This is a genomic window from Roseateles sp. UC29_93 (assembly GCF_042695725.1).
GTDB lineage: Bacteria > Pseudomonadota > Gammaproteobacteria > Burkholderiales > Burkholderiaceae_C > Roseateles > Roseateles noduli_A.
The window spans coordinates 3,349,062-3,406,526 of the sequence record NZ_CP170545.1; the positions used below are offsets into that span (position 1 = coordinate 3,349,062).

A 57,465-nucleotide genomic window follows, 5' to 3' on the forward strand; every position below is an offset into this window, starting at 1 on the left:
CAGGTAGGTCGCGATCACGTTCGTGAGGAAGGTGTTCTGCGCACTGTCCGTGTAGTCGGTGAAGATGTAGATGTCGTTGGCGGCGCCCTTGTAGTTGGTCATGTCGAGCTGCAGCACGCCGACCACGTTGGTGTTGGCCGCGGCGAAGCTGTTGGCGATCTCCTGTGAGCCGCGCAGGCCGACTTCCTCCGCCGCATAGGCCATCAGCTTGATCGTGCGGCGGGGCTTGTAGTTCGCCTGCACCAGCGCGCGCAGCACCTCGGTCAGGCTGGCCACGCCGGAGGCGTCGTCGTCGGCGCCCGGCGCGCGCATCGTCTCGCCCGAGCCGCCGGACTGGTTGATCGAGTCCAGGTGCGCGCCCATCACGATCACCTCGTTGCCGTTGTCGCTGCCCTGGATCGTCGCGATCACCGACTTCTGCGCCCAGCCCGCGTGGGTGAACTGCTCGACGGTGATGTCGCTGCGGCCTGCGCCCAGCGTCGTCCACTTCTGCTTGAGCCAGTTGGACGCCGCCACGCCGCTGCTGCTGGTGTAGTAGCGGTTGATGTTGGCCGACAGGTCGACGATGGTCTGGCCGATGTTGCTCGCCTGCATCTGCGACAGGATGGGCGTCACCACGGATTGCTGATCGATCGTGTAGCTGGGCCGCGTCGCGACCAGCGCGGCGGCCAGCTGCTGCGACGCGGCCGGCGTGCTGTGGCGCTTCAGCGAGGCCAGGCCGGCCTCCTGGCTGGCGTGATACATGTAGCCGCCGCAGCGGCGCAGCTCTTCGTGGATCGAGTGGCTCAGCGAGGCGAGCGCGTCCTCGTCGACTTCCACCAGATGGATGCCCTCGGGCCTTGCGGCGAAGGACTGCGCCGACGCGTCCTGCGCGGCATCGGCCTTGACGCTGGCCACGGCGCGCGCGGCCGGGCGGTGCTTCTGCAACTGGGCCAGCGCGGCGTCGCCGAGGCTGATCCAGACCTTGTCGCCCGCGTACGCGGGGGTGAGCGCGGCCAGGCCGACGCACACCGCGGTGATGGTGAGGAATGAACGCATGGGGTGTTGTCTCCGGATTCGTTCCAGGAATGGCGAAGCCGGCGCGCCGCGCAGGGCAGCGCGCCGGAGCCCCCGACGTGCCGCGCGAGGCGGCGCGTCGGGGTCGTTCAGGCGGGGATCAGTAGGTACCGACCAGCGAGGTGCTGGTGACCGTCGAGTACGCGCTCAGCAGCACGTAGTACACGCCGGCCGTCGGCGCCGAGAAGGTGATCGTCTCGGCGTTGGTCGAGCCGATCGAGCGCTTGTCGTAGCTCGTCGTCGTCGGCGCGGAGCCGCGCTTGACGTAGAGGTCGCCGTCGCCCGAGCCGCCGGACAGCTTGATCGTCAGCGTCGTGCGGCCCGCCGGCACGGTGATGCTGTAGAGCTTGGTCGCCCCCTTGGCCAGCGAGATGCCGGTCACCGGCACGCCGCTGGTCAGCGGGGTCGCGGTCGGCGGCGGCGTGGTGCCGCTGCAGCTCACGCCCACGCTGGCGAAGGCCGCCGTGACGTCGGCCTTGGCGTAGCCGCGGTTGGTCGCCGCCGTCTCCACGCCGCAGGCGCCCTGGTTGAAGGTGCTGTTGGCGGTCCAGTAGAGGCGGTTGGCGTCGACCATCACCTCGAAGGCCTTGCGCGTGTTCCAGCCCGGCTTGGTCGCCAGCAGGTAGAAGGCCTTGTTGTAGACGCCGCTCGAGTAGTGCACGTCCATGCCGCTGCGGTAGTCGGCCGCATTGCCGATGGAGCTGCCGTCGCGGGTCGGATCATCGAAGTAGCGCAGCGCGCCCGAGCCCTTGAAGATCTGCGCGCCGACCAGCCAGTCGTTGCTGCCGTTGTTGCGGTAGTACTCGGCGGCTTCGCCGGCCATGTCGGAGAAGGCTTCGTTCATGCCGCCCGACTGGCCGGAGTAGGTCAGGCCCGAGTTCTGCTCGGTGAAGCCGTGGCTCACCTCGTGCGCGGACACGTCCAGCGACACCAGCGGGTAGAAGGTGGTGCGGCCGTCGCCGAAGCTCATCGCCGTGCCGTCCCAGAACGCGTTCTCATAGTTGCTGCCGTAGTGCACGCGCATGTACAGCGTGCCGGTCAGCGGACGGATGTTGAACCAGTCCCCGTACATCTTGAAGATGATCTCGCCGAAGTAGTGCGCGTCGTTCAGCGGCGAGTAGGCGCCGTTGATCTGCTTGTACTCGTTGCGCGAGCAGGTGAACTGGAAGGGCGTGTTGCTGGCGCCGGTGCTGCCGTTGAGGTTGACGGTGACGACGTTGCCGGAGTTCATCTGGCAGGTGTCGGTCACCTTCAGCGCCGGGTAGTCGGTGCCGTACTCGTAGCGGCCGGTCTTGGCGTTGCCGCCGGGGCCGGTCGCGTCCTTGTGGGCCAGGCCTTCCCAGCGCTCCAGCACGGCGCCGGTGGTGGCGTCGATCATGAAGTGCGGGCGGCTCGGCTGCTTCGCGTCATGGCGCACGAAGGACACCAGGTAGAACAGCTGCGCCTTGTTGTTCTGGTTCAGCCGGACGTAGAGCTTGACCTGCTCGTTCTCGGTGATCGCGGCGTTGATGGCGCCCTTGGCCTGCGCCAGCGCGCCTTGCGAGGTCAGGCTGGCCTGCGTGGTGGCGAGGTCCTGCTGGATGTTGGCCAGCATGCTGCCGGAGAAGCGCGAGGTGCCGGCGCTGGTGTCGAGCTGCTCGACCACGCCTTCGCCCCACACCGGGACGCCCTGGTAGTACTGCTGATGGCGCGTGACGACCTTGCCGGTGGCGTAGGTCTGGCTGCGCACCGGCTGCAGGTCGCTGGCCGCGAGGCCCAGCGCCGTGGCGGCCGATTGCGGAGCGGCGCTCGACGCGCGCATCTGCGTGTTCACCGGGGAGGCGTCGTCGAGCAGGACGCGGTCCGCGGCGATCGCCTGGCAGGCGGCGGTGGCCGCGGCGGCGATGAGGGTCGCGCGCACGGCGCGTTGGATGAATGCCTGTGTGGAAACCTTAGACATAAGCCTCTTTCTTTCGTGATGGATCGATCAGATCTCCCGAAGAAATGGCCGTGCTCGCTCAGGTAGGAACGGGACGGCCCCCTCTGTTCGCGACCCGTGGTGGGGTCGTGACAGATGTTCTTGGAGGTGCGGCTGGCGCCGCGTCCCGAGGTGTCGCCGGGTGCCCCGGAGGTCCCGAGGTCAGGTCTTGAGTGGTCCGGACGACTGGGCGAATGTAGGGGCTTCGCGGGCCGGTTCGGACTGTCAGGCCTTACAGCCGGTGTAACCCTTGCAACGAAGTTTCCGGGCACGTCCGTGGCTGGCGTGCGCGCGATAGGCGAGGATCCGGATTGTCGCGACCCCGATCCAGAGGACATGCTGGAAACGAGGGACGTCGACGACGGACGCATCAGGAGACGCACACCATGACGACCATGGACACGAACCCCACGCCGGCCGCCGCCGCGGCCTCGGGATGGCGCACCCACGAGGTCGCCAATCAGGTCGACGAACTGGCCGACTACTCGCTGCTCGACACCGATCCGGCGCTCAAGGAGGCGCTCGCGCGCGCCGGCGCCGACGCCTTCGTGCCGGGTCTTGCCGCTTACGCCAGCCAGCTGGGGCGGGCGCAGACCTACGCGATCGCCGAGCGCATCAACCGCGTCACGCCGACGCTCGAGAGCTTCGACAAGCGCGGCCGCCGCATCGATCGGGTCGAGTTCGACGCCGGCTGGCACGAACTGCTCGCGATGTACCGGCAGGCGGATCTGGTCGCGATGCCGTTCCGGGACGAGCGTCCCGGCCGCTGGGCGGCGTGGGCCGCGGGCTTCTACCTGCACGGGCAGGTCGAGGCCGGCACGCTGTGCCCGGCGACGATGACGCAGGCCAGCATCCCGGTGCTGCGTCGCGAGCCGCAGTTGTGGGACGCGCTGCGCGACCAGCTTTTCAGTACCGCGTACGACGGTCGCGACATGCCGCTTGCGCAGAAGCGCTCCATCTGGCTCGGCATGGGCATGACGGAGAAGCAGGGCGGATCCGACGTGCGCGCCAACACGACGCGCGCCGAGCCGGTGGGCGCCGGCGGTCGCGGCGGCGAGTACCGCCTCACGGGGCACAAGTGGTTCTTCTCCGCGCCGATGTGCGACGCGCACCTGGTCGTCGCCAAGACGCCGGACGGTGCGCCGGGCTGCTTCTTCGTGCCGCGCTGGCGGCCCGACGGGACGAAGAACGCCGTCAACGTGCAGCGCCTCAAGGACAAGGTCGGCAACCGCAGCAACAGCAGCTCGGAGGTCGAGTTCCAGGACGCCTACGGCGTGCTGATGGGCGAGGAGGGCCGAGGCATCCCGACCATCATCGAGATGGCGACGTACACGCGGCTGAACTGCGTGGTGGGCAGCGCGGCGATGCTGCGGCAGGCGCTGGTGCAGGCGCTGCACTACACGCGGCATCGCACGGCTTTCGGCAGGCGGCTCGTGGAGCAGCCGCTGATGCGGGCGGTGCTCGCGGACCTCGCGCTCGAGAGCGAGGCCGCGATGCAGCTGAGCCTGCGTCTGGCACAGGCCTTCGAGCACCAGGACGATCCGCGCGAGCGCACCTGGATGCGGCTGGTCACGCCGGCGGCGAAGTTCTGGGTCTGCAAGCGTGCGGTCGAGCTCACCGGCGAGGCGATGGAAGTCCTCGGCGGCAATGGCTACATCGACGACGGCGTCATGGGCCGCCTGTATCGCGAGGCGCCGGTCAACTCGATCTGGGAAGGCTCAGGCAACGTGATGTGCCTGGATGTGATGCGCGCCGTCGCGCGCGATCCGCAAGCCTTCCTGGCGCTGCTCGACGAGTTCGAGGCGGACCTCGGCGACGACCGCGCGTTGCGCGCCGAAATCGATGCGTTGCGCGACTTGCTGACCACGCCGCCGGAACAGCTCGAAGCGCTCGGCCGCCGCTTCGCGTCGCGCCTGGTGCTGCTGGCGCAGGCCGCGCTGCTGCGCAGGCACTCGCCCGGTGTCGTCGCGGACGCATTCGCCGCCAGCCGGCTCGATCCGCGTTGGGGCGCGGTCGCCGGTGCGCTCGATACGCGCGCCGTCGATGTCGATGCGCTCCTGCAGCGAGCGTTTCCCGCGTGAGACCGAGCCCGTCGGCAGGCGCCGGTATCCCCCTCGCTCCTACGACTCGCAGGGTCCCCAAGTCGCTCGGGGGGACACCGGCGCCTGCCGACCCGCCGGCGCCGCTGTTCCAGTGCCCTAAACTCGTCCGCTTTCGTTGCTCTCGGGGCCGTTGGCCCGTCGCTGTTTTGGACAAGATCCTGCTTCAGATTGCCGCCGAACTGAAAGTCCGTCCGGCTCAGGTCAACGCGGCCGTGGAACTGCTCGATGGCGGGGCCACCGTCCCGTTCATCGCCCGCTACCGCAAGGAGGCCACCGACGGCCTCGATGACATCCAGCTGCGCGAACTCGAGGCCCGCCTGAGCTATCTGCGCGAGCTCGAGGACCGTCGCGAGGCGGTGCTCAAGAGCATCGAGGAACAGGGCAAGCTCACGCCCGAACTCGCCGCCGCCATCGCCGCCGCGCCGACCAAGCAGGAGCTGGAAGACCTCTACCTCCCGTACAAGCAGAAGCGCCGCACCAAGGGCCTGATCGCCCGCGAGGCCGGCCTGGAGCCGCTCGCCGACAAGCTGTTCGCCGATCCGTCGCTCGATCCGATGACGGAAGCCGCCGCCTTCCTCAACCCCGATGCCGGCTTCACCGATGCCTTCGCGGTGCTGGACGGCGTGCGCGACCTGCTCTCCGAGCGCTGGGCCGAGGACGCCCTGCTGATCGGCAAGCTGCGCGAGTGGCTGTGGGAGGAGGGCCTCTTCAAGTCCAAGCTGATGGACGGCAAGGACGAGAACCATCCCGACATCTCGAAGTTCCGCGACTACTTCGATTACGCCGAGCCGATCCGCACCGTGCCCTCGCACCGGGCGCTGGCCGTCTTTCGCGGACGCACGCAGGAGTTCCTCGACGCCAAGCTGGCGCTGGACGAGGAAGTCGTCCTCGGCCAGCCCTCGCTCGCCGAAGGCCGCATCGCGCGCCACCTCGGCTGGAGCCATGCGAAGCGCGCCGGCGATGAACTGATCCGCAAGACCGTGGCGTGGACCTGGAAGGTGAAGCTTTCGCTGAGCCTGGAGCGCGATCTCTTCGCGCGGCTGCGCGAGGAGGCCGAGAAGGTCGCCACCAAGGTCTTCGCCGAGAACCTGCGCGACCTGCTGCTGGCCGCGCCGGCCGGCAAGCGCGTCGTCATGGGCCTGGACCCGGGCATCCGCACCGGCGTGAAGGTCGCCATCGTCAGCGATACCGGCCGCGTGCTGGACACCTCGACCGTCTATCCGCATGAGCCCAAGCGCGATTGGGAAGGGTCGATCCACACGCTGGGCCGCCTGTGCGCCACGCACGGCGTCAACCTGATCGCGATCGGCAACGGCACCGCCTCGCGCGAGACCGACAAGCTCGCCGCCGACCTGATCAAGCGCATCCAATCGATGGCGCCCGAGACGGTCATCGAGAAGGTCGTCGTCAGCGAAGCCGGCGCGTCGGTGTATTCCGCGTCCGAATTCGCATCGAAGGAACTGCCCGACCTGGACGTGTCGCTGCGCGGCGCCGTGTCGATCGCCCGCCGCCTGCAGGACCCGCTGGCGGAGCTGGTGAAGATCGATCCGAAGTCGATCGGTGTCGGACAGTACCAGCACGACGTCAACCAGAGCGAGCTCGCGCGCACGCTGGACGCCGTCGTCGAGGACTGCGTGAACTCGGTCGGTGTCGACCTGAACACCGCGTCCGCGCCGCTGCTGTCGCGCGTATCGGGGCTGTCGGCCAGCGTCGCGAATTCGATCGTGCGCTGGCGCGACGCCAACGGCGCGTTCCGCAATCGCCAGCAGCTGCTGGACGTCACCGGCCTCGGTCCGAAGACCTTCGAGCAGGCAGCCGGTTTCCTGCGCATCCGTGACGGCGACAACCCGCTCGACGTCAGCGGCGTGCATCCGGAGACCTATCCCGTCATCGAGCGCATCCTGGCGCAGGTCCAGCGTCCGATCGCCGACGTGATGGGCAAGTCCGACGTCATCCGCGCGCTGAAGCCCGAGGCCTTCGCCGACGAGCGTTTCGGCGCGATCACCGTCAAGGACATCTTCGGCGAGCTGGAAAAGCCGGGCCGCGATCCGCGACCGGACTTCAAGGTCGCGCGCTTCAACGACGGCGTCGAGGACCTCAAGGACCTGAAGGAGGGCATGGTGCTGGAAGGCACGGTGTCCAACGTCGCGCAGTTCGGCGCCTTCGTCGACCTGGGCGTGCACCAGGACGGCCTGATCCACGTCAGCCAGCTGGCCAACAAGTTCGTCAACGATGCGCGCGAGGTCGTCAAGACCGGCGACATCGTCAAGGTGAAGGTGCTGGAGGTCGACCTGGCCCGCAAGCGCATCTCGCTGACGATGAAGCTGGACGCGCAGGCGCCTCGCGGCGGCTCGAAGCCGGACAACAGCTTCCGCCCTGCTGGCCGCAACGAACGGCAGGGCGGTGCTCGCCCATCCGGCGCGCGTGACGCCCAGCCTGTCGGCGGCAACGCGATGGCCGCGGCCTTCGCCAAACTCAAGCGCTGAGACGGTGAGACGGTGAGACGGTGAGACGCTGAGACGCTGACGAGCTCGGTGCCTCGGATCGGGACGACCGGGGCCCCTTTCGGAGGTCAAGGAGGGAATTTGGCTGCCGGGAGGCAGCCAAAGGAGGGACACGGAGAAAAGGGGCCCCGGTTGTCCCGATGCGCTCGTTCGAAGAAGTGAACGCCGTCCACGGCTCCTGATCGCGTTTGATCCCACATTTTTCGCGGCTGGTCGCACCTGAGGTGCCAGGACTGGCGGTGTACGGCTACGCTGCGCGCCGTTTACCGTCAAAGACAAAAGTCGACAGACCTACACGGTGTCGACACCAAATCCCCGGGAGTTCCCTTGAAGACCCACGCCATCGCCAGGGCCTGCGCCCTTGTCTGTCTGTCCGCGCTTGCGCCTGCGACTGCCGTTCTTGCGCAGGATGCTCCTCCCGGACTGGGCAACGAGCCGACCTCGGGCAAGCGCCTGGACCGCGTGGAGATCACTGGCCGGAACACTGATTCCGAGTTGCGCCGCCGCGCGCCGGTGGCCAAGCAGATCTACGGTCGCGACGAGCTCGACAAGTACGGCGACACGAGCGTCGCCGACGTGCTCAAGCGCCTGCCGGGTGTGAACGTGTCCGACGGCGCGCCGCGCATGCGGGGGTTGGGTTCGGGCTACACGCTGATCCTGATCAACGGCGACCCCGCGCCTCCGGGCTTCAAGCTGGACCAGCTGGATCCCGCCCAGGTCGAGCGCATCGAAGTGACCAAGGGCCCGAGCGCCGACCAGAGCGCGCAGGCCGTCGCCGGCGCGATCAACATCATCCTGAAGGAAGCGCCGAAGATGTCGCAGCGCGACCTGCGCGTCGGGGCAGGCTACAACATCAACCACCCGGTGCCGTCCGCCACCTTCACCTACGGCGAGCGCTTCGGGCCGGTGTCGGTATCGGTGCCGCTGTCGGCGTTCCAGTGGCTGCAGGAGATGAAGTCCACGACCGAGCGCAACGGCACCGACCTGGACGGTCAGCCGGTCATCGCTTCCCAGCACGGGAAGATGCGCAACTGGGGCCACGGCTTCAATTCCGCGCCGCGCGCGACCTGGAAGATCAGCGACGACGAGACCGTGTCGCTGATCGGCTTCGCGCAGAAGGGCTTCTGGAACAACTCGGTGCGGCTCACGCCCGACGCCGTCTACAGCCCCGGCACGCGACTGGACGACAACGCCGACAACCAGGGCACATGGCAGATGCTGCGCGCCAACGCGCAATGGAACAACCGCTTCAGCGAGACCCAGAAGTGGGAACTGAAGGCCGGCGTGCAGGACGCCAAGAACCACATCGAGAACCACACGCTCACCGGCAGGCCGGTCGATGCGCTGCTCGACAGCCGCGACCGCAGCCTGACGCAGGCCGGCAAGTACAGCCAGATCCTCGGCGAGGAGCACACGCTGACCGTCGGCTGGGACTTCGAGTTCCGCAAGCGCGACGAGATCCGCAACACCCTCGTCGCCGGCGACGAGCAGAGCCCTGGACTCAACGGCGAGAACTTCGGCGCCCGCATCCGCCGCCAGGCCTTCTTCATCCAGGACGAGTGGGAGATCAATCCGCAGTGGTCCACCTACTTCGGCCTGCGGCATGAGCAGATCGTGACCACCAGCCGCGGCGTCGCCACCGATGCGCGCAACAGCTCCAGCGTGCTGTCGCCGCTGTGGCACCTGACCTACAAGCTGGACCCGAAGGGTCGCGACATGATCCGCGCCAGCATCACCCGCAGCTACAAGGCGCCGGAGCTGACGCAGATGCTGGGCCGCTACACGCCCAACAGCAAGTTCCCGAGCCCCGCCACGGGCGAGCAGAACGACGAGTTCAATCCCGACCGCATCGGCAATCCGGGCCTGAAGCCGGAGCTCGCGACCGGCTTCGATGTCGCGTACGAGAAGTACCTCACCGGCGGCAGCCTCTTCAGCGTGGGCCTCTTCCACCGCAACATCAGCCAGTTGATCCGCAACGTCGTGACCCTGGATCCGGCCAATCCGCCGCTGTCCACGGTGCCGCGTTACGTGATCCGGCCGATGAACTTCTCCAGCGCCACCACCAGCGGCATCGAGATGGAGCTCAAGGGCCGTGCGGGCGAGCTGTTCCCGTCGCTGTTCGATCCGAAGCTGCCGTTGAACCTGCGCAGCTCCGTGAGCGTCTACCGTTCGCGGGTCAAGGCCGTGGACGGCCCGGACAACCGGCTCGACCAGCAGCAGCCCTGGACCGCCAACCTCGGCTTCGACTACCGCTTCAGCAGCGTGCCGGTCACCACCGGCGCCAACCTGAACTACACGCCGGTCTACACGGTGCGTCAGACCGATCGTCAGAGCGTCGAGTACTCGCGCAACCGCGGCCTGGACGTTTTCGCCCAGTGGATCGTCAGCCCGAAGACCTCGGTGCGCTTCTCGGCCAATAATCTGTTCCCGCTCGACGCCCGGGCCGAGACCCAGCTCCCCGGTGATCAGTTTTACGCCACCGGTCGCGGTCTGAAGCCGTGGTTCCAGCTCAACCTGGAGATGAAGCTCTGAGCCTTCTCCGGAGCGAGGGCTTCAGGTCCGCGTCGGGCGTTTCCGTTTCTTGAAAGGACGACCCGCCCGATGCAGGCCTTGCAGATCCTCGCCGGACCCCGTGCGCGCCAACGGCTGCGCGACCATGGCCTTCGGGCCGCCGACGTGCGCGTCGTGCCCGGCGCCGCCGGCGGCCCGAAGGGGCTGGTGCTCAGCGCGCTCGACGCGCATCTCTTCGGCGAATTCCTGCCGTCGGGCGGTCAGGAGGTCCATCTGCTCGGCGCCTCCATCGGCGCCTGGCGCATGGCCACGGCCTGTCTGACCCGCGACGCCGCGCAGGCGAATGCGGAGTTCGAGCGCCTCGCCCACGATTACGCCCATCAGGACTACGAGTCGGCGCCCGGCAGGCGGCCGACCGCCGCGACGGTCTCGCGCGCGTTCTCCGAGAAGCTCGGAGAGATTTTCGGCGGCCGCGAGGCCGAGGGTGCTGTCGCATCCGCAGTTCCGGCTGCATGTGTTCACCTCGCGCGGCAAGCACGTGCTCGGGCGGGAAGGGCGGCTGCGCACGCCGCTCGGCTACCTGGGCGCGTTCGCGGCCAACGCGATGTCGCGGCGCGCGATGGGTGCCTGGCTGGAGCGGGGTGGTGTTCTCCGACAAGCGCTCGCCGCTGCCGATGCCGCTGGCCGACTACCGCAGCCGGCAGGTGGCGCTCGACGCAGGCAACCTGAAGCGAAGCATCCTGGCGAGCTGCTCGATCCCCTTCTGGCTGCAGGCCGTGCACGACATCGAAGGCGCCCCGGCCGGCGCCTACTGGGACGGCGGCATCACCGACTACCACCTGCATCTGAACTATGCCGCGATGGTCGGCGACGGCATCGCGCTGTATCCGCATTTCCAGGCCAGCGTCGTGCCGGGTTGGCTCGACAAGGCGTTCAAGCATCGGCATCGGACCAGCGCGTTCCTGGACAACGTCGTGCTGCTGACGCCCCACCCCGAATGGGTGAAGACGCTGCCCAACGGCAAGCTGCCTGATCGCAACGACTTCCAGCGCTACCTGAACGACGTCCCCGGCCGCGCCCGCGACTGGCTGAAGGCTGTCCGCGAGGGCGAGCGCTTGAGGGACGAGTTCCGCGAAGCCTGCGCCCGGCCGACCCTCGACATCCAGGCGCTCTGAGCTACACTGGCCGCCTCTTTTTTCTTTTCCAACAAGGACCGGGAAAGGCGACATGGTTATGACACCGCGGACTACCACCTCCACTGCGAAGGTTTGAGCGACCGCGGCTCGTCACGTCTTTCATCAGCTGTCCGGAAAAAGTCAGCACCCCAGAAAAAGCGCGGCACGTGGTCGCGCTTTTTTGTTTTCTGGAGTTCCCTCACATGTCCCACATCTCCATCCAACTGCCCGACGGCTCCAAGCGCGAGTTCCCGCAACCGGTGACCGTCGCCGAAGTCGCGGCCTCGATCGGCACGGGCCTGGCGAAGGCGGCGCTGGCCGGCCGCGTCGGCTCGGGCGACGACGCCAAGGTCGTCGACACGAGCTTCCTCATCGACAAGGACACGCAGCTGGCCATCGTCACGGACAAGGATCCGGACGGGCTGGAGGTCATCCGCCATTCGACGGCCCACCTGCTGGCCTATGCGGTCAAGGAACTGTTCCCCGACGCGCAGGTCACCATCGGCCCGGTCATCGAGAACGGCTTCTACTACGACTTCTCCTACAAGCGCCCGTTCACGCCCGACGATCTGGCGGCGATCGAGGCCAAGATGGGCGAGCTCGCGAAGAAGGACGAGAAGGTCACGCGCTCGGTGCTTCCGCGCGATGAAGCCGTCGAGTACTTCAAGGGCATCGGCGAGGCCTACAAGGCCGAGATCATCGCCAGCATCCCGGCGGACCAGGACGTCTCGCTGTACGCCGAAGGCGGCTTCACCGACCTGTGCCGCGGCCCGCACGTGCCGTCGACGGGCAAGCTGAAGTTCTTCAAGCTGATGAAGGTGGCCGGCGCCTACTGGCGTGGCGACCACCGCAACGAGCAGCTGCAGCGCATCTACGGCACGGCCTGGGCGACGAAGGACGACCTCGCGAACTACCTGCGCATGCTGGAGGAGGCGGAGAAGCGCGACCACCGCAAGCTCGGCAAGGACCTGGAGCTGTTCCACATCGACGAGCATGCGCCGGGCGTCGTCTTCTGGCATCCCAAGGGCTGGACGATCTGGCAGGAGGTCGAGCAGTACATGCGCCGCGTGTACCGCGACAACGGCTACCAGGAAGTGAAGGGCCCGCAACTGCTGGACAAGACGCTGTGGGAGGCCACGGGCCACTGGGACAAGTACCGCGACAACATGTTCACGACGGAATCGGAGAAGCGCGACTACGCGCTCAAGCCGATGAACTGTCCCGGCCACATCCTGATCTTCAAGCACGGCATCAAGAGCTACCGCGACCTGCCGCTGCGCTTCGGCGAGTTCGGCCAGTGCCACCGCAACGAACCCACGGGCGGCCTGCACGGGATCATGCGCGTGCGCGGCTTCACGCAGGACGATGGCCACATCTTCTGCACGGAAGACCAGATCCTGGCCGAGTGCGTGGCGTACACGGCACTGTTGCAAAAGGTCTACAAGGACTTCGGCTTCGACAACATCATCTACAAGGTCGCGACGCGCCCCGAAGCCCGGATCGGTTCGGACGAGGTCTGGGACAAGGCCGAGTTCGCGCTGATGGAGTCGCTGCGCGCGTCGGGCGTGGAGTTCATCATCGCCCCGGGCGATGGCGCCTTCTACGGTCCGAAGATCGAATACACGCTCAAGGATGCGATCGGCCGCCAGTGGCAGTGCGGCACGATGCAGGTCGACTTCTCCATGCCCGCGCGCCTGGGCGCCGAGTACGTGGCCGAGGACGGCGAGCGTCACACCCCCGTGATGCTGCACCGCGCGATCGTCGGCAGCCTGGAGCGTTTCATCGGGATCCTGATCGAGCAGCACGCCGGCGCGCTGCCGGTTTGGCTCGCTCCGACGCAGGTCGTTGTCGCCAATATCACCGACGCCCAATCGGACTACGTTTCCAGCATTGTGAAATCGCTGCAAAAACAAGGGGTTAGGGTCCAGGCAGATTTGCGGAACGAGAAAATCACGTATAAAATCCGCGAGCATTCACTGCAAAAGGTGCCGTTCATCCTGGTCGTCGGCGACAAGGAAAAGGCGAACGGCGCAGTCGCAGTGCGCGCCCGAGGCAACCAGGATCTGGGCGTGATGTCGCTGGAGGACTTCGTTTCGAAGCTCTCGACCGCCATCGCGGACAAGACCTGAGTCGGGCGCTTTTTGCGTTGTACTGATCATTACGGACCCTTGCCAAGGCCCGCCTAAAGGTAACCACCATCGCTACTTTTGCTGACCGTCGTGCGATTCCGGAGCGCAAGCACCGCCTGAATCGCGAAATCATCGCTTCTGAAGTCCGTCTCAATGGCCCCGAGAACGAGCCGATCGGCATCGTCTCGATCCAGGAAGCGCTCCGGATGGCCGGTGACCTGGACGTCGATCTGGTCGAAATTGCCGCCACTGCAGTCCCGCCGGTCTGCCGGTTGATGGACTACGGCAAGTTCAAATACCAGGAGCAGAAGCGCGCCGCGGAAGCCAAGTCCAAGCAGAAGGTCATCGAGGTCAAGGAAGTCAAGTTCCGTCCGGGCACGGACGAAGGCGACTACCAGATCAAGATGCGCAACCTGCGCCGCTTCATCGCGGAGGACGGTGACAAGGGCAAGGTCACGCTGCGCTACCGGGGCCGCGAGATCACCCACCAGGACATCGGCATGCGCATGCTGGAACGCATCCGCGATGAGCTGTCGGACGTGGCGGTGGTCGAGCACATGCCCAAGCTCGAAGGGCGCCAGATGATCATGGTGCTCGCACCGAAGAAGCGTTGAGCTTCTGAAGAATCGACTCGGCGGGGCCGGCAGGCCCCGCCACAGTTTCAGCCCGCCGATCTGGTCGTCGGCGGGCTTATTAGTCTCCTGCAGGCCGGTCAAGTACCGCGGAATCCGCGGTCGCCTGGAGGGACGCACATAGAAGGAGCAGTCATGCCCAAGATGAAGACCAAGAGCAGCGCGAAAAAGCGTTTTCGCGTTCGTCCGGGTGGCACCGTCAAGCGCGGTCAAGCGTTCAAGCGCCACATCCTGACCAAGAAGACCACGAAGAACAAGCGCCACCTCCGTGGTGCCACGACCGTGCATGAGACCAACATGGGCCACATCGCTTCGATGCTGCCCTTCGCTGGTCTGTAATCCAGCAGTAGACAAGGAGATACAACATGCCTCGCGTCAAACGTGGTGTAACCGCACGTGCTCGTCACAAGAAGGTCCTGGCTCTGGCCAAGGGCTTCCGTGGTCGTCGCAAGAACGTCTTCCGCATCGCCAAGCAGGCGGTGATGAAGGCGGGCCAGTACGCCTACCGTGACCGCCGTGCCAAGAAGCGCGTGTTCCGCCAGCTGTGGATTGCCCGTATCAACGCGGCAAGCCGTGGCCTGGGTCTGAGCTACAGCAAGTTCGTGGCCGGTCTGAAGAAGGCCGAGATCGACATCGACCGCAAGGTCCTGGCCGACCTCGCCGTCAACGACCCTGCTGGTTTCGCCAGCATCTTCGCCAAGGTGAAGGCCGCTCTGGCTTGATAGCCATGGTCCGCCCGCCGGTGCTCTCCGGCGAGCGGACTGGCCGCTCCGGCCTTGCCGGGGTTGCCTCTTCAAAGGCCGACACCCCGGTGTTCGGCCTTTTTTCATTCCGGCGCAATGGTGCGCGATGGTGCGATGTTCGCCATTCCACCACTGTGCCATTCGATTTCCGCCAACGACGCCGACGCCCAGTCGCCGCCCCGCGATGAACGACCTCGATCAATTGCTGCACCAGGCGACCGGCGAATTCGCCGCCGCCACGACTCCCGCCGACCTGGAGAACGCCAAGGCGCGCTTCCTGGGCAAGACCGGTCAGGTCACCGAGCTGATGAAGGGCATGGCCAGCCTGCCGGTCGAGGAGAAGAAGACCCGCGGCGCGCAGATCAACCAGCTGAAGCAGGGCATCGAGGCGGCGCTGACCGCGCGCCGCCAGGCGCTGGCGGACGCGGAGCTCGAGAAGCAGCTCAAGGCCGAGGCGCTGGATGTGACGCTGCCCGGCCGCCAGCGCGGCACCGGCGGCCTGCACCCGATCACGCGGGCGATGGAGCGCATCGAGGCGATCTTCGGCTCGATGGGCTTCGATGTCGCCGACGGCCCGGAGATTGAGAACGACTGGTTCAACTTCACCGCGCTGAACACGCCGGAGGACCATCCGGCGCGCTCGATGCACGACACCTTCTACATCGAAGGGGGTCATGTCTTGCGCACCCACACCAGCCCGATGCAGATCCGCTATGCGGTGCAGCATGTCAAGAAGCACCGTGCGCTGATCGACGCCGGCCAGCCGATGCCCGAGATCCGGGTGATCGCGCCGGGCCGCACCTACCGCGTCGACAGCGACGCCACGCATTCGCCGATGTTCCATCAGGTCGAAGGCCTGTGGGTCGGCGAGAACATCAGCTTCAAGGACCTGAAGTCCGTCTACGTGAACTTCATGCAGCAGTTCTTCGAGACGACGGACATGGAGATCCGTTTCCGTCCGAGCTATTTCCCGTTCACCGAGCCCAGCGCCGAGATCGACATGATGTTCGGCTCCGGCCCGCTCAAGGGGCGTTGGCTGGAAGTCTCCGGCTCCGGCCAGGTGCACCCGCAGGTGATCCGCAACATGGGGCTCGATCCCGAGCGCTACATCGGTTTCGCCTTCGGCTCGGGCATCGACCGCCTGGCCATGCTGCGCTACGGCGTCAGCGACTTGCGCCTGTTCTTCGACGGCGACCTGCGCTTCCTGTCGCAGTTCAAGTAATTCGAGCCCCCGGTCGCCTAGAGAGCAAGAGAGAACCCCATGCAATTCCCTGAGTCCTGGCTGCGGGCCTTCTGCAACCCCGCGCTGAACACGCAAGAACTGGCCGAGCTGCTGACGATGTCCGGCCTCGAGGTGGAAGAGCTGCGCCCGGTGGCGCCGCCGTTCCACGGCATCGTCGTGGCCGAGATCGTCGAGGCCGTCCAGCATCCGGACGCCGACCGCCTGCGCGTCTGCAAGGTCAACGCCGGCGGCCCCGAGCTGCTGCAGATCGTCTGCGGCGCGCCGAACGCGCGCGTCGGCATCCGCGCGCCGCTGGCCACGATCGGCGCCGAACTGCCGCCGGGCGAGGACGGCAAGCCCTTCAAGATCGGCAAGGGCAAGCTGCGCGGTGTCGAGAGCTTCGGCATGCTGTGCCTCGGCCCGCGAGCTGAAGCTGGCGGAGGACCATGGCGGTCTGCTGGAACTGGCCGCGGACGCGCCGATTGGCGAGGACATCCGCAAGCACCTGAACCTGGACGACACGCTGTTCACGCTGAAGCTGACGCCGAACCTGGCGCACGCGCTGAGCGTGTACGGCGTCGCGCGTGAAGTGGCCGCGCTGACTGGCGCGCCGCTGCTCGCACCCGAGATCAAGCCGGCCGCCGTCGCGACCGATGCGAAGCTGCCGGTGCGCGTCGAGGCTGCGGACCTGTGCGGCCGATTCTCCGGCCGTGTGATCCGCAACGTCGACACGACCGCGAAGACGCCGCAGTGGATGGTCGACCGCCTGGCCCGCTGCGGCCAGCGTTCGGTGTCGCCGCTGGTGGACATCTCGAACTACGTGATGTTCGAACTGGGCCGCCCGTCCCACATCTTCGACCTCGACAAGATCCACGGCGAGCTGATCGTCCGCTGGGCAAGCCGGGTGAGCAGCTCAAGCTGTTGAACGGCACCACGATCGAGGTCGATGCGACCGTCGGCGTGATCGCCGATCGTGAGCAGATCGAGTCGCTGGCCGGCATCATGGGCGGCGACGCCACGGCCGTCTCCGACGACACGAAGAACATCTACGTCGAAGCCGCGTTCTGGTGGCCGAAGGCGGTGATGGGGCGCTCGCGCCGATTCAACTTCTCGACCGACGCCGGCCACCGCTTCGACGCGCGGCGTCGATCCGGCGGGCACCGTCGACCACATCGAGCGCATCACGCAACTGATCCAGTCGATCTGCGGCGGCGAGGCGGGCCCGATGGACGACCAGACCACGCAACTGCCCGAGCGCAAGCCGGTGGCGCTGCGCGTCGAACGCGCCGCCAAGGTCATCGGCATGCCGGTGACTCAGGCGGACTGCGAAGGCGTGTTCAAGCGCCTGGGGCTCGAGTTCACCTCGGCACCCGGCGTGATCACGGTGACGCCGCCGACCTTCCGCTTCGACATCCAGATCGAGGAAGACCTGATCGAGGAAGTCATCCGCGTGCTGGGTTATCCGAAGCTGCCGTCGACGCCGCCGCTGGCGCCGGTGGTCGGCAAGGTGGGCTCGGAATCGCGCCGCGCGACGCACGCGCTGCGACACGCGATGGCCGGCCTCGGCTACTTCGAGACGATCAACTTCAGCTTCGTCGAGGCGCGCTGGGAGCAGGAGCTCGCCGGCAACGCCAACCCGATCCAGCTGCTGAACCCGATCGCCGCGCCGCTGGCGGTGATGCGTACCTCGCTGATGGGCTCGCTGGTCCAGGCGCTGCGCAACAACCTGGCGCGCAAGTCACCGCGCGTGCGCGTGTTCGAGATCGGCCGCGTGTTCCTGCGCGACGCGTCGGTGCAGGAAAGCGACACGACGATCGCCGGCATCGCGCAGCCGATGCGGCTGTCCGGCCTGGCCTGGGGGCCGGCGGACCAGCAGCAGTGGGCGCAGAAGGACCGCGCGGTCGACTTCTTCGACGTGAAGGGCGACCTGGAGGCGCTGTTCGCGCCGCGTGTGCTGAGCTTCGAAGCCGCCACGCATCCCGCGCTGCATCCGGGCCGCAGCGCCCGCGTGCTGCTGGACGGCGAGGCGATCGGCGTCGTCGGCGAGCTGCATCCGAAGTGGCGCCAAGGCTACGAACTGCCGAGCGCGCCGGTCCTGTTCGAGCTGTCGCTGGACGCGGTGCTGGCCCGCACGCTGCCGCAGGGTCAGGGCGTGCCCCGCCTGCAGGCGGTGCAACGCGATCTGGCGCTGATCGTCAATGAGCAAGTGACCTATGCCTCCCTCCTCGGGGCGATCGAAGCCAGCGGCGAAGCCCTGGTACGCTCTGCGCGTTTGTTCGACGTCTTCAAGCCGGCCCAACCGACGGCGGAACTGAAGGCGAACGAGCGCAGCCTGGCCGTGCGCCTGGAGCTGCTCGATGACGAGAACACGCTGACCGACGAACGCATCGAGCAGGCGGTGGCGAAGGTGGTGGCGCAGCTGGGCGAACGCCTCGGCGCGCGCCTGCGGGGCTGAGGGAGGGGAGGGACACCATGAGTGATGACGATCTGAAGGAGCAGGCGCGTGTGCTGCTCGGCAGCCTGGAGACGCCCACGCTGACCAAGGCCGAGCTGGCGGAACTGCTGTTCGACAAGCTCGGCCTGAACAAGCGCGAGTCCAAGGACATGGTCGAGGCCTTCTTCGACATCATTCATCAGAGCCTGTCCAGCGGCCGCGAAGTGAAGCTCTCGGGCTTCGGCAACTTCAACATCCGGCGCAAGGCGCCGAGACCGGGCCGCAATCCGCGCACCGGCGAGGCGATCCCGATCAAGGCCCGCAACGTCGTGACGTTTCATGCGAGTCACAAATTGAAAGAAGCCGTCCAAGGCAACACGCCTTCGGGTGGTGACTTCGAGTAGAGTCTGACCCTTCCCGCCGCTGCCGGAGCCGTTGATCCCCATGGACGTCCAGCTTCCCGCCATTCCTGCCAAACGCTACTTCACCATCGGTGAGGTGAGCGAACTGTGCGGCGTGAAGCCTTACGTGCTCCGCTATTGGGAACAGGAGTTCACGCAGCTCAAGCCGATGAAGCGGCGGGGCAACCGGCGCTATTACCAGCATCACGAAGTGCTGCTGATCCGCCGGATCCGCGATCTGCTCTACGACCAGGGCTTCACGATCAGCGGCGCACGCAATCAGTTGATCGACGTCAGCCACACCGGGGTCAGCGCCCAGGAGTTTCGCGCCGAGGCGTTGGCGGCTGCGCAGCTCGACGCCTACCGCGATCATCGCGAAGCGTCGCGCGCGTTGGCGGCGGACGTTGCACACAGCGCGGCACACACGACCGTGTCGCTCGAGAAGCTCACGCTGGAGCAGGTCAGGGATGAGTTGTTGGCGATTCGAGAGAGTTTGCTTGCATGAGCCTCTCGAATACGTATAGAATCTAAGGCTTAGTCGGGGCGTAGCGCAGCCTGGTAGCGCACTTGCATGGGGTGCAAGGGGTCGCGAGTTCGAATCCCGCCGCCCCGACCATTTATAAGAAGAATCAGGAAGCCCGGTATCGCAAGATGCCGGGCTTTTTGCTTTCCGGGCTCAGCCCCATCCACGGGCGCAGCGCGTTCACGCGCATCGCCAGCAGCGCGGCCAGCAGGCATCCCAGCGCGGTGATCGCGACGAGTGCGATGGCCTCCATCGCGAGCGGCCACTGCAGCGGCGCGAGCAGATGCCCCGCGACCACGGTGACTGTCTGGTGGACCAGATAGAAGGGGAAGACGGCGAGCGTCAGCCAACGCAGCAACGGCGAATCGCGATCGGCCAGCCACTGCCTCCCGAAGCCCAGCACCGCCACGATCGGCAGCCATTGCTTGCCGGCGTTCAGCGCGCGCAGCGCCATCAGCAGCCACTGCGGGAAGTCATCGCCGTGCGCGAGGCGCCACTCGTCGGTGAGCATCTGCGACATCCACTGCACCACGATGTAAGCGATCAGCGCGACCCAGCGAAGTCGGCGGGCTCCTTCCCAGGCGCCATGGCGATCGTCTCGGCTGCCGTAGAGCGCGAAGCCCAGCACGAACACCGTCAGGTACACCCCATGCTGGTACCAGTCATGGACGAGGTCGTGCGTGCTGGGAAAGCGTTCCAGCAGATGCTGGCGCAGCAGCGCGAACACCAGCCAGGGCACCCACAGCAAGCGGCCTCCGGCGACGACGTGTCGCCAGCCCGGATGCGCGACGAGGGCGCGCACGGCCCGAAGCCGCAACGCCAGCAGCACGAGCACGGTGTAGGCCCACAGGTAGGGCAGGAACCAGAGGTGATTCCAGGTCGGCAGCTTCAGGCAGTCGTCGCCGCGGCAGAAGCCGTGATAGGCCTGGAAGTAGAGCGTCAGGAAGTCGCCATAGTTGCCGGCGTAGTGCAGCTTCTCGACGACCTCCAGGTAGGCCTGCGGCGGCACGATCACCGTCATCCCGAACAGCAGCGGCAGCAGCAACCGCTTGCTGCGCGTCGCGATCAGGCCGGAGTCGCCGTCGGCGCGTCCCGTCATCAGCGCGGTCGCCGCGCCGGAGATCAGGAACAGCAGCGACATCCGCCACGGGTTCAGCCACAGCATCCAGGACTCGAGCGCGGGGACGAGTCGCGGCGACTTCACGTGCCAGTCCCAGCTCACGTAGAACATGCCCGAGTGGTAGAGGATCAGCAGGCCGAAGGCGATGACGCGGAGCCAGTCGAGCTCCGTCAGCCGGGACGACGCTGCCACGCTGCGCGCGGCGGGAATGGAGGTGTTCATGAGTCGGAGCTTCGTCGCGCAGGGCGCTTTCACGGAGGGAATGTGACGAGCCGCCCCCGCCGGGTGACGACCCGCCCCGTCCCAGGGGCCGCTCGACGGGCTCATCGGCGCGCGGCGCCCCTACACTGCGCCGCCATGACCGAGGACAAGTGGCTGGCGATCTATCTGAAGCGACGGCGCTGGGTCGAGCGCGGGATCTGGAGCGCCTTGCTGCTTGGCTCGGCCATCGCGAACACGATCACCACGAATCTGGACATCCGCCGTGCCGGCGTGCCCTTCGAGTCCTGGGAACCGGCGGTCTGGGAGTTCTCCAGCGCCATCGTCTGGATGGCGCTGATCCCGTGGATCGTCCGCGCGGCTGACACCAGACCCTTGCGCTGGGGGCTGCTGCGCAGGCATCTGCCATGGCACGTCCTCTTCGCGCTGGGGACCAGCCTCGCGCATGTCCTGGGCATGGTGGCCCTGCGCAAGCTGGCGTACGCGACGCAGGGCGCGGTCTACGACTTCGGCAACTGGCCGCTCGAACTGTTCTACGAAGCATTGAAGGACGTCCGCAGTTACGCCTTCGTCCTGGTGATCGTCGGGGCGTACCGGCTGTTCGTGTGGCGCTGGCAGGGCGAGGCGAGTCTGCTGGCGGACACGCCGGAACAGCCCACCGCGTCGACGCCGCCATCGACACCTTTGCCGTCGGCGGCGTCGGCCACGCCCGTGCCTGGATCCACTCCTGGAATCGTCGCGGCGACCCCGGTGGAGCGGCCCGCGCTCCCCGAGCGCCTGCTGGTGAAGAAGCTCGGCAAGGAGTTCCTGCTGCCGATGGACGAGATCGAATGGGTGCAGGCCTGTGGCAACTATGTGAACCTGCGTCGGCAGCAGCACGACTACCCGCTGCGCAGCAGCCTGGCGCCTTCGAGCAACGCCTGGACCCGGCGGCATTCGTGCGCGTGCACCGCGGCTACCTGGTGCGACTGAGCCTGATCGAGGCCATCGAGCCGACCGAGGCCGGCGATGCCCACCTGCGCCTGCGTGACGGCAGCCGCGTGCCCTGCAGCCGCACCTATCTGGAGCGCTTGCGGCAGCGTCTTGTCTGACGGGGCGAACTCCTGCCCGCCGGGTTCACCGGAGGGCTCGCGCGCAGCTATGCTCTGACCCCAATGGACGCCCCTCTGGAACCCCACGACGTCGCCGACCCGTCCCCGCGCCTGCTGCGCGAGTCCGGCGAGGGCGGACGCATCCAGGCGCGGCTGGAGGGCGACTGGACGCTGCTGGCGCTGCGCGAGCGCGTCGAGGCGCTGCGCGGCGAACTCGGCGAGGTGCCGACCGCCAATGTGTCCTGGGACCTGAGCGCGGTGCGCCGGCTCGATCCGACCGGCGCGCTGCTGCTGTGGCAGGCCTGGGGTCGCCGCCAGCCGGAGGATCTGCGCTGGCCGCCCGCCCCGATGGCGGACATGTTCCAGGCGCTGTTCGCACGACTGGGCAGCAAGCAGGGCAAGCCGGCGAAGCCGCCGCGCGCGCAGAACGTGCGCCAGTTCGGGCAGGGCCTGCTCAACCTCGCGAGCCATCTGCTCGATGCGACCGCGTTGCTCGGCCAGGTCACGCGTGACCTCGGCACGCTGGCCCGCCACCCCAACCTGATCGCGTGGAAGGACATCTCCGCCCACATCTACCGCAGCGGCGCTCAGGCGCTGGGCATCACGGCGCTGGTGGGGGTGCTGGTCGGCATCACGCTGTCCTACCTCACCGCCAAGCAGCTGCAGAGCTACGGCGCCGACATCTACGTCATCAACATCCTCGGGATCAGCGTCTGGCGCGAGCTGGGGCCGCTGCTCGCGGCAATCCTGGTGGCGGGACGCAGCGGCTCGGCGATGACGGCGCAGCTCGGCGTGATGCGGGTGACGCAAGAGCTGGATGCGCTGTCGGTGATGGGCATCTCGCACACGATCCGGCTGGTGGTGCCCAAGATGGTGGCCCTGGCACTCTCGTTGCCCTTGGTCATGACCTGGACCAGCAGCATGGTGCTCCTGGGTGGCATGCTGGCCGCGCGCGCCACGCTGGGCCTGGACTACATCCAGTTCCTGCAAGGCCTGCCGGCCGCGGTGCCGGTGGCCAACCTGTGGCTGGGACTGGCCAAATCAGCGGTGTTCGGCGTCATGATCGCTTTCGTGGCCTGCCATTTCGGGCTGCGGATCAAGCCGAACAGCGAAAGCCTCGGGACCGGCACCACCGATTCGGTGGTGAGCGCGATCACCGTGGTCATCATCGTGGACGCGATCTTCGCGGTGATGTTCTCCGACGTGGGGTTGAAAGCATGAGCGGATGTATCGAACCGACCTCGGCCGAAGCCGTCGAGGAACTGAACGTCCAGCCGGGCGATCCGGTGATCGAGGTGCGTCACGTCGGCACGGTGCTCGGCGGGGTGCGCATCCACAAGGACCTGAGCCTGGAGGTCACCGCCGGCGAGGTGCTGGCCATCATCGGCGGCTCGGGCAGCGGCAAGACGACCTTGCTGCGGCTCATGCTGGGCCTGGAGCGGCCCAGCGAGGGCGATGTGCTGGTCTTCGGCCACAAGCTCGGCAAGTGCGAGGCGACCGACCTCGCGCAGGTACGGCACCGCTGGGGCGTGCTGTTTCAGCAGGGCGCGCTGTTCTCGGCGCTGTCCGTGTTCGACAACGTCGCACTGCCGCTGCGCGAGCTCAAGAGCCTGCCCAAGGACCTCATCGCCGAGCTGGTCATGACCAAGCTCCAACAGGTCGGGCTCAAGCCCGAGGACGGCATCAAGATGCCGGCGGAACTCTCGGGCGGCATGATCAAGCGGGTGTCGCTGGCGCGCTCGCTGATCATGGATCCGCAGCTGCTGTTCCTCGATGAGCCGACGGCTGGGCTGGACCCGGCAAGCTCGAAGAACTTCGTGCAACTGATCGAGAGTCTCCGGCGCGAAATGGCGCTGACGGTCGTGATGGTCACGCATGACGTCGACACGCTGTTCGCGATCGCCGATCGGGTGGCGGTGCTCGCGGACCAGCACCTGATCGCACACGGGCCGCTCGAGCTGGTGGTGAAGCAGAAGCATCCGTTCATCCGCAACTTCTTCCTCGGCCATGCGGACCGCTGCGCCGCAGACAACCTGCGCAGCTACCGCGACGCGCTGCAGCACCGCGACGAGATGCCCGCCTGAACGCGGCGAACGGCCGGCGGACTTCTCCCACCACAACGAACAACGACCCATCACAAGGACCCGGACGAGCACATGGAAAACAAGGCACATGCACTGGCCACAGGCCTCTTCGTGCTGCTGCTCGGGGCGGCGCTGGTGGCGGTCATCCTGTGGTTCCGCGACGATCGCGGGGACACGCAGACTTTCACCGTGGTGACCGCTTCGGGTGTACCGGGGCTCAATGTGAAGGCGCCGGTGAAGCTGCGCGGCGTGCAGGTCGGCAAGGTCGACACCATCCGTTTCGATCCGGCGCAGCCGCGGCAGATCCTCGTCGACATCGAGGTCGACTCGGACGCGCCGATCGCGCCGGGGACGCAGGCCAAGCTGGGCTACCAGGGCATCACCGGGCTGTCGTTCATCGACCTGTACGACGGGCCGGATCCGACGGATCCGAAGCAGAGCGTGCTGCAGACGCGACGCATCGCGCTCGCCCCCGGTTTCCTCGACCAGTTGCAGGACGCGGGACCGAAGCTCGCGGCCGGTGCGCTCGCCACGATGGACCGCATTCAGAAGGTGCTCAGCGACAGCAACCAGCAGCAGCTGAGCCAGACCCTGGCGCAGCTGAACGAGGCCTCCGCGGGGCTCAATGAGCTGGTCAAGGAACTGCGGCCAACGGCGCAGGCGTTGCCGGGGCTGGTGAAGAACACCGACGGACTCATGGTCGCGGGTCGGAACACGCTGGGCAACGTCGACGCGCTGGCGAAGCAGGGCGGCGAACTCGTCGACGAATACAAGGGCAAGGCAGCCGCGATCGATCAACTGGGCGACGCGGCGGTGCAGTTGCAGCGCACGCTGCGCCGCGTGGAGCTGTCATTGGTGGGCTCGGCGGACAAGCCGCGTCAACGCGCGGTGCTGGACGATCTGTCGGCGGCGGCGCGCGCCCTGGAGCGCGCGGCGCAGAACATCGGCGATCAGCCGCAGAGCCTGATCCTCGGGCCGACGCCCGGTGCGCCCGGACCCGGTGAGACGGGATTCGAGGCGGGAGCGAAGAAATGAACGACCACATCGAACTTCCGCGGACCGGTAGCCTGCGCCGCGCGCTGCTGCTCGGCGGCCTGGCGCTCGCCGCGACGCTGAGCGCCTGCGGCAGCCGGCCGCCGGCGCCGACGCAGATGGACCTCGGTCCCGCGCCCGCGTGGCCGCAGCAGACCACGCTGGCCAAGCGGGTTGAACTCCAGGCGGTCACCGCGCCAGAGACGCTGCAAGGCACCGGCATCGCCTACCGGCTCGTCGACTCCGATCCGTATGCGCGGCGCGTTTACCGCGACTCGCGCTGGGCGGCGCCGCTCCCGGTACTCGTGGGCTCGCGGCTGCGCCAGCAGATCGCACGTGCGCCCGTCGCCGCAGGCGCCGATCCGCAAGTGGCCATCAGCGTGACCTTGGAGCTTGAAGAGAGCCTCCAGAACTTTTCCAGCGCCTCGCGCAGCGACGTGCAGGTGCGGGTGATAGCCACCGCCGAGGACGGCACGCAGCGCGCGTTCGATCGGTCGGAACCCGCTGGCGCGAGCGCCGAAGGCGCCGTCAAGGCGACCGCGGCGGCGGTCGATGCGCTCGGACCGGAGATCGCGGCCTGGGCGGCGACCTTGTCTCCCCGCGTGCCTCAGGCGCGGGGGCGGCGCTGATCGGCAGGCTGCCCACCTTCACCCGGCGGTGCGTTGGCCGCCTGTGCTTGGGGCCCCGGAGGCGAGCTCCGAAACCCCAAGCACAGCCGTCCCCAACCACTGCCGTACTTCCTCGGTTTTGCTACCGAGGACTTTGGGGAGCGACAAGCGGAGAGGCGGGGCTGAGTCTTCAGTGAGAGGCGGCGATCCCGCCACCCATGCGCTGCTGGCGCTGGCGCAGGAAGGCCTCGGCCATGCTCGAGGCAGGCTGCAGGCGCTGGCCGATGTAGAGCTCCTGCCGCCGTTCGGTGATCTGGGCGCGCAGGCGATTGGCCATGATGCCGAGCGGATCCAGGCCGCGCTTCTCGGCGCGCTCGATCGACTCGCCAAGTTCATGCATCGTGTGGCTCTTCAGCAGCGCCAGGTGGGCCTGGACGACGCGCAGCCGCCCTTGCACCGAGCGCTCCGCGCTGCGCAGCCATTCCATGACCGCGTCCGCATCGCCGCCGCGAACCTTCACCAGGCTCTCTCCGGCAGCCAGCAGCAGCGCTTCGAGACGATCCCGATCGCAGGCCTCATAGGCCTCGTTGACCTCGGCCATCTTGCGTTCGCGATGCACGCGCTCGGCGTCGTCCGGCGCGAGGTCCGGATGCAGCCGCTTCGCGGCGCGGCGGTAGAGGGTCTTCAGCGGCGGCGGGCCGACCTGCACCAGGCCGCCTTCCGGCTCGGCGGGCAGCGGGGCGCCGGCCGGGAGCACCGGCAGTTGTGGCATGGCCGTGGCGCGGGGCGAATCAAGGGCGCGGACATCCAGTCCGTTGCGGGCCAACGCGTCGTGCAGGTAGCGCATCGCGCAGTAGAGCTGCGATTCGAGCGCGTCCAGCTCCATGTACAACGGACCCAGCGCGGCGACGTAACGGTCGACGAAGCGCTGCATGCGCTGGCGGCATTCCGCGTACTCGGATTCCTGCGAGGCCAGGTAGCGCTGAAGCTCGGCCAACTGCTCGCGGCGGCGTTCGAATTCGCGCGGCGTGATGGCCTGGCTGAGCATGTTGAGCGGAGTCCCTGGACGTTCTGGTATCGACAGCCGATTCTGCCGTGAGCGCATGACCCTTCAAAGCGCAAACAGCCCCTCGCGGGGCTGTTTTTCTCAGCGTTTTCACCGAGGCTCGGGCGAGCCTCGCCCAGTCGGTCCGACCGTCAGGGCGCGGAGGCCGCGCTGGCGGCTTCCGTCGGCCCGCTGGCCACCGCGTCCGGCACGCCCGCAGGCGCTGAGGCATCGGGGGCCGGCGCGGTCAAGGCCGGCGGCGTGTGCGCCCCCGCCGCGGGGCCGCTGATCCCGGCCGTGGGCAGCAGCGGCACGATCAGCAGCGCGACGATGTTGATGATCTTGATCAGCGGGTTGACCGCGGGCCCCGCCGTGTCCTTGTAGGGATCGCCGACGGTGTCGCCGGTGACGGCGGCCTTGTGGGCCTCGGAGCCCTTGCCGCCGTGGTGGCCGTCCTCGATGTACTTCTTGGCGTTGTCCCAGGCGCCGCCGCCCGTGCACATCGAGATGGCGACGAACAACCCGGTGACGATGGTGCCCATCAGCAGCCCGCCCAGCGCGGCCGGTCCGAGCACCAGTCCGACCACGACCGGCACGACCACCGGCAGCAGCGACGGCACGATCATCTCCTTGATCGCCGCGGCGGTGAGCATGTCGACGGCGCGTCCATATTCGGGCTTGCCGGTGCCTTCCATGATCCCCTTGATCTCGCGGAACTGGCGGCGCACCTCCTCGACGACCGAGCCCGCCGCGCGACCCACCGCCTCCATGGCCATCGCGCCGAAGAGGTAGGGGATCAGCCCGCCGATGAACAGGCCGACGATGACCATGTGGTTGCTCAGGTCGAAGCTGACCGAGAGTCCGCGCTGCTCGAGCGCATGCGTGTAGTCCGCGAAGAGCACCAGCGCCGCCAGGCCCGCGGAGCCGATCGCATAGCCCTTGGTCACGGCCTTGGTCGTGTTGCCCACGGCGTCCAGCGGATCGGTGATGTCGCGCACGCTCGCGGGCAGGTCGGCCATTTCGGCGATGCCGCCGGCGTTGTCGGTGATCGGGCCATAGGCGTCGAGCGCCACGACGATGCCCGCCATGCTGAGCATCGCCGTCGCCGCGATCGCGATGCCGTAGAGCCCGGCCAGCTTGAATGCCACCAGGATCGCGATGCAGACGAACAGCACCGGCCAGGCCGTCGAGCGCATCGACACGCCCAGCCCCGCGATGATGTTGGTGCCGTGACCGGTGGTCGACGCCTGCGCGACGTGCTGCACCGGCTTGTAGTTGGTGCCGGTGTAGTACTCGGTGATCCACACCATCGCCGCGGTCAGCAGCAGGCCGACCAGGCAAGAGAGGAAGAGGGCGTTCGCGCCGATGGTCTGTCCGCCGGGCAGCGTCAGGTCTTGCGGGAACAGCGCGCGGGTGATGAACCAGAACGCGATCGCCGACAGCACGCCCGCGACGATCAGGCCCTTGTAGAGCGCCGGCATCACGTTCTTCATGCCGGGGCTGGCCTTGACGAAGCTGCAGCCGATGATGGACGCGATGATCGACGCCCCGCCCAGCACCAGCGGATACACGATCGCCGCGATGGACATGCCGCCGAAGGTCAGCGCGGCCAGCGCCATCGTCGCGATCAACGTGACCGCGTAGGTTTCGAAGAGGTCGGCCGCCATGCCGGCGCAGTCGCCGACGTTGTCGCCGACGTTGTCCGCGATCACCGCCGGATTGCGCGGATCGTCCTCGGGGATGCCGGCCTCGACCTTGCCGACGAGGTCGGCGCCGACGTCGGCCCCCTTGGTGAAGATGCCACCACCCAGCCGCGCGAAGATCGAGATCAGCGACGAGCCGAAGGCCAGGCCCAGCAGCGGCTTCAGCGTCTGGCTGTCCGCGCGGGTGCCGCTGTCGCTGACCCACATGAAGAACAGGCCCACGCCGAGCAGGCCCAGGCCGACGACCAGCATGCCGGTGATGGCGCCGCCCTTGAACGCGACGTTGAGCGCCGGCGCCATGCCCTTGGTCGCCGCCTGCGCGGTGCGCACGTTGGCGCGCACCGAGACGTTCATGCCGATGAAGCCGCAGGCGCCGGACAGCAGCGCGCCGATGAAGAAGCCGATGGCCGTCTTCCAGTCGAGCGCGACGCCGATCAGGATGCCGAGCACGACGCCGACGATCGCGATGGTGCGGTACTGCCGCGCCAGGTAGGCCGCGGCACCTTGCTGGATCGCGCCGGCGATCTCCTGCATGCGGGGATTGCCGGGATCCTGGCTCAGGATCCAGCTGCGTTGGATAAAGCCGTAAAGCACCGCCGCCAGCCCGCAGGCCAGCGCGAAGTACAGCGCCAAACTCGTCGACATAGGGTTGTCTCCTCTCGCTGATTCTTTGATCCGTGAGACGGTTCCATCCAGCGGGCGCCGGGCCTGCGCGCACGCAACAGCAACAGTCCGTCGATCGATGCTAAGGCCGTGAATAGTGCATGGCATGAGCGTTTACCAGCGGATTCACGGGCTTTGCAAGACGGGTGTCAGGCTTTGCAGGGGCGCGCGACAAGACAGGGGCAACAACTGGCCCCGGGCATGTCATGTGCCTCGTCACGTCACCTTTACACGCAGCCGGTGCGCTGCGCCGAAGCCGGCGGAGCCGGTGCCCCTCTCCGCTCAATCTCCTCCTCGCCGCTCGGAATTCGCTCCGAGGGGCACCGGCTCCGCCGGCTTCTCCGGACCGAGGACCGCCCCGTCAACGCTTGCGACGTTCCTTGCGGGGATCGACCGGACCCGCAGCGCTGGGGCCGATGTAGCGGCCGCGCGGACGGATCACCGAATCGATGGCGAGCTGCTCCATGCTGTGCGCAAGGAGACCGACGCTGCGCGCGATCGCGAAGATCGCGAACCCGGCGTCCGGCGGCAGCTTGTAACGCGCGACGAGCGCGGCGAGCGCCACGTCCATCGACGGCGGCAGACCGGTCAGCGCCACGACGCGTTCGATCAGGCGCGCGATCGCCGCGGGCGGCTTGAAGTCCGCCATCAGTGATGCGGCGCGCGGATCGCCGTCCGGATAGATGTGATGGCCGAAGCCGGGCAGCGGCATCGCGGACGCCAGGTAGCGGTCGACGACGGCATCGGCGCCGTCGCGCTCGACCTCGTCGAACAGCGTGCGGACACGCCCCGAGGCGTCGCCATGCAGCGGGCCGGAGAAGGTGGTCAGCCCCGCGAGCAGACAGGCCGGCAGCGACGCGCCGGTGGACGCGGTGATGCGCGCGGAGAACGCGGAACTGGTGATCTCGTGATCGGCGGCCAGCACCAGCGTCTTGCGCAGCAGCGCCGCCACGGCGCGCGGCTGGCCCCAGCCGCGCGCGAGGCGCTCATGCAGCGGCAGCGACTCGTCTTCCGACGCGCCGAAGGCGACGGCCAGCCGGCCGACCAGCGCGGACGCTTCCTCGATCAGCACGCGGGGCACGCGTCCACGTGTCGAATGCCCCGTGGCGGTGAGCGCGGCCAGTTCAGCGAACGCGCGGGCGCGGCCGGTCGGCAGGGCGGCGACAACATCCAGCGTCGTGCGCGACGGCGCGCCCGGCGCCACCGCGGGGCGAGGGAACTGCGGCGGCGTCTCGAGGTTCCACAGCAGACGCGCCGCGTCCTCCAGCGTTGCGGTCGAGGCCAGCGCCACGACGTCGACACCGCGGTAGTAGGGGCGTCCGCCCGAGAACGTCGAGACGGCGGTCGGGATGCTGGGTTCGGCGCCGAACAGCGTCGTCGCCGCGAGGGTCTCGCGCGTGCGGCCCGTTTCCTTGCGACGCACCAGCGCCTTCACGTCTTCCGCGCGGTACAGGCTGCGCCGCGAGTCCTGCGGGTCGGGCTCGACACCGATGCGTCCGCGGCTCACATAGGCATAGATCGTCTGCGCGCGGACGCCGAGCGTGCTGCGGGCTTCGTCCAGGGTCATCCAGGCGGCCATCGGGCGTTCATGTCGGGTGATCGAAGGCATCAATGTATGCGTCAACATGAAGCTCGTCCATGCCTTGTCGCTCATTGATTTGATATCGATGGCATCGCGTGCTTCAGAGCAGATTGATATTGATCATCAATATTGACCGTGCGCGTCGCCACTGCCAGCATGAGTCCACGCGACGTCGACGGGACCGCACAGAAGCCCCGCGACGCCGGCCCTCATGCCCATCATTGGAGACAACCGCATGAACCGCATCCATCGCCTCCCCAGCACCCGACGCCGTGCCGCCCTCGCATTCTTCGGTGCCGCCTGCCTCGCGTCCGTCGACGCCTTCGCGCAGGCCGGAGCGTCCGCCGCCGCCGGTGCCGCCTATCCATCCCGGGCGATCACGATCGTGGTCGGCTCCAGCCCCGGCAGCACCACGGATGGACTGGCCCGAGCCATCGGCGCCGAGATCACCGCCGCGACGAGGGTGCCGGTGATCGTCGAGAACAAGGCCGGTGCCAGCGGCGGCATCGCCGCGCAGGCGGTGGCCCGCTCCGCGGCCGACGGCTACACGCTGTTCATCACCACCAACACCACGCAGGCCGCCAACCCGCATCTGTTCCGCAAGCTCGCCTACGACCCGGTGAAGGACTTCGCGCCGGTCGGTGCGCTGGTCAAGGGCTACCTGCTGCTGGTGACGAATCCGCGCATCCCCGCACGCAACGTCACCGAGCTCAGCGCGATCGCGAAGCAGCAGCCGCTCACCTTCGGCGCCGGCAGCTCGTCGGCGCGCGTCGCGGCGGAGCTGTTCCAGCAGATGACGCAGACGCAGCTGACCTATGTGCCGTACAAGGCCAATCCGCAGGCGATGGTCGATCTGGTCGGTGGTCAGGTCGATCTGATGATCGTCGACCTGACCACGAGCCTTCCTCAGGTGAAGGCCGGCAAGCTCAAGGCGCTGGGCGTGAGCAGCCCAAAGCGCTCACCGCTGGTGCCGGACCTGCCGACCATCGCCGAGGCCGGCCTGCCCGGCTACGAGATCAGCTACTGGAACGCCGTCTACGCGCCCGCGGGAACACCGACGCCCGTCGTCGAGCGCATCAACGCGCTGATGCAGAAGGCCATGACCGCGGAGCCGGTGAAGCGCTTCGTCGAGCAGAACGGCATGGAGCCGTTCACGTCGACGCCGGCGGAACTCGCCAGCTTCCAGGCCGCTGAATACAAGCGTTGGGGCGCTGTCATCAGGACCGCCGGCATCCAGCCTGAGTGAGCCGGGACGCCGGTGCCCGCATCCTTTCCGACCCTCCTGAAGTAGAGAACGCCATGAAGCCGAACATCCTGCAACTCAATCCCATCCTCGTGCCCGCGATCAATGCGCAACTGGACGCGCTGTACACGATGCACCGGCTGTTCGAGCAGGCCGATCCGGACGCGTACATCGCCACGCACGGCGCTGCCATGCGCGGCGTGATCACCGGCGGGCACACGGGCATCTCGCGGTCGATGATGGAGCGGCTGCCTGCGCTCGAGGTGGTCGCCGTGAACGGCGTCGGCACGGACGCCGTGGACATCGAGTACGCCCGCTCGCGCAGGTTGCCGGTGACCGGCACCTTCGGCGCGCTGACCGAGGACGTCGCCGACATGGCGCTGGCGCTGCTGCTGGCGACCGCCCGCAACGTCGCGTCGGTCGACCGCTTCGTGCGCGGCGGCCTGTGGCCCAAGTTCCCGCAGCCGAATGCGATCCCGTTGGCGCGTCGCGTGAGCGGGATGCGCGTGGGCATCGTGGGTCTCGGTCGGGTCGGCCGCGCGGTGGCGGAGCGCGTCGGCGCCTTCGGCTGTCCGGTGCGCTACACCGACCTGAAGGAGATCGCCGGCGCGCCGTGGGCCTTCGAGGCGGACCTCGTGCAACTCGCCCGCGACAGCGATGCGCTGATCGTCTGCGCTGCGGCCGACAAGGCGCGCGATCTGATCGACGCGACGGTGCTCGATGCGATCGGTCCGCGCGGATTCCTGATCAACGTCGCGCGCGGCCGTCTGGTGAAGGAGTCCGATCTCGTGAAGGCGCTGCAGGAGAAGCGCATCGCGGGCGCGGGCCTGGATGTCTTCGCCGATGAACCCAACGTGCCGCCGGCCTTGCTGGACCTGGACAACGTCGTGCTGCAGGCGCATCGCGCCAGCGCGACCGAGGAGACGCGCGCCGCGATGGGCCGCATGGTGTTGGAGAGCCTGGCGCAGGCGCTGGCCGGCGAACGGCCGGCGCACAGCCTGACGACCTGAGCTTGGCGGCGGGATGGCGAGGGATGACGAATCCCCGTGACGGAGGAGGGCGTCAGGGCCGGTTCAGGCGACCCTCTAGAATTGCTGCTTTTCCGGAACCCTCCGGATTCCCCCGCTTTCACCGCTGTCCACCACCATGAGCCTGCACAAAGTCACCCCTGGCGCGAAGGCGCCCGAGCAGTTCAACGTCGTCATCGAGATCCCGATGAACGCCGACCCGATCAAGTACGAGGTCGACAAGGAAAGCGGCGCGCTGTTCGTCGACCGCTTCATGACGACGGCGATGCATTACCCGTGCAACTACGGCTACGTCCCCCAGACGCTGGCTGACGACGGCGATCCGGTCGACGTGCTGGTGATCACGCCCTTCCCGCTGACCCCGGGCGTGGTGGTGACCTGCCGCGCCATCGGCGTGCTGCAGATGGACGACGAAGCCGGCGGCGACGCCAAGCTGCTGGCCGTGCCGACCACCAAGATCCTGCCGATCTACGAGCACTGGACCAAGCCCGAGGACATCAACCAGATGCGCCTCAAGGCGATCCAGCACTTCTTCGAGCACTACAAGGACCTCGAAGCCGGCAAGTGGGTGAAGGTCAAGGGCTGGGAAGGCCCGGAAGCCGCCAAGAAGGAAATCACCGACGGCATGGCCAATTACGCGAAGGCCCAGCAGGCCTGATCGCTGGACTGGAACGCCGGGCCTACAAGGCTCGCTGCAGTACGACAAGCGCCCCATGTGGGCGCTTTTTCATTTCTGACCGCAAGAATGTCCGCGTGGCAAACACGATGCCATGACGGTGCGTTACAACTGAGATGTCCCCGCTTTGGGGATTGACGTTGTGTGCTGGTGCGTGCGGCACCAAAATGGGCGACCTCACCACGGAAGTATCGTCACGTGAAAGTCGCCTACCTGCTCAATCACTATCCCAAGGTCAGCCACACCTTCATCCGCCGGGAGATCCTGGCGCTGGAGCAGCAGGGCGTCGACGTGATGCGGCTGGCCGTCCGCGGCTGGGACGATGCCGCCCCCGATCCCACCGACCAGGACGAGAAGTCGCGCACCCACTACCTCCTGCGCGGCGGTGTCGGTCCGCTGCTGAAGGCGATGGCGCGCCAGGCGCTGACCTCGCCGGCGAAGTTCCTGTCCGCGCTGGCGTTGACCTTCAAGCTGGGACGTCGCGCCGACCGGCCGCTGCCGGTGCACTTCATCTATCTGGCGGAAGCCTGCCTGGCCGTGCCGTTGCTCGCGCGCCGAAGGCGTGAACCATGTGCACGCGCACTTCGGGACGAATGCGACCGAGGTCGCCGCGCTGATCGAGGCGCTGGGCGGTCCGGGCTACAGCTTCACCTGCCACGGCTCCGAGGAGTTCGACCGGCCCGAGATGCTGCATCTGGGCGAGAAGATCCCGCCGCTCGCGGTTCGTCGTGGCGATCTCGTCGTTCTGCCGCAGTCAGATCTACCGGTGGGTGGATCACTCGCACTGGTCCAAGGTGCCGATCGTGCCTTGCGGTGTCGAGCCGGCGTTCCATGCCACGCCGGCCGCGCCGGCGAGCGGCCGCCGCCTGCTGGCCGTCGGTCGGCTGTGCGAGCAGAAGGGTCACCTGTTGATGCTGGAAGCAGCCGCGCTGGTGGCCGCGAAGGGCATCGATTTCGAACTGGTGCTGGCCGGCGACGGCGAACTGCGTGAGCCGGTCGAGGCGCGCATCGACGCGCTGCGCCTGCGCGACCGCGTGCGCATCACGGGCTGGATCAGCAGCGACCAGGTGCGCGAGGAGATGCTGGCGTCGCGGGCGCTCGTCGTGTCGAGCTTCGCGGAAGGCCTGCCGGTGGTGGTGATGGAGTCGATGGCCTTGAGCCGTCCGGTGATCAGCACCGCGATCGCGGCGATCCCTGAACTGGTCCGGCCGGAGAACGGCTGGCTGGTGCCGGCCGGCGATCCGCAGCCGCTGGCGCAGGCCATGATCGATTGCCTGCAGCTCGACGATGCCGAACTCCAGCGCATGGGCGAAGCGGCGCGCGTGCGCGTGCTCGCGCGGCATGACGTCGACGATGCCGCGACCAAGCTGGCCAAGCTCTTCCGCGAACATGCGGGCGAAGCCGTGCGCACGCAGCCGCGCCTGGTGACATCGACGACGACGAGCTGAACGCGGCCAGTCGCGTCCGTCCCTGTCAGGCGGCGTCGCCCGGCCCCGCGGCCTTGAACGGCTGATGCCGTTCGAGTTCGTCGATGTACTCGCCCATCGCCTCACCCTCGCGGGCCAGGAAGTCCGCGACCGCCTCGCGGAACTGCGGATGCGCCAGCCAGTGCGCCGAGTACGTCGCCACCGGCATCAGGCCGCGGGCCATCTTGTGTTCCCCTTGCGCGCCGCCTTCGAAGCGGCGCCATCCGTTCTCCAGGCACCAGGCCAGCGGCTGGTAGTAGCACGCGTCGAAGTGCAGGTTGGGGATGTAGCGCGTCGAGCCCCAGTAGCGCCCGTACGCCGCGCGCTGCGACTCGTCGATCGCCACCAGCGACGCGGCCACGCGCTCGCCCTGGGCATCCCGCGCGATGAACATCAGCCAGTGCTCAGGCAGGTCCGTCGCCATCCGTGCGAAGAAGTCGCGCGTCAGGTAAGGCTTGTTGCGATGCGCGAGGTAGGTCAGCGTGTAGCACTCGTAGAAGAAATCCCAGTCCTCCACCGTGATCGCGGCACCGCGCAGCGCCTCGAAACGGACGCCGGCCTCGACGACCTTGCGCTGCTCCTGCTGGATCTTCTTGCGCTTCTCGCGTTGCAGCGTCGCGAGGTACTCCGCGAACGGACGCGGCACGCCGTCACCGGTCCAGTGGAACTGCACCTGTTGCCGCGCGAGCCAATCGTCGCCCGTCAATGCCCGTTGGTCTTGCTCGTCGCCGAACAGGACGTGCACCGACGAGAGCTCCGAGCGCGCCGTCAGTGCCTTCAGCGCCTTCACGAGCCATTCGCGCGCGGCGTCGTCCTTCGCCAGCAGCCGGCTGCCCGGCACCGGCGTGAACGGCACGGCGACCAGCAGCTTGGGGTAGTACGCGAGCCCGTGCCGTTCGTAGGCATCGGCCCAGGCCCAGTCGAACACATATTCACCGTACGAGTGGCCCTTCAGATAGGCCGGGCAGGCGGCGATCAGTTCGTCGCCGTCCCACACGCTGAGGAACTGTGCCTGCCATCCCTTCTTCGGCACCGCGGAGCCGGACGCGTGCATCGCGCTCAGGTACTCGAGCTTCATGAACGGCGAGGGCAGCGGCGATGCGGCGAGCAGGGCGTTCCATTGATCGCGGGGCAGTGCGGCGGGATCGTCGTCGACGCGGATCAGCGGCTGGGCGACGTCGTGTTCCGGCACGTCGGCGGAGGGAGGAGGCGAGGGCGGGGCAGTCATGCGCGGCAAATCTTAGGCGCAAGCTCAAACCCTTCGCTTTGATGGCAGGATGCTTCCCATGCAAGCGACGACGACTTCCACCCGACTGGCGCAACGACGTTCCCTTCCGCCGCGCCGTCCTTCGACAACCTCTACACCCACGACTTCGCCCGCATCGCCGTCGGCATCCCGTTGTGCCGCGTGGCCGATCCGGGCTTCAACGGCGAGCAGACCGCGCAGCTGCTGCGCGAGGCCGCCGCAGACGGTGCCGCGGTCGCGGCGTTCCCCGAGCTCGGTCTGGCCGCGTACACCAGCGACGATCTCTTCCATCAGCGTCCGCTGCTCGACGGCTGCGAGGCGGCGCTGGCGCATCTGCTGACCGTGTCCCGCGACCTGCCCACCGTCGCGATCGTCGGCCTTCCGCTGCGCATCGAGCATCGACTGTTCAACTGCGCCGTCGTGTTCCAGCGCGGCCGGCTGCTGGCCGTGCTGCCCAAGACTTACCTGCCCGACTACGGCGAGTTCTACGAGGCGCGCCAGTTCAACGCCGCCGACGAGGCGATCTCCGAGGAGATCACCTTGCTCGGCCAACGCGTGGCCTTCGGGACGCGGCTGGTCGTTGCGGCGACCGACCAGCCGCTGCTGCGTCTGCATGTCGAGATCTGCGAGGACGTCTGGACGCCGATCCCGCCGTCGTCCTACGCCGCGCTGGCCGGCGCGACCGTGCTCGTGAACCTGTCGGCCTCCAACATCACGGTCGGCAAATCAAGCTATCGCCATCAGCTTGTCGGCCAGCAGTCGGCGCGCTGCCTGGCGGCCTACGTCTACACCTCGGCGGGCGCCGGTGAATCCAGCACCGATCTCGCCTGGGACGGCCAGGCACTGGTCTATGAAAACGGCAGTTTCCTTGCCGAGAGCGAGCGCTTCCAGCGTCGCTCACAGTTCGTGTCGGCCGATGTGGACCTCGAGCGGCTGTCGCGCGAGCGGATGCGGCAGACGAGCTTCGGTGATTCGGTGCGGCAGCATGCACCGTTGTTGAAGGCCTTCCGCACGGTCGAGTTCGAGCTGGGACTGGACCGCGCCCAAGCGCTGCCGCTGCGACGGCGCATCGAGCGCTTCCCTACGTGCCGTCGGACCGCCAACGTCGCGACGAGCGCTGCAACGAGGTCTTCCAGATCCAGGTCCAGGCGCTCGTGCAGCGATTGGTGTCCAGTGGCATCCACAAGCTGGTGATCGGCATCTCGGGCGGGCTGGACTCGACGCACGCGTTGCTGGTCGCCGCGCGAGCGATGGACCAGATGGGTTGGCCGCGGACGAACATCCTCGGCATCACGATGCCGGGCTTCGCCACGGGCACACGCACGCGTGACCAGGCGCTGCGCCTGATGCGGGAAATCGGCTGCGAGGCGCGCGAGATCGACATCCGTCCGAGCTGCGAGCAGATGCTCAAGGACCTTGGGCATCCGTATGCCGCCGGCGAGCCGGTCTACGACGTGACCTTCGAGAACGTCCAGGCCGGCGAGCGCACCAGCCACCTGTTCCGCCTGGCCAATCACACCGGGGCGCTCGTGCTCGGCACCGGCGATCTCGAGCGAGCTCGCGTTGGGCTGGTGCACCTACGGCGTCGGCGACCACATGTCGCACTACAACGTGAACGCTTCGGTGCCGAAGACGCTGATCCAGTACTTGGTGCGCTGGGTCGCGGAGACGGCGCAGCTCGGCCACGCGGGGCAGGAAGTGCTGCTCGACATCCTGAACACGGAGATCAGTCCCGAACTCGTGCCGCAGGATGCGCGCGTGGAGGGCTCCGGCCTCCAGAGCACCGAAGACAAGATCGGCCGTTACGAGCTGCAGGACTTCAACCTGTTCTACACGATCCGCCATGGCTATTCACCGGCCAAGATCGCGTTCCTGGCGCGCCACGCCTGGGGCGACAAGGCGCGCGGCGAGTGGCCCGACGGCGAGCACGTCCAGCGCAACGAGTACCCGCTCGCCGAAATCAAGCGCGTGCTGCGGATCTTCGTGAGCCGCTTCTTCCGCGGCAGCCAGTTCAAGCGCAGCTGCGTGCCCAATGGGCCGAAGGTGGGCAGTGGCGGGTCGCTCTCGCCGCGCGGCGACTGGCGTGCGCCGAGCGATTCGGAGCCCGCCGTGTGGCTCGCCGAACTCGACCGCATTCCGGACTGACGTCGTTGCGATCCGTGCTTAAATCACAGCCAGTCCTGCCCGCCAATCCCCCTTTCGGAGCCCCGTGATGAACAGATCACCGCCATCATCAAACCGTTCAAGCTCGACGAAGTGCGCGAAGCGCTGGCCGAGGTCGGCGCGTCCGGCCTGACGGTCACGGAAGTGAAGGGTTTCGGCCGCCAGAAGGGCCACACCGAGTTGTACCGTGGCGCCGAGTACGTGGTCGACTTCCTGCCAAAGGTCAAGGTCGAGGTCGTCGTGAAGGACGACGAGGTCGAGCGCTCCATCGACGCCATCCTGAAGGCCGCCAAGACCGGCAAGATCGGCGACGGCAAGATCTTCGTCACCGCCGTGGAGCAGGTCATCCGCATCCGCACCGGCGAACAGGACGAAGCGGCGGTCTGACCGCGCGACCCCGACGGGTCACCAGAAACAGGAAGGGCGGGCGCCGAGTTGGCGTCCGCCCTTTGTCATTCAGGCACCCAGGGAGACCTCAGGCCCAGGGCGCTCGAGCGCGTCAGCGCAGGTGTTGCCAGATGGCCGCCGCCCAGGTGCCCCCGGCCAGCACCAGCGACAGCAGCACGGCGGCGCTGGCGATGTCCTTGGCCCGCTTGCTGAGGTCGTGCAGCTCGAACGACACGCGGTCCACGACCGCTTCGACCGCCGAGTTCAGCAACTCGACGATCAGCACCAGGATCAGCGAGCCGGCCAGCAGCGCGACCTGCACCCAGTCCCTTCCGACCCAGAACGCGAGCGGGAGGCCGATGATCGTCAGCCAGGTCTCCTGGCGGAAGGCGCTTTCGCCGCGGTAGGCGGCGCGCAGACCGGCCCAGGAGTAACCGGCGGCGTGCAGGATGCGATCCAGGCCGGTGCGGCCCTTGTGGGGGTTGCTCATCGTCGGGGGGCGGGAGATCAGAAGAATCAGGAGTCAGCCGGCAGTGCGGCGGACTTCTTTGGTCGAGGCGGCGGCAACTGCGTGATCAGGCGGGTGCCGCAGATCACGTCGTGCAGGAACTGCCGCTGCGGATGGAGTCGGGCCAGCAGCAGGTATCCGGCGATGCCGGCGAACATCGCGCCGAAGATCGCCCCGGTGCTGCGGTCCAGGCCCAGCAGGTGCACGCTGGCCAGCGCCGGCAGGAACCAGAGCCAGGCGGCCAGGTAGCGGGCCGTGGCGCGGGCTTGCGTGAGCGGGCGGCCGTTCGCGTCGACGACGCGCAGGTGCCAGGCCCGCATTGCTACGGTCTGGCCGCCGCGCGACCAGAACCAGATGAAATAGATGCCCAGCACCAGGAACAGGAAGGCTTGCAGGCCATGCTGACCGACCAGCGCATTGCGCTGCTGGGTGAGTGTCGAGTAGAGCCAGCCGGCGATGAACACGACGCCGAACAGGACGACGCCTTCGTAGATGAAGGCGGCGAGGCGGCGCATCAGGCCCGGCGGTGTGTCTTTGCCGGCGGCGGGGGCGGAGGTCATCCGGCCAGTTTAGCGGCTGGCTCCGTCGCGCCGGGGGAGCAGCGTGTCCGGGTCGAGCTTCGCATCGCGCGGCGAGCGGATCGGCCGTCCGGGCGCGGCGCTGGCGCCGGGCAGCGGCGGCTCGGCGCGCTGCGTCATCAGCACCGTGGTGGCGCCGGGCAGGGCCTGGACGATCGTCGGGCCAGTCGTCGCGGTCAGCGGCGTGCGCTGGATCGGCGCCTTCGCGCGATTGGGTGTCGGGGGGGCGTCACGGCCGGCCGCCGAGGCCTTCTCCGCGGCGCGCTCCACCAGGCGTTGGCGCTTCTCAGGTGGCAGCGCCTGGTAGGCGTCCCACTTCTCGCGCAGTCTGGTTTCCTGTTCTGGCGCGCGGAGTTCGTTCGCGTGCTGATAGCCGATGCGAGCGCGCTGGCGCTCCGCTGGCGACATCCTGGTCCATTCGACCATGCGTTCGCGCAGACGTTGCTGGTGCTCAGCGGGCAGCGTCGGATAACGGGCGGCGATTTCCAGCCACTTGCCCTTGCGGGCACCGTCGAGCTGATCCCATTCCTTGGACAGCGGGGCCAGTGCCTCCTTCTGCGACGCGCTCAGAGAGGCCCAGTTCTGGCTGCTGGTCAGTGCGCCGGGCGTGACCGTCGGCGAGACGGGTCTGACTGGCGACGAGGCGCGCGGTGCGGGCGAGACGACCGAGGTGGCTCCCTCGACCGGCGCGGAAGCGGCGGTGTCTTGGGCCGAAGCCATCGCGGCGCTGAACGCGAGCATGCCGCAGACGGCTGCCGAACTCAGGCGGTGAACCTGACGGCGCGATGTGGAAGGATCAGGGAAACGCTCAGATCACCCCTCGCGAACGGGAGAAAACGGAAGGAACTGACCACGCACCGCCTCACTGCGACGATTTGGCTTCGTCGGACTTCTCGCCGTCGGCGGCCCCGTTCGGGTTGTTGGGGTCGGTCTGATCCTCGTTCAGGTATTCGCGGAAGCCAGGATCGCTATACGCCGCCGGCGGCAGCGGCTTGGAGAGCATCTCGGTGTCGAGTTCGGCCGCGCTGCGGATCTGCTCGTACCATTGGCTGTGCTGGATCAGCAGCAGGCCACCCAGCAGCAGCGCCAGCGGCAGCAGGGTCGCGGCCTTTCTCCAGCGCGGGGTCTTCTCGCCGCCGCCCAGGGCCAGCGCGCCGCCGCCCACCTGGCGGATATCGGAGGCGGTCTGTGCAGGGGCCGCGGCGCGTGCCGCCATCGCCTTGGCGAGCGCCTGCTCACGCGCGAAGCGCAGTCGTTCCTGGATGTCACCGGACAAGGTCTCGCTGTGCTCGGTCAGGCCCGCGGCCACCCGGAGTCCGAAACGGGTCACGCGCGCGTCCGCCTCGAGCGGCAGCGGCGTTCCTGGCGTGTTCTTCTTCATAGCGAGATTCCCTTGGCTTTCAGCGTTTTGGCCAGCGCATGCACGGCGCGGGAGCAGTGTGTCTTCACGCTGCCCTCCGAGCAACCCATGACCGCTGCTGTTTCGGCGACGTCGAGTTCCTCCCAGTAACGCAGGAGGAAGGCTTCCCGTTGACGTGCCGGCAACGCTGCAACTTCCTGTTCGATCGCGGCCAGCACCTGAACGCGCGAGACCTCGTCCGCGGCCGACAGCGCGCCCATCGATCCTTCCCGCGTCTCCAGCGATTCCAGCAGGTCGAAGTCGTCGCCGGGATCGGCGCCTTCGAAGTCCGACAGGTTGCTGAACAGCGCGTTGCGCACCTTCTGCCGCCGGAACCAGTCCATCGTGGCGTTGGACAGGATGCGCTGGAACAGCAGCGGCAGCTCCGCCGCCGGGCGGTCGAAATACTTCTCGGCCAACCGGATCATGGCGTCCTGGACGATGTCCAGCGCGGCGTCCTCGTCTCGAACCATGTAGACCGTGCGCTTGAAGGCGCGTCGATCGGCGGTTTTGAGAAAGTCGTTGAGTTCTTTGTCTGTGGCCAAGGGCTGGCGCCGTCAGAGGGCGGGTCTAGGGCGGTCGAGCGGGCAAAACGGCGCGGATTATCGCATCAGCGCTACAGACTGCGATCGAATCCAGACATGTGCGGGTTTGCATGCATAATCGGCGGCTCGCACACCGCATTTTCTGTCTCAAGTAGGCCGCCCAACCGGGGCGCCCCTGTTTTTGACGCGACGTTTCAAGTCCGCTTCACAAGAGCGCGAGGAGAAGCACCGATGGTTTTTCGTCAGAGAAAAAACTCAGAGGTTCGACATATGGACATGTCTGCCGCGGACATCAAACGTGCAGCGATCACAGAAGCTCGCTCACAACCGCACCCCCATTCCGTCAGTTCCGGTCAGGAACTGAATGGCTCCGAAATCCTGGTTCAGAGTCTTCAGGCCGAAGGCGTGAAGTTCCTCTGGGGCTATCCAGGCGGTGCCGTCCTCTACATCTACGACGCGCTCTACAAGCAGGACGCCATCCAGCATGTGCTGGTACGTCATGAGCAGGCTGCCGTGCATGCCGCCGACGGCTATGCCCGGGCGACCGGCGAAGTCGGCGTTGCGCTGGTGACCTCGGGTCCCGGCGTCACGAATGCGATCACCGGCATCGCGACGGCGTACATGGACTCGATCCCGATGGTGATCATCACCGGTCAGGTCCCGACGCCCGCCATCGGCCTCGACGCCTTCCAGGAATGCGACACCGTCGGCATCACACGCCCGATCGTGAAGCACAACTTCCTGGTCAAGGACGTGCGCGACCTCGCGACGACGCTGAAGAAGGCTTTCCACATCGCGCGCACGGGCCGTCCCGGTCCGGTCGTGGTGGACATCCCGAAGGACGTCTCGCTCAATCGCACTGCGTTCCACTACCCGGAGCGTGTCGAGATGCGCTCCTACAACCCGGTGAAGAAGGGCCACAGCGGGCAGATCCGCAAGGCGGTCCAACTGCTGATGGGTGCCAAACGCCCCTACATCTACACCGGCGGCGGCGTGATCCTGGGCGAGGCCACGGCAGAGTTGCGCCAACTGGTGGACCTGCTGGGCTATCCCTGCACGAACACGCTGATGGGCCTGGGCGCGATGCCTGGCAGCGATCCACGCTTCCTCGGCATGCTGGGCATGCATGGGACCTACGAAGCGAACATGACGATGCAGCACTGCGACGTGCTGCTGGCCGTCGGTGCACGCTTCGACGACCGCGTGATCGGCAACCCGAAGCACTTCTCGTCGGTCGATCGCAAGATCATCCACATCGACATCGATCCGTCGTCGATCTCCAAGCGCGTGCGCGTGGACATCCCGATCGTCGGCGACGTCAAGGACGTGCTGCAGGAACTGATCGCGCAGATCAAGGAAGCGCAGGCAAGACCTGACGCCGACTCGATCAACGCCTGGTGGAGCCAGATCAACGACTGGCGCAAGCGCGACTGCCTGGCCTACAAGCAGTCCAACGAGGTCATCAAGCCGCAGTACGTCCTCGAGACGCTGTGGAACCTGACCCGCGACCGCGACGCCTACTTCACGTCGGATGTCGGCCAGCACCAGATGTGGGCCGCCCAGTTCCTGCGCTTCAACGAGCCGCGTCGCTGGATCAATTCCGGCGGCCTGGGCACGATGGGCGTGGGCCTGCCGTATGCGATGGGCATCAAGCTCGCGAAGCCCGAGTCGGATGTGTTCTGCATCACCGGCGAGGGCAGCATCCAGATGAACATCCAGGAGTTGTCCACCTGCCAGCAGTACAAGACGCCTGTGAAGGTGGTCTCGCTGAACAACCGCTACCTCGGCATGGTGCGGCAGTGGCAGGAGCTCGACTACGGCAAGCGTTACTCGCACAGCTACATGGATGCGCTGCCGGACTTCGTCAAGCTGGCCGAGGCCTACGGACACGTGGGCCTGCTGGTGGAGAAGCCCTCGGACGTGGAGCCCGCGCTGCGGGAGGCGATGCGGTTGAAGGACCGCACCGTCTTCATCGACGTGCGCACCGATCCGACCGAGAACGTCTGGCCGATGGTCCAGGCGGGCAAGGGCATCTCCGAGATGCTGCTGGGTCCGAGGACCTCTGAGACCGGTGACGGCCTGAAGCTGTCCGGCGAGACGCGCGTTACCGCGCGCGTCGCGGCCGGCGGCGGACGGTCCGAATCGCTCAGGGTGAACCGACCTGATTTCCTAGATCGAAGAGCGTGGCCAAGGGCCGACCGGTTACCGCCGGCGGTCTGAAGAGCGCGAAGGACGAGACTTCATGAAACACATCATTGCTTTGCTCATCGAGAACGAGCCGGGTGCGCTGTCGCGCGTCGTCGCGCTGTTCTCCGCCCGGGGCTACAACATCGAGAGCCTGACCGTGGCGCCGACGGAAGACCCGTCGCTGTCGCGGATGACCATCGTCACCAGCGGCAGCGATGACGTGATCGAGCAGATCACCAAGCACCTGAACCGGCTGATCGAGGTCGTCAAGGTCGTCGACCTGACCGAGGGCCGCTGCATCGAGCGCGAGCTCATGCTGATCAAGGTGCGCGCCGTCGGCAAGGAGCGCGAGGAACTCAAGCGCACCGCCGACATCTTCCGTGGCCACGTCATCGACGTCACCGAGAAGACCTACACGATCGAGCTGACCGGCGATGCCGGCAAGCTCGACGCCTTCATCGACGCGATCGACCGCAGCGCGATCCTCGAGACGGTGCGTACCGGCACCAGCGGCATCGGCCGCGGCGAACGCATCCTGCGCGTCTGAGCGCATCCTTCACTGAACAACCCCTGACCTGTTTTCCCCGGAGAGACCACCATGAACGTGTATTACGACAAGGACGCCGACCTCAGCCTGATCAAGGGCAAGAACGTCACCATCATCGGCTACGGCTCACAAGGCCACGCCCATGCCCAGAACCTGAACGAGAGCGGCGTGAAGGTCACCGTGGGTCTGCGCCGCGGCGGCGCGTCCTGGGCCAAGGCTGAAGGCGCTGGCCTGAAGGTCGCCGAGATCGCCGACGCGGTGAAGGCTGCCGACGTGGTCATGATCCTGCTGCCCGACGAACAGATCGCCGACGTCTACAAGAAGGAAGTCGAGCCCAACATCAAGCAGGGGCGCGTCGCTGGCCTTCGCTCACGGCTTCAACGTCCACTACGGCCAGGTGCAGCCGCGCGAGGACCTGGACGTGTGGATGGTCGCCCGAAGGCCCCGGGCCACACGGTGCGCAACACCTACAAGCAGGGCGGCGGCGTGCCGCACCTGATCGCCGTCTACGCCGACAAGACCGGCAAGGCGCGCGACCTGGCCCTGAGCTACGCGGCCGCGAACGGTGGCGGCAAGGCCGGCATCATCCAGACTTCGTTCCGCGAGGAGACCGAGACCGACCTGTTTGGCGAACAGGCCGTGCTGTGCGGCGGCGCCGTCGAACTGATCAAGGCGGGCTTCGAGACGCTGACCGAAGCCGGTTACGCGCCGGAAATGGCCTACTTCGAGTGCCTGCACGAACTGAAGCTGATCGTCGACCTGATCTATGAAGGCGGCATCGCCAACATGAACTATTCGATCTCCAACAATGCGGAGTACGGCGAGTACGTGACCGGTCCGCGCGTGGTGACTGCGGCCACCAAGGACGCGATGCGCCAGTGCCTGAAGGACATCCAGACCGGCGAGTACGCCAAGTCCTTCATCCTGGAGAACAAGGCCGGCGCCCCGACGCTGATCAGCCGCCGCCGCCTGACCGCCGAGCACCCGATCGAGCAGGTCGGCGAGCAACTGCGCGCGATGATGCCGTGGATCAAGGCCAACAAGCTGGTCGACAAGTCCAAGAACTGATCCACGCAGATCGCGTCAGATCAGTCCAGAAGGCCGCGCGGGTCGCACCGCGCGGCCTTTTCCGTTGATGCGCTGGGTTATCCTCCGGCCCCATGAATTCGACCGAAAACAAGAACGTGGACCTGCTCGACGAGGACGAGGCGGACAGCCTCGACGCCCCGCAGCGCCCACGCCACAAGGGCATCTACCTGCTGCCCAACCTCTTCACGCTGGCGGCGCTGTTCAGCGGCTTCTACGCGATCGTGATGGGCATCGGCGGCCGCTTCGAGCAGTCCGTCTACGGCATCTTCGCCGCGATGGTGCTCGACAGTCTGGACGGCCGCGTGGCCCGCATGACCAACACGCAGAGCACCTTCGGCGAGCAGATGGACTCGCTGTCCGACATGGTCTCCTTCGGCGCGGCGCCGGCGCTGATCATGTATTCCTGGGCGCTGCAGGGCCTGGGCAAGTGGGGCTGGTTCGCGGCCTTCGTCTACATCGCCGGAGCAGCGCTGCGCTTGGCGCGTTTCAATACCAACATCGCGGTCGTGGACCGGCGCTTCTTCCAGGGCGTGCCCAGCCCGGCCGCGGCGGCATTGGTGATGAGTCTGATCTGGGCGCTCGACAGCTCTGGCTACAAGGATATCCACCGGGATCCAACGCTGGCGTGGCTCGCCTTCGGTTTCACGCTCTACGCCGGCCTGACGATGGTGACCAACGCGCCGTTCTACAGCTTCAAGGACATCACCTTCAAGCGTTCGGTGCCCTTCATCGTGCTGGTCGTGATCATGCTGGCCATCGCGGCGATCAACATCGACCCACCGCGCGTGCTGTTCGGCGTCTTCTGCGCGTACGGCATCTCGGGCTATGTCGTCTATGCGGTCCGGCGCGCCAAGGGCAAACCGGCAAGCGTCATCGCGATGTCGACCGACGAGCCTGATGAAGCGGGCCTTCACCGATAGCGAATGCTTGCGGCTCGGTGATTCGCCCACTGACGTTGACGCTGCATAGGCAGCGCCTCTATATTCAACAGCTATGACGTCCCCGGCCCGAATTGCGCTGCTACTACTAGGTGACCTTCGGGTTCGCTAGATCGCGCACGTCCGTCCATCCAGACGCTCATCCCAGATCAACGGCCCGAATGCAACTCGCAACGGGCCGTTCCTGTTTCTGGAGAGTCTGCGAGTTGCGCCCCTGAACCCACAGGAACGCTCTCATGCTCAAGCAACCGCAGACCAAGTACCGCGCCTTCGCCCCCATCGCCCTTCCGGACCGCCGCTGGCCCGACGTGCAGATCACGAAGGCGCCGCTGTGGCTGAGCACCGACCTGCGCGATGGCAACCAGGCGCTGATCGAGCCGATGGATCCGGAGCGCAAGCTGCGCATGTTCCAGATGCTGGTGAAGATCGGCTTCAAGGAGATCGAGGTCGGCTTCCCCTCGGCGTCGCAGACCGACTTCGACTTCGTGCGGCTGCTGATCGAGCAGGGCCACATTCCGGACGACGTGACGATCCAGGTGCTGACGCAGGCGCGCCAACCGTTGATCGAACGGACCTTCGAATCGCTGGTCGGCGCCAAGCGCGCCGTCGTCCATCTGTACAACGCGGTTGCTCCGGTCATGCGCCGCGTCGTGCTCGGCATGAGCGAGGACGAGATCGTCGACCTGGCCGTCACCCACACGCGGATGATCCGTGAGTTCGCCGAGAAGCAGCCGGAGACGGATTTCCGCTTCGAGTACTCGCCGGAGATGTTCTCCAGCGCCGAGTTGAGTTTCTCCAAGCGCGTCGTGGACGCGGTGACCGAGGCCTGGGGCGCCACCCCGGAGCGCAAGATCATCATCAACCTGCCGTCGACGGTCGAGCACTCCACGCCGAACCTGTTCGCCGACATGATCGAGTGGATGGGCCGCAACGTCGAACGACGCGACTGCATCGTACTGTCGGTACATCCGCACAACGATCGAGGCACCGGCACGGCTGCCGCCGAACTCTCGATCATGGCCGGCGCGGATCGCCTCGAAGGCTGCCTCTTCGGCAACGGTGAGCGCACCGGCAACCTGGACCTGGTGAACGTCGCGCTCAACCTCTACACGCAAGGCGTGCATCCGGAACTGGACTTCTCCGACATCGACGAGATCCGCCGCTGCGTCGAGCACTGCAACCAGTTGCCGGTGCATCCGCGCCATCCGTACGTCGGTGAACTGGTCTACACCTCGTTCTCGGGTTCGCACCAGGATGCGATCAAGAAGGCCTTTGCCGCCCGCAAGGAGGGCGACATCTGGGAGATCCCCTATCTGCCAGTCGACCCGAAGGACCTGGGCCGCAGCTACGAGGCGGTGATCCGCGTCAACAGCCAGTCGGGCAAGGGCGGCATCTCGTACCTGCTCGAGGCCGAGTACGGCATCGAGCTGCCGCGTCGCCTGCAGATCGAGTTCAGCCAGATCGTCCAGGGCGTGATGGACACCAACGGCAAGGAACTCGGCGCGGCCGACCTGTGGCGCATCTTCGACCGCGAATACGGCGTGAAGCAGGCGCCGTCGCTGCATCCGCAGATCGATACCGCCGAGGACGGCCAGACCCGCGTGCAGGCGCAGGCGGACCTGTGCGTCCGCATGGTCAAGATCGACGGACAGGGCAAGGGTCCGATCGACGCCTTCGTCGAGGGCTTGAACAAGCTGCTGAAGACCCAGGTGCGGGTGCTCGACTACCACGAGCACGCGATGGGTAGCGGCGCCGATGCCCAGGCGGTGGCTTACCTGGAGCTGCGCGTCGGCGACGCGACGCTGTTCGGTGTCGGCATGGACGGCAACATCGCGTCGGCCTCGCTGAAGGCGATCGTCTCCGGCCTGCGTCGTGCGTCGCAACGCGGCGTGCTCAAGCTCGCCGACCGCGTCGCCGTGTGAGGGACCGGGGCGGCCCCCGCGCCGCCCTCGGACGTCTCATGAGGGCGTCTCACTCGTGCGCCGCGCTCGCCGCCTAAACTCGCTGATCGGGCCGCTCCGGCCCGCGGCCCGCCACCGCAAGGAAGCCCCGACATGTCCGACCACTTGATCATCTTCGACACCACGCTGCGCGACGGTGAGCAATCGCCCGGCGCGTCCATGACCAGGGACGAGAAGCTGCGCATTGCGCGTCAGTTGGAGCGGCTGAAGGTGGACGTGATCGAGGCCGGCTTCGCAGCGGCGAGCCAGGGCGATTTCGAGGCGGTCAAGGCGATTGCCGACGCGATCCGCGACAGCACGGTCTGCTCGCTGGCTCGCGCGAACGACCGCGACATCGCCCGCGCCGCCGAGGCGCTCAAGGGGGCTGCGCGCGCCCGCATCCACACCTTCATCGCGACCAGCGAGCTCCACATGGAGAAGAAGCTGCGCATGACCCGCGAGCAGGTGCTGGAGCAGGCGATCCAGGCCGTGCGCTTCGGCCGCAACCTGACCGACGATATCGAGTTCTCGCCGGAGGACGGCTACCGCTCCGATCCGGAGTTCCTCGCCCGCGTCGTCGAGGCGGTGATCCGCGAGGGCGCTCGCACGATCAACATCCCCGACACGGTCGGCTACGCGATCCCGGAGCTTTACGGCCAGTTCATCAAGACGCTGCGCGAGCGCGTGCCGAACTCCGACCAGGCGATCTGGAGCGTCCACTGCCACAACGACCTGGGCATGGCGGTGGCGAACTCGCTGGCCGGCGTGAAGATCGGCGGCGCGCGCCAGGTGGAGTGCACCATCAACGGCCTGGGCGAGCGGGCCGGCAATTGCTCGCTGGAAGAGGTCGTGATGGCGGTGAAGACCCGTCGCGACTACTTCGGCCTGGACGTTCGGGTGGATCCGTCGCAGATCGTCCCGGCGTCGAGGCTGGTCTCGCAGACCACCGGTTTTGTGATCCAGCCGAACAAGGCGGTGGTCGGTGCCGATGCCTTCGCACATGCGTCGGGCATCCATCAGGACGGCGTGCTGAAGGCCCGCGACACCTACGAGATCATGCGCGCCGAGGACGTCGGCTGGAGTGCCAACAAGATCGTGTTGGGCAAGCTGTCCGGCCGCAATGCGTTCAAGCAGCGGTTGCAGGAACTGGGTGTGGTGCTGGAGTCGGAGGCCGAGATCAACGCCGCCTTCGTCCGGTTCAAGGATCTGGCCGACCGCAAGTCCGAGATCTTCGACGAGGACATCATCGCGCTGGTGATGGACGAGTCGGTCTCCCAACTCCAGGAGCATTACCGGCTGGTGGCGCTGGCGCAGCGCTCCGAGACCGGTGAGCGGCCGCAGGCGCAGGTGGTCTTTGCCGAGGGCGAGATCGAACACCGCACCGAGAGCGATGGCAACGGCCCGGTGGACGCGGTGCTCAAGGCGATCGAGAGCAAGGTCCAAAGTGGGGCGGAAATGCTGCTGTATTCGGTCAGCGCGATCACCAGCGGCAGCACAGAATCGCAGGGCGAAGTCACGGTGCGCCTGCAACATGCGGGGCGCGTGGTGAACGGCGTGGGGGCAGATCCCGATATCGTGGTCGCCTCGGCCAAAGCATATTTGAGCGCTCTGAACAAGTTGCAGAGCAAGACGGAGCGGGTCGCCGCCCAAGGTTGACAGGACAACGCACGCGGAGCCCTTGGGCGCGTCGGATGGCACGGATTCAGGTACTTTAAGAGCCTGCGTTAAGTCATTGATCTTGCCGGTCTTTCAGCGATCCCCTACACTCGCGCCCACTGACCTGGGGACTGGATTGAAGACCATTGCGACATTGCTGTCTGGTGCCGCGCTCAGCGGCGTCATGTTGCTGACGGGCTTGACCGCCAGTCTCGCGCCGATTCAATCGGCGCAGGCGGCTACCTCGTCGTCCTCCAAAGCCAAGGTGAAGAGCGTGCGGCAGGCCAAGCCGGCCCCCCGCTCTCCGCGCAAGGTGGCTGCCCGCGCGGCAGCCCCAATCCGGGAAGTCGTCCCGTCCAAACCGTCCTTCGGGACGATGTACGGCCTGCACGACACCGAAGATCCCCTCGACCTGAAATCCAGCGTCGCCTACGTCGTCGACCAGGACACCAACGAGGTCCTGTTCTCGAAGAACCCGTCGGCGGTGCTGCCGATCGCGTCGATCACCAAGCTGATGACCGCGCTGCTGGTCGTCGAGGCGAACCAATCGCTCGACGACAAGATCGAGATCACCGACGAGGACAAGGACACCGAGAAGTTCACCGGCTCCCGCCTGACGGTCGGTACGACGCTGACGCGCGGTGAACTGCTGCATCTGGCGCTGATGTCCTCGGAGAACCGCGCGGCGCATGCGCTCGGACGCAGCTACCCGGGCGGCCTGGAGACCTTCGTCGCGGCGATGAACGCCAAGGCCCACATGCTGGGCATGATGGACACGCATTACGTCGAGCCGACCGGCCTGTCCAGCCGCAACCAGTCGAGCGCTGCCGATCTTGCCAAGCTGGTCAAGGTGGCGCACGCGTTCCCGCTGATCCGCGAGCTGTCGACCTCGTCCGAGTACACCGTCGCGCTGGGTCGCAAGCAGGTGCGTTTTGGCACGACGAACGGACTGGTCCGCAAGGGCGACTGGGACATCGGCCTGCAGAAGACCGGCTTCATCAACGAGGCTGGCCAGTGCCTGGTGATGCAGGCCCAGCTCGCCGGTCGCAAGCTGATCATGGTGTTCCTGGATTCCGCCGGGAAGTACTCACGCATCGGCGACGCCGAGCGTGTGCGCAAGTGGCTGACGGGAGCCGCGTCGCCGCTGGCGGCCGTGGCAACGCCGGCGGCTGTCAGCGCGACGGCACTCACTCCGGTGATCTCGGCCAAGTAAATAGCCGTTCCTGCAATGAAAGAAGCGGGCCTTGCGCCCGCTTCGTCATTTCCGCCTCAAACCCTGCCCGTCGTTTCCGGTCCGCACTGTCAACGACGGCTGCCGGGTTGGCCCCGCTCCGCCAACTCAGCCCCGGAAGCCGAGCGAGGCCGAGATCCGCGTCGCCGTCTCTTTCAGTCGGGGCAACCAGCCTTCCTCCAGCCGGTCCGCGGGTGCCGAAATCGACAGGCCGGCCACCAGCTTGCCTTGGTCGTCGTAGATGCCTGCGGCCATGCAGCGAACGCCGAGTTCGAGTTCTTCATCGTCGCGCGCGACGCCGCGCTGGCGCACCAGCGCCATTTCACGCTCGAGCAGGGTGATCTCGGTCAGGCTGTTGCGTGTATGGCCGGAGAGGCCGGTGCGCGTGGCATACGCGCGCACGCGCTGGGGATCGTCGCTCGCCAGGAAGAGTTTGCCCACCGACGTCAGGTGCAACGGCGCCCGGCCGCCTACCGCGCGCACGACTTGCATGCCGCTGCGTTCGGAGTAGGTCCGCTCGATGTAGACGATCTCATCCCCCTGCCGCACCGACAGGTTGACGGGCTGGTGGGTCAGCTTGTGGAGTTCCCGCATCGGGCCGATCGCGGCCTCGCGGACGTCCAGTCGCGCCTTCACCAGGTTGCCGAGTTCCAGCAGTCGCATGCCCAGCCGGTAACTGCCGGCTTCGGGCCGGTCCACGAAACGTCCCAAGGTCAGGTCGTTCAGGATGCGGTGTGCGGTCGACGGGTGCAGGCCCGTCGTCTCGCTGATCAACTTCAGCGACACGGGGTCCTGATGCTGGGCCAGAACGTCCAGCAGCGCGAAAGTGCGCTCGAGGACCTGGATGGCGGGGGTCTGCAACTCCTTGGACTTCATGGCGGACGATTGTGAAGGATTTCTCCCCGGTTTTGCATGGCGAAACCGAGAGGGGCCTCCAGAGGGCGCAATCCGTCGTTTTTGCCCATCAGCGGTGCGCGGACCGGGCGGTGACGGGCGTCAGGAGGAAGCGCCGCCGATGGATTGCCGCATTGCGGAACGAGCCGCGAACAGTCCGCTGCGCACGGCGCCTTCGAGTGTCGCGGGATAGGGCCCGGCCAGGTAGTCGCCGGCAGCCCAGACCCCGGGAGCGATCGTTGGGTCGGGGCGGGTCAGTCCCGGTGTGCAGGCGAAGGTCGCTCGCTTCTCGCTGAGCACGCGCAACGATCCGCGGTGGCGTCGCCCATCGGAAATGTTCCCGGGCCTGCGTCAGCGCCGCGGCGCCGGTGGCATCCAAACCTTGGGCGACCCATGGCGCGGCGCCGCTGACGACCAGGCTGAACAGTCCCGGATGCTGGCCCAGCTGGCCCAGATCGAAGGCGAACTGGGCGGGCTCTGTCGCCGATTCGCGCAGCGCGACCATCGGCGCCGGCAGCGCCGACCCCATGCTCTCCAGGTAGATGGTGACGATGGGCTGGAACTCGAACGCACCGGCGGCCGCGCTCCAGTGCGGTGCCAGATCGCGGGTAAGCCGTGACGCCTCGACGGACGTGCAGGCCACGATGACCGCGTCGAAGGCGTCGCCGTCGACGACCCAGCGCCGTCCCTCCGCGTCGAGTTGCTGGACTCGCTGCGTGCGGATCTCCGCGCCACGCGACAGCAGCCACGCGCGCGCGGGTGTCGGGAGCAGCGCGCCCAGTCCGCGCCGGGGCAGCAGCAGGTCCGCGCTCCCCGGGCCGCTGAACAGCGCGTCCTTGAGCACCCGCAGGAAGACCTGCGCGCTGGCCTGGCTGGACGGCGTGTTCAGCGCGGCGACGCACAGCGGATCGATCAGGTCGTCACGCACGGTGCGAGGGAGCCCGGCGCAGAGCTGGGCGACCGTCAGCGTCGGAGCACAGCGGAAGCCCCGCATCGTCCACAGGCTGCTTGTCATCAGGAAGCGCAGCCGGTCCCGCAGCGACCACGCCGCGCAGCCCATCACGCCGCGCAAGAAGGCGAGGGTGGGCGGCCCTGGCGGGAGCCGGAGCGTCTCGCGATCGGGATAACGCAGCCGCAGTGGCATGCGGAGCAGGTCGAGGTCGGGATCTCCGCCGACGCGTCGCATCAGCGCCAGCGTGTCCGTGTAGGCGCCGATCAGGATGTGCTGCCCGTTGTCGAGCGTGGGCTCGATGCCTTCCAGGCTGCGCGCCCGCCCGCCGAGCGTGGGCGCCATCTCGAACAGCGTGACCGAGGCGCCCAGCGAGACGGCTTCGACAGCCGCGGCGAGCCCCGCCCAACCGCCGCCGATGACGGCCAAGCGAGTCACGTCAGCGCCCGCGCCAGTTCGTCTTCATCGCGATCCACAGCTTGCGCAGCGGCGTCAGCGCGATGCGCTGGTGCAGGACCTGGAAATTCTCCGCCTCGATCTCGCGCAGCAGAGTGCGGTAGATGTTGGCCATCATGAGCCCCGGCTTCTGCGCCTTGCGGTCGGTATCGGACAGCAGCGCCACCGCCTCGTCGTACAGCGCATGCGCGCGGTTCGCCTGGAACTTCATCAGCGCGGTGAAACGGTCGCTGTAGCCCCAGGGCGCGTCGCGCTTGAGGATCTCGTGCGCCTTCACGTCGAACTGCTGCAGCTCGCTCACCGGCAGGTAGATGCGACCCCGTCGCGCGTCATCGCCGACGTCGCGAATGATGTTGGTGAGCTGCATCGCCTGGCCCAGCTTGTGGGCGTAGGCGATGGTGCCGGGATCCGTGCGGCCGAAGATGCCCGATGCCACCTCGCCCACCACGCCCGCCACCAGGTGGCAATAGCGTTGCAGGCCGGGGTAGTCGAGGTAGCGCGTCTGCTCCAGGTCCATCTGGCAGCCGTCGATGACCGCGAGCAGGTGCTCGACGCGGATGTCGTAGTCCTTGACGTGCGGCATCAGCGCTCTCATCGCCGGATGCGAGGGCTGGCCGTTGAAGGCGCTCATGGCTTCCTTGCGCCACCAGGCCAGCTTGGTCGCGGCGACGCCCGGATCGGACACCTCATCGACCACATCGTCGACCTCGCGGCAGAACGCGTAGAAGGCGGTGATCGCCGCGCGGCGCGGCGGCGGCAGGAAGAGGAACGCGTAATAGAAGCTCGAGCCGCTCGCGGCGGCCTTCTGCTGGACGTACTGCTCCGGCGTGGAAGCGCCGGCGGTCGTCGGGTCGGAGGTCTTGTCGGTCTTGGTGCTCATCGCGCCGTCCCTTCGCGGCGTGTGTTCGTACGGTCTGCCGGCATCGTCATCGCGCGCCACAGCAGGAGCGGCGCGTCGGATGCACCGATCGTCGGCCGTCGCAGCAAGGCGTCGAAACGGTTCGATGCCAGCTTGTCGAGGATGCGGAGGCCGCCTTGTACCACCAAGCGCAGCTCCCAACCGGCCCGGCCCGGAATCCGGCGGGCCAGCGGCGCACCTTCGGCCATCAAGTCGCAGGCCCAATCACAGAGTTCCGCGATCAGCGCACGGGCCGCCGGGCTGTCGCGCAGCGACAGCAGGTCCTGTCCCTCGACGCCGTGACGCCGGCGGTCCTCCAGTGGCGCATAGATCCGGCCGCGTGGACCGTCGACGGTGAAGTCTTGCCAGAAGTTGATCAGTTGCAGCGCCGAGCAGATCGCATCGGAGCGCCGCAGCGACTCGACGTCATCGATGCCGTACAGGTGCAGCAGCAGGCGCCCGACCGGGTTGGCCGAGCGGCGGCAGTAATCGAGCAACTCGGCGCGGGTCGCGTAATCGGTTTTCACGAGGTCCTGCTCGAAGGCATCGAGGAGATCCTCCAGCAGCGGCACCGGCAGGCGGTACTGGACCAGGACGCGTCCCAGCGGCGCGAACACGCGTGCCGCCCAGCGGGGAGAGGGCGCTTGGCCGGCGGCGATGGCACGGAGGTCGGCGCGATAGTCGGCCAGGTCGCGCAGACGCCGCGAGGGCGTCGCATCGCCTTCATCGGCCAGGTCGTCGGCCGTCCGGGCGAACCGGTAGATCGCCATGATCGCGGGACGCAAGGCCGGCGGGCTCAGCCAGGAAGCGACAGGAAAGTTTTCGTAGTGCTCTATGCTCACGGGCGGCATTCTCCGCTGAGCGGGCGATGTCGTTTGCGTCAACCTGACGTCCCGAACCACGCGCTGTTCGCCGAGGACGTCAATCTCCGCAGACCACGAGCAGTACCCCGGTGAACCGTACGCCGTCGGTTTGACACGTTCGGACACGCTGAATACATTACTGACCAGTCAGTCAGTTACTCCGATGCCCGAGGTCGGGCGTCGTGGCTTTGTCGAGGTGTTCATGCCCCAACGGTCTCTTGTGTCCCTGTCCGCCGGAACGTCCGGCGCCGTGTCCGAATCCGCCTTCGCCGGTTCCTGGGGACGCCTGTCGACGTGGCTGTCGGCGACCGCCGCGATCGCCGCCATGGCCGTGCTGGCCGCCTGCGGCAAGCAGGCCCCGCCGCCGGAGCCGGAGCGCTATGTGCGCACGCTGGTGCTGACGCCGCAATCGGCCGGTCTCCAACGCGAGTTCGCGGCTGAAGTGCGGGCCCGGGTCGAATCACGGCTGTCCTTCCGCGTCGCCGGCAAGATCCTCGAGCGCAAGGTGGACCTGGGATCGGTGGTCAAGCCCGGGCAGGTGCTGGCGCGGATCGACAGCTCGGACCTGGTGCTGGCGCAAGAAGCCGCCAAGTCCAACGTGCTGGCGGCGCGTGTCAACCGCGACCAACTGGGCGCGGACTACAAGCGCTACATCGACCTCCACAAGCAGGGCTTCATCAGCGCCGCCGAACTGGATCGCCGCGACGCCGCCTTCAAGGCCGCGCAGGCGCAGTTCGAATCGGCCCGTGCCCAGTCCGACGTGCAGCGCAACCAGGCGCAGTACTCGAGCCTGATCGCCGATGCGGCCGGTGTCGTCACCGGCGTCGACGCGGAGCCCGGCATGGTCGTGGCCGCCGGCACGCCGGTCGTGCGCGTGGCCAACGATGGGCCGCGGGACATCGTGTTCTCCGTCTCCGAAGACCAGGTCGCGCTGGTACGCGCCGCCGCCGCGCGTCCGGACGGCCTGAAGGTCCGCCTCTGGACCGATACCAAGGCCGACGCGCAGCCGATCAAGCTGCGTGAACTGGCCGCCGCCGCCGATCCGGTGACGCGGACCTTCCTGGTGAAAGCCGAACTGAACAGCCAGAACGTGCACCTCGGGCAGACCGCGACGGTGGTGCTGACCGGCGCGCCGTCGGACAACGCGATCAAGCTTCCGTTGAGTGCCGTGATGGAAGTACAGGGCAAGAGTTCCGTGCTGCTGCTCGACCCGAAGACGATGGCGGTACGCCCGCAGGCGGTGACTGTCGTCGGCGCCGAAGGCAACGAACTGGTCGTGCAGGGCCTGTCGCCCGGCATGGAGGTCGTGACCGCCGGCGGCCACGTGCTGACGCCGGGGCAGAAGGTCAAGCGCTTCGTCCCGCCGGGCACGCCGACCGAGGGCGCAGCGCCCGCGCCGGCTCCGACTGCTTCGCGCTGATCCTCGGGAGCCCTGAATGAGCAACCCGAGCCGCGCCGGTTTCAACCTCTCGCGCTGGGCGCTGGAGCATGCCCCGCTGACGCGCTACCTGATGGTGGTGCTGATGGTGCTGGGCTTCGCCGCCTACTTCCAGCTGGGCCAGGACGAAGACCCGCCGTTCACTTTCCGCGCGATGGTCGTGCAGGCCTACTGGCCCGGCGCGACGCCGCAGCAGATGGCGGAACAGGTCACCGACAAGATCGAACGCACCCTGCAGGAGGTGCCGCACGCCGACAAGATCCGCAGCTACACCAAGCCGGGGGAGTCCCTCACCATCTTTCAGGTGAAGGACAACACCGCGCCGACCGAGGTGCCGCAGCTCTGGTACACGGTCCGCAAGAAGATCGGCGACCTGAAGGCCACGCTGCCGCAGGGCGTGCTGGGACCGTTCTTCAACGATGAATTCGGCGACGTCTACGGCTCGATCTTCGCGCTGTCGTCCGACGGCGGTTTCTCGATCGAGGAACTGCGCCAGCAGGCCGAGGCGGTCCGCTCCGAGCTGCTGCGCGTGCAGGACGTGGCCAAGGTGGATCTGTTTGGTGTCCAGGCGGAGAAGCTGTTCATCGAGATCTCGCAGAAGCGG

47 protein-coding genes, 1 tRNA gene and 3 pseudogenes (2 of these 51 running past the window's edge) are annotated in these 57,465 nt (G+C 67.3%); 34 read left to right on the forward strand and 17 right to left on the reverse strand.

The genetic code is table 11. The features are described 5' to 3' along the window. Both ACFJIX_RS15580 and ACFJIX_RS15585 read right to left on the reverse strand, forming a co-directional pair. Positions 1–1,038, reverse strand: partial view of a M20/M25/M40 family metallo-hydrolase gene (locus ACFJIX_RS15580; RefSeq protein ID WP_377152491.1) — the 5' portion only. The gene continues 549 nt to the left of window position 1, outside the view; 1,038 of the gene's 1,587 nt are visible here — the first part of the coding sequence; it begins with the start codon at positions 1,036–1,038; its stop codon lies beyond the left edge, outside the window. Between the two features lie 118 nt (positions 1,039–1,156). Then, complete coding sequence (locus tag ACFJIX_RS15585) at positions 1,157–2,956, reverse strand: M4 family metallopeptidase (protein ID WP_377152494.1); 1,800 nt, start codon at positions 2,954–2,956, stop codon at positions 1,157–1,159. Positions 2,957–3,408: 452 nt separating this feature from the next. Between ACFJIX_RS15585 and ACFJIX_RS15590 the strand changes: the two genes are divergently transcribed. From ACFJIX_RS15590 to ACFJIX_RS15600, 3 genes are all read left to right on the forward strand, one after another. After that, complete coding sequence (locus ACFJIX_RS15590; RefSeq protein WP_377161799.1) at positions 3,409–5,094, forward strand: acyl-CoA dehydrogenase family protein; 1,686 nt, start codon at positions 3,409–3,411, stop codon at positions 5,092–5,094. A 167-nt stretch (positions 5,095–5,261) separates the two neighbouring features. Next, the gene (locus ACFJIX_RS15595; protein WP_377152497.1) at positions 5,262–7,601 is read left to right on the forward strand and encodes a Tex family protein; all 2,340 of its coding nucleotides are present in this window, start codon (positions 5,262–5,264) and stop codon (positions 7,599–7,601) included. A gap of 345 nt (positions 7,602–7,946) precedes the next feature. Then, complete coding sequence (locus ACFJIX_RS15600) at positions 7,947–10,151, forward strand: TonB-dependent receptor plug domain-containing protein (RefSeq protein WP_377152499.1); 2,205 nt, start codon at positions 7,947–7,949, stop codon at positions 10,149–10,151. A gap of 21 nt (positions 10,152–10,172) precedes the next feature. Here the strand turns inward: ACFJIX_RS15600 and ACFJIX_RS15605 are convergent, their stop codons facing one another. Next, a complete protein-coding gene (locus tag ACFJIX_RS15605) occupies positions 10,173–10,403 on the reverse strand; it encodes a hypothetical protein (protein ID WP_377162085.1) in 231 nt (76 codons plus the stop codon). On the opposite strand from ACFJIX_RS15605, the pseudogene ACFJIX_RS15610 reads away from it, so the two are divergent. From ACFJIX_RS15610 to ACFJIX_RS15655, 10 genes and pseudogenes are all read left to right on the forward strand, one after another. Then, positions 10,338–11,305: pseudogene (locus ACFJIX_RS15610) on the forward strand (patatin-like phospholipase family protein). The gene ACFJIX_RS15605 and the pseudogene ACFJIX_RS15610 sit on opposite strands and share 66 nt — an antisense overlap. A 203-nt stretch (positions 11,306–11,508) precedes the next feature. After that, on the forward strand, positions 11,509–13,434 hold the full coding sequence (gene thrS / locus ACFJIX_RS15615; protein WP_377152501.1) for a threonine--tRNA ligase: 1,926 nt from the start codon (positions 11,509–11,511) through the stop codon (positions 13,432–13,434). A gap of 68 nt (positions 13,435–13,502) precedes the next feature. After that, positions 13,503–14,048: a translation initiation factor IF-3 gene (gene infC / locus ACFJIX_RS15620; protein ID WP_082938615.1), complete on the forward strand. Its 546-nt coding sequence runs from the start codon at positions 13,503–13,505 to the stop codon at positions 14,046–14,048. Between the two features lie 153 nt (positions 14,049–14,201). After that, the gene (gene rpmI, locus ACFJIX_RS15625) at positions 14,202–14,405 is read left to right on the forward strand and encodes a 50S ribosomal protein L35 (RefSeq protein ID WP_067275755.1); all 204 of its coding nucleotides are present in this window, start codon (positions 14,202–14,204) and stop codon (positions 14,403–14,405) included. Positions 14,406–14,431: 26 nt separating this feature from the next. Further along, on the forward strand, positions 14,432–14,788 hold the full coding sequence (gene rplT / locus ACFJIX_RS15630) for a 50S ribosomal protein L20 (protein ID WP_067275752.1): 357 nt from the start codon (positions 14,432–14,434) through the stop codon (positions 14,786–14,788). A 205-nt stretch (positions 14,789–14,993) separates the two neighbouring features. Further along, a complete protein-coding gene (gene pheS / locus ACFJIX_RS15635) occupies positions 14,994–16,031 on the forward strand; it encodes a phenylalanine--tRNA ligase subunit alpha (RefSeq protein ID WP_297530917.1) in 1,038 nt (345 codons plus the stop codon). A gap of 39 nt (positions 16,032–16,070) precedes the next feature. Beyond that, positions 16,071–18,486, forward strand: a pseudogene (pheT, locus tag ACFJIX_RS15640) (phenylalanine--tRNA ligase subunit beta). 17 nt (positions 18,487–18,503) lie between these two features. Further along, positions 18,504–18,869, forward strand: coding sequence for an integration host factor subunit alpha (locus ACFJIX_RS15645; protein WP_279759860.1), 366 nt, complete (start codon positions 18,504–18,506; stop codon positions 18,867–18,869). A 40-nt stretch (positions 18,870–18,909) separates the two neighbouring features. Then, positions 18,910–19,371: a MerR family transcriptional regulator gene (locus ACFJIX_RS15650; RefSeq protein ID WP_377152506.1), complete on the forward strand. Its 462-nt coding sequence runs from the start codon at positions 18,910–18,912 to the stop codon at positions 19,369–19,371. A 34-nt stretch (positions 19,372–19,405) separates the two neighbouring features. Next, positions 19,406–19,482 (forward strand) — tRNA-Pro (locus ACFJIX_RS15655). Between the two features lie 13 nt (positions 19,483–19,495). Here the strand turns inward: ACFJIX_RS15655 and ACFJIX_RS15660 are convergent. Further along, positions 19,496–20,731: an acyltransferase family protein gene (locus tag ACFJIX_RS15660; RefSeq protein WP_377152508.1), complete on the reverse strand. Its 1,236-nt coding sequence runs from the start codon at positions 20,729–20,731 to the stop codon at positions 19,496–19,498. A gap of 135 nt (positions 20,732–20,866) precedes the next feature. Between ACFJIX_RS15660 and ACFJIX_RS15665 the strand changes: the two genes are divergently transcribed. The 6 genes from ACFJIX_RS15665 to ACFJIX_RS15690 all read left to right on the forward strand — a co-directional run bounded on the left by ACFJIX_RS15665 (position 20,867) and on the right by ACFJIX_RS15690 (position 25,564). Next, positions 20,867–21,700, forward strand: a complete 834-nt coding sequence (locus ACFJIX_RS15665; RefSeq protein ID WP_377152510.1) for a LytTR family transcriptional regulator — start codon at positions 20,867–20,869, stop codon at positions 21,698–21,700. Next, positions 21,667–21,819, forward strand: a complete 153-nt coding sequence (locus tag ACFJIX_RS15670; RefSeq protein WP_377152513.1) for a LytTR family DNA-binding domain-containing protein — start codon at positions 21,667–21,669, stop codon at positions 21,817–21,819. Before ACFJIX_RS15665 ends, ACFJIX_RS15670 begins: the two co-directional genes overlap by 34 nt. A 63-nt stretch (positions 21,820–21,882) precedes the next feature. After that, positions 21,883–23,040 carry an ABC transporter permease gene (locus ACFJIX_RS15675; protein ID WP_377152515.1) on the forward strand — a complete coding sequence of 386 codons (1,158 nt, stop codon included), beginning with the start codon at positions 21,883–21,885 and terminating at the stop codon, positions 23,038–23,040. Further along, on the forward strand, positions 23,037–23,903 hold the full coding sequence (locus ACFJIX_RS15680; RefSeq protein ID WP_377152517.1) for an ABC transporter ATP-binding protein: 867 nt from the start codon (positions 23,037–23,039) through the stop codon (positions 23,901–23,903). The genes ACFJIX_RS15675 and ACFJIX_RS15680 overlap by 4 nt, the downstream gene beginning before the upstream one ends. 72 nt (positions 23,904–23,975) lie before the next feature. Continuing rightward, positions 23,976–24,938 (forward strand): MlaD family protein, encoded by a 963-nt coding sequence (locus tag ACFJIX_RS15685; protein WP_377152520.1) that lies wholly within the window; start codon positions 23,976–23,978, stop codon positions 24,936–24,938. After that, a complete protein-coding gene (locus ACFJIX_RS15690; protein WP_377152522.1) occupies positions 24,935–25,564 on the forward strand; it encodes an ABC-type transport auxiliary lipoprotein family protein in 630 nt (209 codons plus the stop codon). The genes ACFJIX_RS15685 and ACFJIX_RS15690 overlap by 4 nt, the downstream gene beginning before the upstream one ends. Positions 25,565–25,733: 169 nt before the next feature. Here ACFJIX_RS15690 and ACFJIX_RS15695 read toward each other — a convergent pair whose 3' ends face one another. From ACFJIX_RS15695 to ACFJIX_RS15705, 3 genes are all read right to left on the reverse strand, one after another. Then, positions 25,734–26,591: a J domain-containing protein gene (locus tag ACFJIX_RS15695; protein ID WP_377152525.1), complete on the reverse strand. Its 858-nt coding sequence runs from the start codon at positions 26,589–26,591 to the stop codon at positions 25,734–25,736. Between the two features lie 149 nt (positions 26,592–26,740). Continuing rightward, positions 26,741–28,936 carry a sodium-translocating pyrophosphatase gene (locus tag ACFJIX_RS15700; protein WP_377152527.1) on the reverse strand — a complete coding sequence of 732 codons (2,196 nt, stop codon included), beginning with the start codon at positions 28,934–28,936 and terminating at the stop codon, positions 26,741–26,743. A gap of 379 nt (positions 28,937–29,315) precedes the next feature. Beyond that, entirely contained in the window at positions 29,316–30,533 is a 1,218-nt protein-coding gene (locus ACFJIX_RS15705; RefSeq protein WP_377152529.1) for a citrate/2-methylcitrate synthase, read from the reverse strand. A 238-nt stretch (positions 30,534–30,771) separates the two neighbouring features. On the opposite strand from ACFJIX_RS15705, the gene ACFJIX_RS15710 reads away from it, so the two are divergent. The 4 genes from ACFJIX_RS15710 (at position 30,772) to ACFJIX_RS15725 (ending at position 34,931) form a co-directional block, all read left to right on the forward strand. Beyond that, complete coding sequence (locus ACFJIX_RS15710; protein ID WP_377152531.1) at positions 30,772–31,782, forward strand: Bug family tripartite tricarboxylate transporter substrate binding protein; 1,011 nt, start codon at positions 30,772–30,774, stop codon at positions 31,780–31,782. 53 nt (positions 31,783–31,835) lie between these two features. Beyond that, entirely contained in the window at positions 31,836–32,789 is a 954-nt protein-coding gene (locus tag ACFJIX_RS15715; RefSeq protein WP_377152533.1) for a 2-hydroxyacid dehydrogenase, read from the forward strand. A gap of 136 nt (positions 32,790–32,925) precedes the next feature. Then, positions 32,926–33,465 carry an inorganic diphosphatase gene (gene ppa, locus ACFJIX_RS15720; RefSeq protein WP_331614326.1) on the forward strand — a complete coding sequence of 180 codons (540 nt, stop codon included), beginning with the start codon at positions 32,926–32,928 and terminating at the stop codon, positions 33,463–33,465. 788 nt (positions 33,466–34,253) lie between these two features. Then, complete coding sequence (locus ACFJIX_RS15725; protein WP_377152537.1) at positions 34,254–34,931, forward strand: glycosyltransferase; 678 nt, start codon at positions 34,254–34,256, stop codon at positions 34,929–34,931. Positions 34,932–34,956: 25 nt separating this feature from the next. Here ACFJIX_RS15725 and ACFJIX_RS15730 read toward each other — a convergent pair whose 3' ends face one another. Further along, positions 34,957–36,177: a GNAT family N-acetyltransferase gene (locus tag ACFJIX_RS15730; RefSeq protein WP_377152539.1), complete on the reverse strand. Its 1,221-nt coding sequence runs from the start codon at positions 36,175–36,177 to the stop codon at positions 34,957–34,959. 153 nt (positions 36,178–36,330) lie between these two features. Here ACFJIX_RS15730 and ACFJIX_RS15735 point away from each other — a divergent pair. Together ACFJIX_RS15735 and ACFJIX_RS15740 are read left to right on the forward strand one after the other, a co-directional pair. Further along, positions 36,331–38,340, forward strand: a pseudogene (locus tag ACFJIX_RS15735) (NAD(+) synthase). A 45-nt stretch (positions 38,341–38,385) separates the two neighbouring features. Beyond that, positions 38,386–38,745, forward strand: coding sequence for a P-II family nitrogen regulator (locus ACFJIX_RS15740; RefSeq protein WP_377161802.1), 360 nt, complete (start codon positions 38,386–38,388; stop codon positions 38,743–38,745). A 112-nt stretch (positions 38,746–38,857) separates the two neighbouring features. Here the strand turns inward: ACFJIX_RS15740 and ACFJIX_RS15745 are convergent, their stop codons facing one another. The 5 genes from ACFJIX_RS15745 to ACFJIX_RS15765 form a co-directional block, all read right to left on the reverse strand. After that, a complete protein-coding gene (locus tag ACFJIX_RS15745) occupies positions 38,858–39,235 on the reverse strand; it encodes a diacylglycerol kinase (protein WP_377152541.1) in 378 nt (125 codons plus the stop codon). Between the two features lie 26 nt (positions 39,236–39,261). Next, positions 39,262–39,813, reverse strand: a complete 552-nt coding sequence (locus tag ACFJIX_RS15750) for an RDD family protein (protein WP_377152543.1) — start codon at positions 39,811–39,813, stop codon at positions 39,262–39,264. 9 nt (positions 39,814–39,822) lie between these two features. After that, complete coding sequence (locus ACFJIX_RS15755) at positions 39,823–40,551, reverse strand: DUF3106 domain-containing protein (RefSeq protein ID WP_377152545.1); 729 nt, start codon at positions 40,549–40,551, stop codon at positions 39,823–39,825. 142 nt (positions 40,552–40,693) lie between these two features. Further along, entirely contained in the window at positions 40,694–41,212 is a 519-nt protein-coding gene (locus ACFJIX_RS15760) for a DUF3619 family protein (protein ID WP_377152547.1), read from the reverse strand. After that, positions 41,209–41,775 carry an RNA polymerase sigma factor gene (locus ACFJIX_RS15765; protein ID WP_067275679.1) on the reverse strand — a complete coding sequence of 189 codons (567 nt, stop codon included), beginning with the start codon at positions 41,773–41,775 and terminating at the stop codon, positions 41,209–41,211. The genes ACFJIX_RS15760 and ACFJIX_RS15765 overlap by 4 nt, the downstream gene beginning before the upstream one ends. Before the next feature lie 270 nt (positions 41,776–42,045). Here ACFJIX_RS15765 and ACFJIX_RS15770 point away from each other — a divergent pair, with 270 nt between their 5' ends. The 7 genes from ACFJIX_RS15770 to pbpG all read left to right on the forward strand — a co-directional run bounded on the left by ACFJIX_RS15770 (position 42,046) and on the right by pbpG (position 51,345). Further along, positions 42,046–43,995, forward strand: a complete 1,950-nt coding sequence (locus tag ACFJIX_RS15770; RefSeq protein WP_377152550.1) for an acetolactate synthase 3 catalytic subunit — start codon at positions 42,046–42,048, stop codon at positions 43,993–43,995. Between the two features lie 22 nt (positions 43,996–44,017). After that, positions 44,018–44,509 (forward strand): acetolactate synthase small subunit, encoded by a 492-nt coding sequence (gene ilvN, locus ACFJIX_RS15775; RefSeq protein WP_377152552.1) that lies wholly within the window; start codon positions 44,018–44,020, stop codon positions 44,507–44,509. 51 nt (positions 44,510–44,560) lie between these two features. Continuing rightward, a complete protein-coding gene (ilvC, locus tag ACFJIX_RS15780; RefSeq protein WP_377152555.1) occupies positions 44,561–45,577 on the forward strand; it encodes a ketol-acid reductoisomerase in 1,017 nt (338 codons plus the stop codon). Positions 45,578–45,669: 92 nt separating this feature from the next. Next, a complete protein-coding gene (pssA, locus tag ACFJIX_RS15785) occupies positions 45,670–46,518 on the forward strand; it encodes a CDP-diacylglycerol--serine O-phosphatidyltransferase (protein WP_377152558.1) in 849 nt (282 codons plus the stop codon). 254 nt (positions 46,519–46,772) lie between these two features. Continuing rightward, positions 46,773–48,458: a 2-isopropylmalate synthase gene (leuA, locus tag ACFJIX_RS15790; protein ID WP_377152560.1), complete on the forward strand. Its 1,686-nt coding sequence runs from the start codon at positions 46,773–46,775 to the stop codon at positions 48,456–48,458. A gap of 132 nt (positions 48,459–48,590) precedes the next feature. Beyond that, entirely contained in the window at positions 48,591–50,132 is a 1,542-nt protein-coding gene (locus tag ACFJIX_RS15795; RefSeq protein ID WP_377152562.1) for a 2-isopropylmalate synthase, read from the forward strand. A 184-nt stretch (positions 50,133–50,316) separates the two neighbouring features. Beyond that, positions 50,317–51,345, forward strand: a complete 1,029-nt coding sequence (pbpG, locus tag ACFJIX_RS15800) for a D-alanyl-D-alanine endopeptidase (RefSeq protein ID WP_377161804.1) — start codon at positions 50,317–50,319, stop codon at positions 51,343–51,345. A gap of 126 nt (positions 51,346–51,471) precedes the next feature. Here pbpG and ACFJIX_RS15805 read toward each other — a convergent pair whose 3' ends face one another. From ACFJIX_RS15805 to hpnC, 4 genes are all read right to left on the reverse strand, one after another. Next, entirely contained in the window at positions 51,472–52,239 is a 768-nt protein-coding gene (locus ACFJIX_RS15805; RefSeq protein WP_088403548.1) for an IclR family transcriptional regulator, read from the reverse strand. A gap of 88 nt (positions 52,240–52,327) precedes the next feature. Then, complete coding sequence (locus tag ACFJIX_RS15810; RefSeq protein WP_377152566.1) at positions 52,328–53,644, reverse strand: FAD-dependent oxidoreductase; 1,317 nt, start codon at positions 53,642–53,644, stop codon at positions 52,328–52,330. 1 nt (position 53,645) lies between these two features. Continuing rightward, positions 53,646–54,542 (reverse strand): presqualene diphosphate synthase HpnD, encoded by an 897-nt coding sequence (hpnD, locus tag ACFJIX_RS15815; RefSeq protein WP_377152568.1) that lies wholly within the window; start codon positions 54,540–54,542, stop codon positions 53,646–53,648. Further along, the gene (hpnC, locus tag ACFJIX_RS15820) at positions 54,539–55,411 is read right to left on the reverse strand and encodes a squalene synthase HpnC (protein ID WP_377152571.1); all 873 of its coding nucleotides are present in this window, start codon (positions 55,409–55,411) and stop codon (positions 54,539–54,541) included. Before hpnC ends, hpnD begins: the two co-directional genes overlap by 4 nt. Before the next feature lie 214 nt (positions 55,412–55,625). Between hpnC and ACFJIX_RS15825 the strand changes: the two genes are divergently transcribed. Then, complete coding sequence (locus ACFJIX_RS15825; RefSeq protein WP_377152574.1) at positions 55,626–56,843, forward strand: efflux RND transporter periplasmic adaptor subunit; 1,218 nt, start codon at positions 55,626–55,628, stop codon at positions 56,841–56,843. Between the two features lie 16 nt (positions 56,844–56,859). Beyond that, positions 56,860–57,465, forward strand: the 5' portion of a protein-coding gene (locus ACFJIX_RS15830; protein WP_377152577.1) for an efflux RND transporter permease subunit. Its footprint extends 2,535 nt past the window's final position; 606 of the gene's 3,141 nt are visible here — the first part of the coding sequence; it begins with the start codon at positions 56,860–56,862; its stop codon lies beyond the right edge, outside the window.

Excerpts from the sequence above, each read along its gene's own strand:
- ACFJIX_RS15590 (WP_377161799.1), top strand. The coding sequence starts at position 3,409 with ATGGACACGAACCCCACGCCGGCCGCCGCCGCGGCCTCGGGATGGCGC.
- ACFJIX_RS15645 (WP_279759860.1), top strand. The coding sequence starts at position 18,504 with ATGAGTGATGACGATCTGAAGGAGCAGGCGCGTGTGCTGCTCGGCAGC.
- ACFJIX_RS15695 (WP_377152525.1), bottom strand. The coding sequence starts at position 26,591 with ATGCTCAGCCAGGCCATCACGCCGCGCGAATTCGAACGCCGCCGCGAG.
- ACFJIX_RS15650 (WP_377152506.1), top strand. The coding sequence starts at position 18,910 with ATGGACGTCCAGCTTCCCGCCATTCCTGCCAAACGCTACTTCACCATC.
- ACFJIX_RS15760 (WP_377152547.1), bottom strand. The coding sequence starts at position 41,212 with ATGAAGAAGAACACGCCAGGAACGCCGCTGCCGCTCGAGGCGGACGCG.
- hpnC (WP_377152571.1), bottom strand. The coding sequence starts at position 55,411 with ATGCCGCCCGTGAGCATAGAGCACTACGAAAACTTTCCTGTCGCTTCC.
- ACFJIX_RS15690 (WP_377152522.1), top strand. The coding sequence starts at position 24,935 with ATGAACGACCACATCGAACTTCCGCGGACCGGTAGCCTGCGCCGCGCG.
- rpmI (WP_067275755.1), top strand. The coding sequence starts at position 14,202 with ATGCCCAAGATGAAGACCAAGAGCAGCGCGAAAAAGCGTTTTCGCGTT.
- leuA (WP_377152560.1), top strand. The coding sequence starts at position 46,773 with ATGCTCAAGCAACCGCAGACCAAGTACCGCGCCTTCGCCCCCATCGCC.
- ACFJIX_RS15705 (WP_377152529.1), bottom strand. The coding sequence starts at position 30,533 with ATGGCCGCCTGGATGACCCTGGACGAAGCCCGCAGCACGCTCGGCGTC.
- thrS (WP_377152501.1), top strand. The coding sequence starts at position 11,509 with ATGTCCCACATCTCCATCCAACTGCCCGACGGCTCCAAGCGCGAGTTC.
- ilvC (WP_377152555.1), top strand. The coding sequence starts at position 44,561 with ATGAACGTGTATTACGACAAGGACGCCGACCTCAGCCTGATCAAGGGC.
- ACFJIX_RS15700 (WP_377152527.1), bottom strand. The coding sequence starts at position 28,936 with ATGTCGACGAGTTTGGCGCTGTACTTCGCGCTGGCCTGCGGGCTGGCG.
- ACFJIX_RS15825 (WP_377152574.1), top strand. The coding sequence starts at position 55,626 with ATGCCCCAACGGTCTCTTGTGTCCCTGTCCGCCGGAACGTCCGGCGCC.
- ACFJIX_RS15745 (WP_377152541.1), bottom strand. The coding sequence starts at position 39,235 with ATGAGCAACCCCCACAAGGGCCGCACCGGCCTGGATCGCATCCTGCAC.
- ACFJIX_RS15750 (WP_377152543.1), bottom strand. The coding sequence starts at position 39,813 with ATGACCTCCGCCCCCGCCGCCGGCAAAGACACACCGCCGGGCCTGATG.
- ACFJIX_RS15660 (WP_377152508.1), bottom strand. The coding sequence starts at position 20,731 with ATGAACACCTCCATTCCCGCCGCGCGCAGCGTGGCAGCGTCGTCCCGG.
- ACFJIX_RS15805 (WP_088403548.1), bottom strand. The coding sequence starts at position 52,239 with ATGAAGTCCAAGGAGTTGCAGACCCCCGCCATCCAGGTCCTCGAGCGC.
- pheS (WP_297530917.1), top strand. The coding sequence starts at position 14,994 with ATGAACGACCTCGATCAATTGCTGCACCAGGCGACCGGCGAATTCGCC.
- hpnD (WP_377152568.1), bottom strand. The coding sequence starts at position 54,542 with ATGAGCACCAAGACCGACAAGACCTCCGACCCGACGACCGCCGGCGCT.
- ppa (WP_331614326.1), top strand. The coding sequence starts at position 32,926 with ATGAGCCTGCACAAAGTCACCCCTGGCGCGAAGGCGCCCGAGCAGTTC.
- ACFJIX_RS15605 (WP_377162085.1), bottom strand. The coding sequence starts at position 10,403 with ATGGACCTCCTGACCGCCCGACGGCAGGAATTCGCCGAAGAGATGCGC.
- pssA (WP_377152558.1), top strand. The coding sequence starts at position 45,670 with ATGAATTCGACCGAAAACAAGAACGTGGACCTGCTCGACGAGGACGAG.
- ACFJIX_RS15795 (WP_377152562.1), top strand. The coding sequence starts at position 48,591 with ATGTCCGACCACTTGATCATCTTCGACACCACGCTGCGCGACGGTGAG.
- ACFJIX_RS15755 (WP_377152545.1), bottom strand. The coding sequence starts at position 40,551 with ATGGCTTCGGCCCAAGACACCGCCGCTTCCGCGCCGGTCGAGGGAGCC.
- rplT (WP_067275752.1), top strand. The coding sequence starts at position 14,432 with ATGCCTCGCGTCAAACGTGGTGTAACCGCACGTGCTCGTCACAAGAAG.
- ACFJIX_RS15685 (WP_377152520.1), top strand. The coding sequence starts at position 23,976 with ATGGAAAACAAGGCACATGCACTGGCCACAGGCCTCTTCGTGCTGCTG.
- ACFJIX_RS15665 (WP_377152510.1), top strand. The coding sequence starts at position 20,867 with ATGACCGAGGACAAGTGGCTGGCGATCTATCTGAAGCGACGGCGCTGG.
- ACFJIX_RS15730 (WP_377152539.1), bottom strand. The coding sequence starts at position 36,177 with ATGACTGCCCCGCCCTCGCCTCCTCCCTCCGCCGACGTGCCGGAACAC.
- ACFJIX_RS15680 (WP_377152517.1), top strand. The coding sequence starts at position 23,037 with ATGAGCGGATGTATCGAACCGACCTCGGCCGAAGCCGTCGAGGAACTG.
- ACFJIX_RS15715 (WP_377152533.1), top strand. The coding sequence starts at position 31,836 with ATGAAGCCGAACATCCTGCAACTCAATCCCATCCTCGTGCCCGCGATC.
- ilvN (WP_377152552.1), top strand. The coding sequence starts at position 44,018 with ATGAAACACATCATTGCTTTGCTCATCGAGAACGAGCCGGGTGCGCTG.
- pbpG (WP_377161804.1), top strand. The coding sequence starts at position 50,317 with ATGTTGCTGACGGGCTTGACCGCCAGTCTCGCGCCGATTCAATCGGCG.
- ACFJIX_RS15675 (WP_377152515.1), top strand. The coding sequence starts at position 21,883 with ATGGACGCCCCTCTGGAACCCCACGACGTCGCCGACCCGTCCCCGCGC.
- ACFJIX_RS15710 (WP_377152531.1), top strand. The coding sequence starts at position 30,772 with ATGAACCGCATCCATCGCCTCCCCAGCACCCGACGCCGTGCCGCCCTC.
- ACFJIX_RS15770 (WP_377152550.1), top strand. The coding sequence starts at position 42,046 with ATGGACATGTCTGCCGCGGACATCAAACGTGCAGCGATCACAGAAGCT.